The organism is Sphingomonas sp. Y38-1Y (assembly GCF_032391395.1).
Classification (GTDB): Bacteria; Pseudomonadota; Alphaproteobacteria; order Sphingomonadales; family Sphingomonadaceae; genus Sphingomonas.
On record NZ_CP135916.1, the window covers coordinates 3,460,303 to 3,514,694 of the forward strand.

General features: G+C 68.7%; 62 protein-coding genes (1 of these 62 running past the window's edge). 34 read left to right on the forward strand and 28 right to left on the reverse strand.

Features of this window, described 5'->3' with window-relative positions; genetic code table 11:
* Positions 1-145: 145 nt before the first annotated feature.
* Together RS883_RS16450 and RS883_RS16455 are read left to right on the forward strand one after the other, a co-directional pair.
* A complete protein-coding gene (locus tag RS883_RS16450) occupies positions 146-313 on the forward strand; it encodes a Flp family type IVb pilin (protein WP_315761258.1) in 168 nt (55 codons plus the stop codon).
* A gap of 174 nt (positions 314-487) precedes the next feature.
* On the forward strand, positions 488-2,008 hold the full coding sequence (locus tag RS883_RS16455; RefSeq protein ID WP_315761259.1) for a M23 family metallopeptidase: 1,521 nt from the start codon (positions 488-490) through the stop codon (positions 2,006-2,008).
* 33 nt (positions 2,009-2,041) lie between these two features.
* Here the strand turns inward: RS883_RS16455 and RS883_RS16460 are convergent, their stop codons facing one another.
* The 11 genes from RS883_RS16460 to sucC form a co-directional block, all read right to left on the reverse strand.
* A complete protein-coding gene (locus RS883_RS16460) occupies positions 2,042-3,091 on the reverse strand; it encodes a glycosyltransferase family 2 protein (protein WP_315761260.1) in 1,050 nt (349 codons plus the stop codon).
* 138 nt (positions 3,092-3,229) lie between these two features.
* Positions 3,230-3,850: a MarC family protein gene (locus tag RS883_RS16465; protein ID WP_315761261.1), complete on the reverse strand. Its 621-nt coding sequence runs from the start codon at positions 3,848-3,850 to the stop codon at positions 3,230-3,232.
* 9 nt (positions 3,851-3,859) lie between these two features.
* A complete protein-coding gene (gene folD / locus RS883_RS16470) occupies positions 3,860-4,735 on the reverse strand; it encodes a bifunctional methylenetetrahydrofolate dehydrogenase/methenyltetrahydrofolate cyclohydrolase FolD (RefSeq protein WP_315761262.1) in 876 nt (291 codons plus the stop codon).
* 42 nt (positions 4,736-4,777) lie between these two features.
* Positions 4,778-5,086 carry a YggT family protein gene (locus RS883_RS16475; protein WP_315761263.1) on the reverse strand — a complete coding sequence of 103 codons (309 nt, stop codon included), beginning with the start codon at positions 5,084-5,086 and terminating at the stop codon, positions 4,778-4,780.
* A 72-nt stretch (positions 5,087-5,158) separates the two neighbouring features.
* Positions 5,159-5,920, reverse strand: coding sequence for a molybdopterin-dependent oxidoreductase (locus RS883_RS16480; RefSeq protein WP_315761264.1), 762 nt, complete (start codon positions 5,918-5,920; stop codon positions 5,159-5,161).
* Positions 5,917-6,630 carry a cytochrome b/b6 domain-containing protein gene (locus tag RS883_RS16485; protein ID WP_315761265.1) on the reverse strand — a complete coding sequence of 238 codons (714 nt, stop codon included), beginning with the start codon at positions 6,628-6,630 and terminating at the stop codon, positions 5,917-5,919. The genes RS883_RS16480 and RS883_RS16485 overlap by 4 nt, the downstream gene beginning before the upstream one ends.
* A gap of 10 nt (positions 6,631-6,640) precedes the next feature.
* On the reverse strand, positions 6,641-7,342 hold the full coding sequence (locus RS883_RS16490; RefSeq protein ID WP_315761266.1) for a sulfite exporter TauE/SafE family protein: 702 nt from the start codon (positions 7,340-7,342) through the stop codon (positions 6,641-6,643).
* A gap of 120 nt (positions 7,343-7,462) precedes the next feature.
* Positions 7,463-8,929: a DUF389 domain-containing protein gene (locus RS883_RS16495; protein ID WP_315761267.1), complete on the reverse strand. Its 1,467-nt coding sequence runs from the start codon at positions 8,927-8,929 to the stop codon at positions 7,463-7,465.
* Between the two features lie 213 nt (positions 8,930-9,142).
* Positions 9,143-10,072: an electron transfer flavoprotein subunit alpha/FixB family protein gene (locus RS883_RS16500; RefSeq protein ID WP_315761268.1), complete on the reverse strand. Its 930-nt coding sequence runs from the start codon at positions 10,070-10,072 to the stop codon at positions 9,143-9,145.
* Between the two features lie 149 nt (positions 10,073-10,221).
* The gene (locus RS883_RS16505) at positions 10,222-10,971 is read right to left on the reverse strand and encodes an electron transfer flavoprotein subunit beta/FixA family protein (protein WP_315761269.1); all 750 of its coding nucleotides are present in this window, start codon (positions 10,969-10,971) and stop codon (positions 10,222-10,224) included.
* 176 nt (positions 10,972-11,147) lie between these two features.
* Positions 11,148-12,347, reverse strand: a complete 1,200-nt coding sequence (gene sucC, locus RS883_RS16510) for an ADP-forming succinate--CoA ligase subunit beta (protein ID WP_315761270.1) — start codon at positions 12,345-12,347, stop codon at positions 11,148-11,150.
* A 194-nt stretch (positions 12,348-12,541) separates the two neighbouring features.
* On the opposite strand from sucC, the gene RS883_RS16515 reads away from it, so the two are divergent.
* From RS883_RS16515 to RS883_RS16525, 3 genes are all read left to right on the forward strand, one after another.
* Positions 12,542-13,045 carry a sterol desaturase family protein gene (locus RS883_RS16515; RefSeq protein ID WP_315761271.1) on the forward strand — a complete coding sequence of 168 codons (504 nt, stop codon included), beginning with the start codon at positions 12,542-12,544 and terminating at the stop codon, positions 13,043-13,045.
* Complete coding sequence (locus RS883_RS16520) at positions 13,042-13,395, forward strand: hypothetical protein (protein WP_315761272.1); 354 nt, start codon at positions 13,042-13,044, stop codon at positions 13,393-13,395. The genes RS883_RS16515 and RS883_RS16520 overlap by 4 nt, the downstream gene beginning before the upstream one ends.
* Positions 13,396-13,467: 72 nt before the next feature.
* Positions 13,468-13,644 carry a hypothetical protein gene (locus RS883_RS16525; RefSeq protein ID WP_315761273.1) on the forward strand — a complete coding sequence of 59 codons (177 nt, stop codon included), beginning with the start codon at positions 13,468-13,470 and terminating at the stop codon, positions 13,642-13,644.
* A 35-nt stretch (positions 13,645-13,679) separates the two neighbouring features.
* Here the strand turns inward: RS883_RS16525 and RS883_RS16530 are convergent, their stop codons facing one another.
* Positions 13,680-14,615 carry a ribose-phosphate pyrophosphokinase gene (locus tag RS883_RS16530; RefSeq protein ID WP_315761274.1) on the reverse strand — a complete coding sequence of 312 codons (936 nt, stop codon included), beginning with the start codon at positions 14,613-14,615 and terminating at the stop codon, positions 13,680-13,682.
* 108 nt (positions 14,616-14,723) lie between these two features.
* Here RS883_RS16530 and gltX point away from each other — a divergent pair, with 108 nt between their 5' ends.
* A complete protein-coding gene (gltX, locus tag RS883_RS16535; protein ID WP_315761275.1) occupies positions 14,724-16,055 on the forward strand; it encodes a glutamate--tRNA ligase in 1,332 nt (443 codons plus the stop codon).
* On the opposite strand, the gene RS883_RS16540 is transcribed toward gltX, so the two are convergent.
* Both RS883_RS16540 and RS883_RS16545 read right to left on the reverse strand, forming a co-directional pair.
* Positions 16,037-16,744 (reverse strand): COQ9 family protein, encoded by a 708-nt coding sequence (locus RS883_RS16540; protein ID WP_409977363.1) that lies wholly within the window; start codon positions 16,742-16,744, stop codon positions 16,037-16,039. The genes gltX and RS883_RS16540 overlap by 19 nt on opposite strands.
* Complete coding sequence (locus tag RS883_RS16545) at positions 16,716-17,582, reverse strand: DMT family transporter (protein ID WP_315761277.1); 867 nt, start codon at positions 17,580-17,582, stop codon at positions 16,716-16,718. Before RS883_RS16545 ends, RS883_RS16540 begins: the two co-directional genes overlap by 29 nt.
* A gap of 119 nt (positions 17,583-17,701) precedes the next feature.
* Between RS883_RS16545 and RS883_RS16550 the strand changes: the two genes are divergently transcribed.
* Positions 17,702-18,799 (forward strand): alkene reductase, encoded by a 1,098-nt coding sequence (locus RS883_RS16550; RefSeq protein ID WP_315761278.1) that lies wholly within the window; start codon positions 17,702-17,704, stop codon positions 18,797-18,799.
* An 84-nt stretch (positions 18,800-18,883) separates the two neighbouring features.
* On the opposite strand, the gene RS883_RS16555 is transcribed toward RS883_RS16550, so the two are convergent.
* Positions 18,884-19,279, reverse strand: a complete 396-nt coding sequence (locus RS883_RS16555; RefSeq protein ID WP_315761279.1) for a DUF1801 domain-containing protein — start codon at positions 19,277-19,279, stop codon at positions 18,884-18,886.
* Between the two features lie 61 nt (positions 19,280-19,340).
* Here RS883_RS16555 and RS883_RS16560 point away from each other — a divergent pair, with 61 nt between their 5' ends.
* Together RS883_RS16560 and RS883_RS16565 are read left to right on the forward strand one after the other, a co-directional pair.
* Positions 19,341-19,832 (forward strand): DUF2721 domain-containing protein, encoded by a 492-nt coding sequence (locus RS883_RS16560; RefSeq protein WP_315761280.1) that lies wholly within the window; start codon positions 19,341-19,343, stop codon positions 19,830-19,832.
* On the forward strand, positions 19,829-20,239 hold the full coding sequence (locus RS883_RS16565) for a DUF4345 domain-containing protein (RefSeq protein WP_315761281.1): 411 nt from the start codon (positions 19,829-19,831) through the stop codon (positions 20,237-20,239). Before RS883_RS16560 ends, RS883_RS16565 begins: the two co-directional genes overlap by 4 nt.
* A gap of 224 nt (positions 20,240-20,463) precedes the next feature.
* Here the strand turns inward: RS883_RS16565 and RS883_RS16570 are convergent, their stop codons facing one another.
* From RS883_RS16570 to RS883_RS16590, 5 genes are all read right to left on the reverse strand, one after another.
* Positions 20,464-21,999, reverse strand: coding sequence for an amidase (locus RS883_RS16570; RefSeq protein WP_315761282.1), 1,536 nt, complete (start codon positions 21,997-21,999; stop codon positions 20,464-20,466).
* On the reverse strand, positions 21,992-22,183 hold the full coding sequence (locus tag RS883_RS16575) for a KTSC domain-containing protein (protein ID WP_315761283.1): 192 nt from the start codon (positions 22,181-22,183) through the stop codon (positions 21,992-21,994). The genes RS883_RS16570 and RS883_RS16575 overlap by 8 nt, the downstream gene beginning before the upstream one ends.
* A gap of 1 nt (position 22,184) precedes the next feature.
* Complete coding sequence (locus RS883_RS16580; protein ID WP_315761284.1) at positions 22,185-23,237, reverse strand: ribonucleotide-diphosphate reductase subunit beta; 1,053 nt, start codon at positions 23,235-23,237, stop codon at positions 22,185-22,187.
* A gap of 64 nt (positions 23,238-23,301) precedes the next feature.
* On the reverse strand, positions 23,302-23,499 hold the full coding sequence (locus RS883_RS16585; RefSeq protein WP_315761285.1) for a hypothetical protein: 198 nt from the start codon (positions 23,497-23,499) through the stop codon (positions 23,302-23,304).
* On the reverse strand, positions 23,496-23,786 hold the full coding sequence (locus RS883_RS16590; RefSeq protein WP_315761286.1) for a hypothetical protein: 291 nt from the start codon (positions 23,784-23,786) through the stop codon (positions 23,496-23,498). Before RS883_RS16590 ends, RS883_RS16585 begins: the two co-directional genes overlap by 4 nt.
* A 203-nt stretch (positions 23,787-23,989) precedes the next feature.
* Between RS883_RS16590 and RS883_RS16595 the strand changes: the two genes are divergently transcribed.
* A complete protein-coding gene (locus RS883_RS16595; protein ID WP_315761287.1) occupies positions 23,990-24,268 on the forward strand; it encodes a DUF2171 domain-containing protein in 279 nt (92 codons plus the stop codon).
* A 68-nt stretch (positions 24,269-24,336) separates the two neighbouring features.
* Here RS883_RS16595 and RS883_RS16600 read toward each other — a convergent pair whose 3' ends face one another.
* Both RS883_RS16600 and RS883_RS16605 read right to left on the reverse strand, forming a co-directional pair.
* Complete coding sequence (locus RS883_RS16600; RefSeq protein WP_315761288.1) at positions 24,337-24,723, reverse strand: endonuclease domain-containing protein; 387 nt, start codon at positions 24,721-24,723, stop codon at positions 24,337-24,339.
* Between the two features lie 67 nt (positions 24,724-24,790).
* Positions 24,791-26,698, reverse strand: a complete 1,908-nt coding sequence (locus RS883_RS16605) for a ribonucleoside-diphosphate reductase subunit alpha (RefSeq protein WP_315761289.1) — start codon at positions 26,696-26,698, stop codon at positions 24,791-24,793.
* Between the two features lie 284 nt (positions 26,699-26,982).
* Here RS883_RS16605 and RS883_RS16610 point away from each other — a divergent pair, with 284 nt between their 5' ends.
* Both RS883_RS16610 and RS883_RS16615 read left to right on the forward strand, forming a co-directional pair.
* Positions 26,983-27,120 (forward strand): hypothetical protein, encoded by a 138-nt coding sequence (locus tag RS883_RS16610; protein ID WP_315761290.1) that lies wholly within the window; start codon positions 26,983-26,985, stop codon positions 27,118-27,120.
* Positions 27,121-27,146: 26 nt separating this feature from the next.
* Positions 27,147-28,655 (forward strand): M20/M25/M40 family metallo-hydrolase, encoded by a 1,509-nt coding sequence (locus tag RS883_RS16615; RefSeq protein ID WP_315761291.1) that lies wholly within the window; start codon positions 27,147-27,149, stop codon positions 28,653-28,655.
* Positions 28,656-28,836: 181 nt separating this feature from the next.
* Here RS883_RS16615 and RS883_RS16620 read toward each other — a convergent pair whose 3' ends face one another.
* The gene (locus RS883_RS16620; protein ID WP_315761292.1) at positions 28,837-31,851 is read right to left on the reverse strand and encodes a M16 family metallopeptidase; all 3,015 of its coding nucleotides are present in this window, start codon (positions 31,849-31,851) and stop codon (positions 28,837-28,839) included.
* A 179-nt stretch (positions 31,852-32,030) separates the two neighbouring features.
* Between RS883_RS16620 and RS883_RS16625 the strand changes: the two genes are divergently transcribed.
* The 14 genes from RS883_RS16625 (at position 32,031) to RS883_RS16690 (ending at position 41,677) form a co-directional block, all read left to right on the forward strand.
* On the forward strand, positions 32,031-32,828 hold the full coding sequence (locus RS883_RS16625; protein WP_315761293.1) for an aspartyl/asparaginyl beta-hydroxylase domain-containing protein: 798 nt from the start codon (positions 32,031-32,033) through the stop codon (positions 32,826-32,828).
* A 49-nt stretch (positions 32,829-32,877) separates the two neighbouring features.
* On the forward strand, positions 32,878-33,453 hold the full coding sequence (locus RS883_RS16630) for a NifU family protein (protein ID WP_315761294.1): 576 nt from the start codon (positions 32,878-32,880) through the stop codon (positions 33,451-33,453).
* Positions 33,454-33,485: 32 nt separating this feature from the next.
* Positions 33,486-34,076, forward strand: coding sequence for a malonic semialdehyde reductase (locus tag RS883_RS16635; RefSeq protein WP_315761295.1), 591 nt, complete (start codon positions 33,486-33,488; stop codon positions 34,074-34,076).
* Positions 34,077-34,080: 4 nt separating this feature from the next.
* A complete protein-coding gene (gene tsaB, locus RS883_RS16640; RefSeq protein WP_315761296.1) occupies positions 34,081-34,701 on the forward strand; it encodes a tRNA (adenosine(37)-N6)-threonylcarbamoyltransferase complex dimerization subunit type 1 TsaB in 621 nt (206 codons plus the stop codon).
* Entirely contained in the window at positions 34,698-35,180 is a 483-nt protein-coding gene (locus RS883_RS16645; protein ID WP_315761297.1) for a GNAT family N-acetyltransferase, read from the forward strand. The genes tsaB and RS883_RS16645 overlap by 4 nt, the downstream gene beginning before the upstream one ends.
* A gap of 102 nt (positions 35,181-35,282) precedes the next feature.
* On the forward strand, positions 35,283-35,696 hold the full coding sequence (locus RS883_RS16650; RefSeq protein WP_315761298.1) for a MucR family transcriptional regulator: 414 nt from the start codon (positions 35,283-35,285) through the stop codon (positions 35,694-35,696).
* 101 nt (positions 35,697-35,797) lie between these two features.
* Positions 35,798-36,220 carry a Fur family transcriptional regulator gene (locus tag RS883_RS16655; RefSeq protein ID WP_315761300.1) on the forward strand — a complete coding sequence of 141 codons (423 nt, stop codon included), beginning with the start codon at positions 35,798-35,800 and terminating at the stop codon, positions 36,218-36,220.
* Positions 36,192-37,094: a lysophospholipid acyltransferase family protein gene (locus RS883_RS16660; protein WP_315761301.1), complete on the forward strand. Its 903-nt coding sequence runs from the start codon at positions 36,192-36,194 to the stop codon at positions 37,092-37,094. The genes RS883_RS16655 and RS883_RS16660 overlap by 29 nt, the downstream gene beginning before the upstream one ends.
* Positions 37,095-37,107: 13 nt before the next feature.
* Positions 37,108-38,436, forward strand: coding sequence for a tRNA (N6-isopentenyl adenosine(37)-C2)-methylthiotransferase MiaB (miaB, locus tag RS883_RS16665; RefSeq protein WP_315761302.1), 1,329 nt, complete (start codon positions 37,108-37,110; stop codon positions 38,434-38,436).
* A gap of 105 nt (positions 38,437-38,541) precedes the next feature.
* A complete protein-coding gene (locus tag RS883_RS16670; RefSeq protein ID WP_315761303.1) occupies positions 38,542-39,537 on the forward strand; it encodes a PhoH family protein in 996 nt (331 codons plus the stop codon).
* 48 nt (positions 39,538-39,585) lie between these two features.
* Positions 39,586-39,852: a type II toxin-antitoxin system VapB family antitoxin gene (locus RS883_RS16675; RefSeq protein WP_315761304.1), complete on the forward strand. Its 267-nt coding sequence runs from the start codon at positions 39,586-39,588 to the stop codon at positions 39,850-39,852.
* Positions 39,853-39,878: 26 nt separating this feature from the next.
* Positions 39,879-40,241, forward strand: coding sequence for a type II toxin-antitoxin system VapC family toxin (locus RS883_RS16680; protein WP_315765188.1), 363 nt, complete (start codon positions 39,879-39,881; stop codon positions 40,239-40,241).
* On the forward strand, positions 40,238-40,750 hold the full coding sequence (ybeY, locus tag RS883_RS16685; protein WP_315761305.1) for an rRNA maturation RNase YbeY: 513 nt from the start codon (positions 40,238-40,240) through the stop codon (positions 40,748-40,750). Before RS883_RS16680 ends, ybeY begins: the two co-directional genes overlap by 4 nt.
* Before the next feature lie 9 nt (positions 40,751-40,759).
* Positions 40,760-41,677 carry a hemolysin family protein gene (locus tag RS883_RS16690; RefSeq protein ID WP_315761306.1) on the forward strand — a complete coding sequence of 306 codons (918 nt, stop codon included), beginning with the start codon at positions 40,760-40,762 and terminating at the stop codon, positions 41,675-41,677.
* Between the two features lie 10 nt (positions 41,678-41,687).
* Here RS883_RS16690 and RS883_RS16695 read toward each other — a convergent pair whose 3' ends face one another.
* Positions 41,688-42,446, reverse strand: a complete 759-nt coding sequence (locus tag RS883_RS16695) for a hypothetical protein (protein WP_315761307.1) — start codon at positions 42,444-42,446, stop codon at positions 41,688-41,690.
* Positions 42,447-42,541: 95 nt separating this feature from the next.
* On the opposite strand from RS883_RS16695, the gene RS883_RS16700 reads away from it, so the two are divergent.
* The 4 genes from RS883_RS16700 to RS883_RS16715 all read left to right on the forward strand — a co-directional run bounded on the left by RS883_RS16700 (position 42,542) and on the right by RS883_RS16715 (position 47,648).
* A complete protein-coding gene (locus RS883_RS16700) occupies positions 42,542-43,864 on the forward strand; it encodes a sorbosone dehydrogenase family protein (RefSeq protein ID WP_315761308.1) in 1,323 nt (440 codons plus the stop codon).
* Positions 43,865-44,102: 238 nt separating this feature from the next.
* Positions 44,103-46,799: an ATP-dependent DNA helicase gene (locus tag RS883_RS16705; protein ID WP_409977364.1), complete on the forward strand. Its 2,697-nt coding sequence runs from the start codon at positions 44,103-44,105 to the stop codon at positions 46,797-46,799.
* A 13-nt stretch (positions 46,800-46,812) separates the two neighbouring features.
* Positions 46,813-47,343, forward strand: a complete 531-nt coding sequence (locus RS883_RS16710; protein WP_315761309.1) for a histidine phosphatase family protein — start codon at positions 46,813-46,815, stop codon at positions 47,341-47,343.
* Positions 47,344-47,375: 32 nt separating this feature from the next.
* Positions 47,376-47,648 carry a YdeI/OmpD-associated family protein gene (locus RS883_RS16715; protein ID WP_315761310.1) on the forward strand — a complete coding sequence of 91 codons (273 nt, stop codon included), beginning with the start codon at positions 47,376-47,378 and terminating at the stop codon, positions 47,646-47,648.
* A 224-nt stretch (positions 47,649-47,872) separates the two neighbouring features.
* Here the strand turns inward: RS883_RS16715 and RS883_RS16720 are convergent, their stop codons facing one another.
* A complete protein-coding gene (locus RS883_RS16720; RefSeq protein ID WP_315761311.1) occupies positions 47,873-48,574 on the reverse strand; it encodes a cytochrome c family protein in 702 nt (233 codons plus the stop codon).
* A 112-nt stretch (positions 48,575-48,686) separates the two neighbouring features.
* On the opposite strand from RS883_RS16720, the gene RS883_RS16725 reads away from it, so the two are divergent.
* The gene (locus tag RS883_RS16725) at positions 48,687-49,577 is read left to right on the forward strand and encodes a prephenate dehydratase (RefSeq protein ID WP_315761312.1); all 891 of its coding nucleotides are present in this window, start codon (positions 48,687-48,689) and stop codon (positions 49,575-49,577) included.
* Positions 49,578-49,688: 111 nt separating this feature from the next.
* Here the strand turns inward: RS883_RS16725 and nudC are convergent, their stop codons facing one another.
* Genes nudC through mutY form a run of 3 tightly spaced genes read right to left on the reverse strand, consistent with a single transcriptional unit; the run spans position 49,689 to position 52,899 of the window.
* On the reverse strand, positions 49,689-50,549 hold the full coding sequence (nudC, locus tag RS883_RS16730; protein ID WP_315761313.1) for an NAD(+) diphosphatase: 861 nt from the start codon (positions 50,547-50,549) through the stop codon (positions 49,689-49,691).
* Positions 50,546-51,850 carry a serine hydrolase domain-containing protein gene (locus tag RS883_RS16735; protein WP_315761314.1) on the reverse strand — a complete coding sequence of 435 codons (1,305 nt, stop codon included), beginning with the start codon at positions 51,848-51,850 and terminating at the stop codon, positions 50,546-50,548. The genes nudC and RS883_RS16735 overlap by 4 nt, the downstream gene beginning before the upstream one ends.
* Entirely contained in the window at positions 51,838-52,899 is a 1,062-nt protein-coding gene (gene mutY / locus RS883_RS16740) for an A/G-specific adenine glycosylase (protein ID WP_315761315.1), read from the reverse strand. Before mutY ends, RS883_RS16735 begins: the two co-directional genes overlap by 13 nt.
* Positions 52,900-52,926: 27 nt before the next feature.
* On the opposite strand from mutY, the gene RS883_RS16745 reads away from it, so the two are divergent.
* The 3 genes in view from RS883_RS16745 to RS883_RS16755 are tightly spaced (at most 29 nt apart) and all read left to right on the forward strand, a layout consistent with a single transcriptional unit that may run on beyond the window.
* Positions 52,927-53,454: a DUF721 domain-containing protein gene (locus tag RS883_RS16745; RefSeq protein WP_315761316.1), complete on the forward strand. Its 528-nt coding sequence runs from the start codon at positions 52,927-52,929 to the stop codon at positions 53,452-53,454.
* Entirely contained in the window at positions 53,454-54,113 is a 660-nt protein-coding gene (locus RS883_RS16750; RefSeq protein ID WP_315761317.1) for a DsbA family protein, read from the forward strand. Before RS883_RS16745 ends, RS883_RS16750 begins: the two co-directional genes overlap by 1 nt.
* A gap of 29 nt (positions 54,114-54,142) precedes the next feature.
* On the forward strand, positions 54,143-54,392 hold the beginning of the coding sequence (locus tag RS883_RS16755; RefSeq protein WP_315761318.1) for a thioredoxin domain-containing protein. It continues 476 nt past the right edge of the window; the window shows 250 of its 726 coding nt (coding positions 1-250); the start codon lies at positions 54,143-54,145; the stop codon falls past the right edge of the window.

The window sequence follows — 54,392 nt, forward strand, 5'->3', positions numbered from 1 at the left end:
TTTTGTTCCCGTGACCTGCAAATATTTTCCGCAGCCGCCTCGACTTAAACCTTTTCCTAACCCCCCTGCCCCTATTCGGAGGTTGCTGGTTCCGGGGGCTCTCGGACAGCCGGGTGTTTGAAGCTTTGGACCGATGGAGACCGGAATGCAGACGATTCGCAAGATTTTCACCGACAAGAAGGGCGCCACCGCGATCGAGTACGGCCTGATCGCCGCGCTGATCGCCGTTGCGGCGATCGCCGCGATGCAGGGCCTCGGCAACAACCTGACGAAGACGTTCAACAACGTCGCGTCGAACATGAAGTCGACCTGATCGCTTCTGACAGGACTGATTTCCCAGCGGGGGCGGCAGGACCAGGTTCTGCCGCCCTTTCTGTTGATTCGGTTCGTCGCCGCCGCAATGCCGCTGATCGCAAGCGGCCGCCCGGCGCACCCAAGTTAATTTGACTTTAGCACCTCCCCGGCACAGTCGCCGGGCACATGGCCGGTGCGGACGGTCAGCGGCGGGGGCCGGACGAGTTTGTTCCTCAACGACGATCAGCACTGGCTCGACGGCTCGGCGACGGGCACGCGCGGCTTCGGGCGCGCCAACGCGCTCGCGCTGCCGACGCAGACCGGGATCGAGCGCGCGGCCGAGCGGTTGCGCCGCCTCGACCTCGTCGTCGACCTGGGCGCCGATATCGGTTCGGCCGCTTGGCTCCGCGGCGCCGCCACATGCCTCGGCCTTTGCGCGCTCACCATCGCGCTCGCCCCCAGGCTCGATCGTCCGATCCACGTCGTCGGCACCGCGCCCGCCAGCACTACCGATCGCGACGAGCTCGCCTCGCAATCGATCGCCCCGCTCGCGTTCGGCGCCACCAGCGGCCGGCGGATCGGCGCGACCAACGCGGTCCGCCCGCTCGCCGACACGCCCGAGCGCCCGACCCTCGATCTCTCCGCGACATTGCCCGGCGGCGACGCCATCGCTCGCACGCTCCGCCGCAGCGGCGTGGGCGCGGGCGAGGCCGACCGCGCGGCCGCGCTCATCGCCGAGCAGGTGTCGCTCGCCGACATCCGTCCGGGCACGCGCATCGACCTGACGCTCGGCCGTCGCCCGACGCGCGACGTGCCGCGCCCGCTCGAGCACCTCGCCTTCCGCGCGCGTTTCGACCTGGCGCTAGAGGTCGTGCGCGACGGCGGCACCTTTACCGTTCGGCCGATGCCGATCGCGATCGACGCGACGCCGCTCCGCATCCGCGGACGCGTCGGCTCCAGCCTCTATCGCTCGGCACGCGCTGCCGGTGCGCCGGCCAAGGCGGTCGAGGCCTTCATCCGCCAGATCGCGACCCGAATGCCGATGTCGCGCATCGGCGCCGACAGCCAGTATGAACTGATCGTCGAGCAGGAACGCGCCGCGACCGGAGAGACCCGCCAGGGCAAGCTCCTTTATGCCGCTGTCGGCGAAGGGGATCGCCGGACGCAACTGGTGCGCTGGGAAGATGGCGGCCGCACCGACTGGTTCGACCCCAAGGGCGTGGGCGAGAAGAAGGGCATGATGGCGATGCCGGTCGCGGCCCGCATCTCCTCCAGCTTTGGCTGGCGCACGCATCCCGTGCTCGGCTTCCGCCGCCTGCACAAGGGCATGGACTTCGCCGCCCCCTATGGCAGCCCGATCCGCGCCGCGACCGACGGCGTCGTCGCCTTTGCCGGGCGGCACGGCGGCTATGGCAATTTCGTCAAGCTCGTCCATGGCGGCGGGCTGGCGACCGGATACGGCCATATGAGCCGCATCGCGGTCCGCGGCGGCGAGCGCGTCAACCGGGGCGAGGTGATCGGCTATGTCGGCTCAACCGGCCTCTCGACCGGCCCACACCTCCATTACGAGCTGTGGCGCAACGGCAGCCCGATCAACCCGGCCTCGGTCAGCTTCACCACCACCTCGCAGCTCTCGGGCCGCGACCTCGCCAACTTCCGCGCGCTCGTCTCGCGGCTGATGGCGGTGCCGGTGCGCGGCGGTTCGGCTCAGTAATCGCGCTCCCGCGAAGGCGGGAGCCCGGGGCGACTAGCGCCAGCGCTCTTGGGTCGGAGCTTCTTCGGCGGAAGCACGGCTCGCTTCCAATACCGGCTTGCCCATCGCCCCCTGCCCCGCGCGGTACCCCAGCGTCGCGCGCCCCTGCACCGGCCCGGCAACATCCGCGACGAGGTAGAGCGGCCGCCGCTTCGCCTCGACATACAGGCGGCCCAGATACTCGCCGATCATGCCGAGCACGAGCATCTGCACCGCGCCAAGGAACACGGTGATGAGCATCGTCGACGTCCATCCCTGCACCGCCGACCCGGTCAGGAACCCGACCGCGATGTAGATGAACAGGAGGAACGACAGGAAGAACAACGCGATGCCGATATGGCTCGCCCAGCGAAGCGGCGCTGTGGAGAAGCCGGTCACCGCATCGAAGGCGAAGCGCAGCATCTTCGACAACGGATACTTGGTCTCGCCCGCATGCCGCTCGTGCCGGTCATAAAGGAACGGCACCTGGCGAAAGCCCACCCACGCCACCATGCCGCGGATGAACCGCGCCTGCTCCGGCAGGCTCAGGAGCGCGTCGAGCGCGCGGCGGCTCATTAGGCGGAAGTCGCCGGTATCGAGCGGGATCGGCGTGTCGGTGACCCGGTCGAGAAAGCGGTAGAAGGCCGCGGCGGTCAGCTTTTTGAAGAACGTCTCGCCCTCGCGCTTGCGACGCACGGCATAGACGACGTCGGCGCCCTCCGCCGCCATCTGCGCGCGCATGTCGGTCAGGAGCTCGGGCGGGTCCTGCAGGTCGGCGTCGATGATGAGGATCTGCTCGCCCGCACACAGGTCCAGCCCCGCGGTGAGCGCAAGCTGATGCCCATGGTTGCGCGACAGGTTGACCGCCACCAGCCGCGGGTCGGCAGCGGCCAGCCGCTGCATCACCGCCCAGGACTCATCACGCGATCCGTCGTTGACCAACACGATCTCGTGCGACTCGCCCACCGCCGCGCGCGCCGCCGCCGACACGCGCGCGTGCAGCGCCTCCAGACAGGCGGCTTCGTTATAGCAGGGGATGACGACGGAGAGAGCGGGCCGATGCATGACCGCGGCGTGTAGCGCGGCGCGGGGAGTTGGGCAAAGGGGGCGCCCCCCACACCAGCGTTCGTTTCGAGCGAAGTCGAGAAACGCGGGACGGCGCACAACTCGTTTCTCGACTACGCTCGAAACGAACGCTGCATTTTACAGAACCGTCGCGTCCAGCCCGTCCAGGATGAACTGCGTCGCCAGCGCCGCCAGTAGCACGCCGAGCAATCGCGTAATCACCGCCTCGATCCGCGTGCCGAGCAGCCGCATCATCGGCCCCGCCGCGATCAGCGCGACCAATGTGACGAGCAGGATCGTCAGCAGCGCCGCCAACACCACCAGCGACGCCGCCAGCCCCTGGGTCCGGCTCATCATCAGCATTACCGACGCGATCGACCCCGGCCCCGCGATCATCGGCATCGCCATCGGGAACGCGGCGACGTCCTCGACCTCAGGCGTCTCGATGATCTTCTGCGCGCGATCCTCGCGCCGCTGCGTCCGCTTCTCGAACACCATCTCCAGCGCGATCAGGAACAGCATGATCCCGCCGGCGATCTTAAACGCGTCCAGGCTGACATGAAGCGCGCGCAGCAGATCCTCGCCGAACAGCGCGAAGCCGATCAGGATGCCGCCCGCGATCAGCACCGCCCGCACCGCCATCGACCGCCGCTGGATCGGCGACGCGCCCGTCGTCAGCCCGGCATAGATCGGCGCGCAGCCCGGCGGGTCGATGATGACGAAGAAGGTGGCGAGCGCCGAGACATAAAGCTCGATCATGGCGCGATCCTAGATCGCCTGAGGATCGAGCGCGATGCCCGCGCGGCGGTGCGCGGCGACGAGCGTGTTGCGCAGCAGGCACGCGATCGTCATCGGCCCCACCCCGCCCGGCACCGGCGTGATCGCCGAGGCGACCGACGCGGCGCTTTCGAAATCGACGTCGCCGACCAGGCCCGTGGCCGTCCGATTGATGCCGACGTCGATCACCACCGCGCCCGGCTTGATCCACTCGCCGCGCACGAAGTTCGGCCGGCCTACCGCGGCGACGACGATGTCGGTCTGGGCCAGATGGTGCGCGAGGTTGCGGGTGCGCGAATGCGCGATCGTGACGGTGCAGTCGGCCGCGGTCAGCAGCGCCGCCATCGGCTTGCCGACGATGTTCGACCGGCCGACCACGACGGCGTTGAGCCCGCTCAGATCCTCGAGCTGCGCCTTCAGGAGCATCAGGCAGCCATAGGGCGTGCACGGCACGAAGCCGTTGAGCCCCGTCGCCAGCCGCCCGGCATTGACCGGATGGAAGCCGTCGACATCCTTGTCGGGGTCGATCCGCGTCAGCACCGCCTGCGCGTCGAGCCCGTCGGGCAGCGGAAGCTGCACCAGGATGCCGTCGACCGCATCGTCGGCATTCAGCCGATCGACCAGCGCGATCAGCTCGGCCTGCCCGGTGTCGGCGGGCAAGCGGTGCTCGAAGCTCTCCATGCCCGCCGCGACCGTCGCCTTGCCCTTCGACCGGACATAGACCGACGAGGCTGCATCTTCGCCGACCAGCACGACGGCGAGCCCCGGCTTGCGCCCGGCATCCTCGGCGAATGCCGCCGCCAGCTCCGCCACGCGCGCGCGCAGCGTCGCTGCGGCTGCTTTCCCGTCGATCAGTTCGGCTGTCATGGCGCGCTTCCTAGCGCGCGGCCGCCTGAGCCGCCACCCGGCTTAAAGCGGGACCGCGCCGTTCGATGCGATGTTGAGCGCCATGCGGGCGAGGATCGTGTCGAGGATCGCGATCAGCACCAGGACGACGATCGGCGACACGTCCAGCGCGCCGAAATCGGGGAGTACCCGGCGGATCGGGCGGTAGATCGGCTCGGTCAGCACCTGGAGTCCGTTCCACACCGAACGGACGAAATCATTCTGCGTGTTGATGACGTTGAACGCGATCAGCCATGACAGGATCGCCTGCACGATCAGGATCCACCACAGCACGCTGAGCAGGATCCGGGCGATATCGATCAGGGTGAGCAAACGGGCCTCCGCGTAACTGGGTCGGTGCGGCATATCGGAACTGTGCTCGCCCCGACAAGGGCGCGCGACGCATCAGATGCCGGCGTACCATTCATAGTCGGCGATATCCTCCCACAGCCCGCCCTTGCCGCCATGGATGGACTTGAGGTCGGCGACCGCCTCGATCCGGTCGACATATTTGGCGTGCTTGTAGCCAAGCTGCCGCTCGACGCGCAGCCGCACGGGCGCGCCGTGTCCGACGTCCAGCCGCCGGTCGTTAAGCCCCAGCGCCAGGATCGTCTGCGGGTGAAAGGCATCGACCAGATCGATCGATTCGTAATAGGGGCGCCCGCCCGCATATCGGTCGGCACAGTGGAAGACGAGGAAGCGCGCCCGGTCGCTGAGGCCGACGGCATCGAGCAGCGTCGCCAGCCGCGGCCCCTGCCACTTGCCGATCGCGCTCCACCCCTCGACACAGTCGTGACGCGTGATCTGCGCGCGCTGCGGCATCGACATGAGCTGCGCGACGCTGAACGCCTGCGGCCGCGCGACCAGCCCGTCGACGCGTACGCGCCAGTCGGCGAAGCGGCTCGCGACATGCGCGGCATAATCGGGCGTGTTCGGGTCGCGCGTGCCGTTGGTGCGGAACACCGGCGACATCTGGTCGACCCGGAACTCACGCGCGAGGGCGCCGCGGTTGAGGAGGGCGCGCTGCGTCCACTGGTTCCAGTCGGCGCCCTTGAAGATCAGCGACCGCACCGCCTCGTTCTGGCCCGCCGCATCGCAGCCCGCGAGTAGCCCGCCGGCCCCCGCGGCCAAGCCGCCGATCAGCGCGCGGCGCGTCAGGACGCTCATCGGTAATCCCTCCCAGGCACCCGCCACCGCCCCGTTACCATCGACCGCACTTCGTTGAGCGGTCCCGCCAGGATGACGAGCGCCAGGTGAACGACGATGAACGCGGCGATCGCCATCGATGCGATGAAGTGGATCGACCGCGCCGACTGGCGCCCGCCGAACAGGTCGAGCAGCCACGGCGCGACCGCGTTGAACCCCGGCGACATCGTCAGCCCCGTCGCGATGACGAGCGGCAGCGCCAGAAAGATGACGCCGACATAGCTCAACTTCTGGAGCGTGTTGAACGCCCCCGGCCGCTCCGGATCGTGGAAGCGGAGCGCCAGATGCTCGCGCACGTCATGCGCCAGATGCCCGGGCGACAGCTCCGCCGCGCGCAGCCGAAGGTCGCGCTGGAAATGCCGGTTGAGGAGGCTGGCGATCATGAACGCCAGCAGCGCGAACCCTAGGATCAGCGCGAACGTCAGATGCCACCGCCGCGCAAGCGCCAGGTTATAGGTCGACGGGATCGTCAGCCAACCCGGCACCCGCCCCCCCTCGAACACCCAGGCGATACGGAACCAGGGCTGGTCGAAATTGGCGCCGAACTGTCCCCAATAAAGCTGCGGATGTGCGTTGAGGATCATCAATCCCGACCCGAGCAGCACGAAGATCGCCAGCGCGCTGATCCAGTGCCACAGCCGCGTGGCGAGCTTGTGCTTGGCAATCCACATTCCGGCCACCTTACCCGTAAGCGCGCACGAAGAACACGACCGTCGTCACGGTCGTCACGGTCAGCGTCCATCCGCGCACCAGCCCGGGCGACAATCGCCGTCCGAGCAGCGCGCCGACCCAGCCGCCGATCGCCGCACCGACCAGCATCGGCACGCAAGCCGCCCATCCGACCATCGCGAATGTGACGAAGATCACCGTCGCCGACGCGTTCGCCATTCCCAGCATCAGCGTGCGCGGCGCCATCAGCCGGTGCGGCGGCTCGCCCGCCAGCAGCCCCCACATCGCGGTCAGCATCAGCCCCATGCCGCCGCCGAAATAGCCGCCATAGACGCCGAGCAGCACCTGCGCCGCGACCAGGGCGCGCGGCCCCGGCGTCGCATGCCGCTGCAACGCCGCCGCCGCCCGCTTGCCGAACGCGACGGCGATCGTGGCCAGCAGGAGCAGCCACGGCACGACGACGTCGAACACCTGTGTCGGCGTCACCACCAGCAACAGGCTGCCGACCAGCCCCGCCAGGAAGGTGATCGCCGACAGCGTCCGGATCGACACGCCGCCGATCGGCTGGAGCCCCTTGCGATACGTCCAGGCGCTGGCGAGCGCGCCCGGCTGCAGCGCGACGTTCGAGGTCGCGTTGGCGATCGGGCTGGGCAGGCCGATCGCGATCAGCGCCGGCATCGTCGCGAACGTCCCGCCGCCCGCCAGCGCGTTCATCGCTCCGCCGAGCAGACCGGCGCCGGCCGCAAGCGCAAGGGGAGCAGGATCAAGCATCGCCCGCCGCCCTGCGCCGCACACCGCGCGCCTGTCCAGCGCCCCACGCCAGCGTCAGAACGATCAGTCCGCCAATGCCCAGTTCGCTTCCAGCAAGCCGGTCGTCCGCTCACCGCGTCGCGCCATCACGCCCGCCTGCGCCAGCGCCGCGATCACCGCGTCGCCCGGCCCCGTCGCCCCGTCGATCGCCGGCGGCAGGCCGGTCCGCTTCGCCATCCATGCGATCAGTTCGACCGCCTGCGGGTCGGGCACATCCTCGTTCAACTGGATCGCAATCGGCTCGGGCAAGGGCGGCACGATCTCGATCCGCCACCCCGGCGCGCCCGCCGCAACGCGCTGTTCGAGCAGGCGATAGGCCGCGGCGCTCGCGCCGGGCAACGGCACCGCGCGCGCCAGCGCATGCCGCTGGTCGACGTCGATCATGATCGCTTCGCGCGGCGTGCCGGTGACGAGCGCCAGCCGCTCTGCCACCTGCTGCCCCATCCGGTCGCCCAGCCGCCCGGCGGCATTGGCGATCTGTGCCGCTTCCGCCTCCGCGCCGGTACCCACCCGGTATTGGTCGATCGAGACGCTGACCGGCCGCCCCGCGCGCTGGCGAAGCTCGGCGGCGGCGTGCCGCTCGGCCTCGCGGTTGCTGCGCGGGGTCAGCACCGTCGCCTCCACCCGGATGCGATCCGCGCCATAGGTGACATCGACCTGGCTCAACCGCGCCGCGCCGCCGAACTCGGCCGCGATCACCTCCCGCACCTGGCGCGAGAAGATCGACTCCCACGCGATCTGGCGCAGCGAAACGCCCAGCGGCACCGCCAAGGCGGCGAGCAGCGCGACGATCAGGAAGGTCTGGAACAATGTATGCTGCGGCGAGAGATGCGCGCCAAACCCGTGCAACCGCGCGATCACGGCCGCCGACAGCGCGATCGTCACGAAGTTGGTGACGAACAGCAGGATCGCTCCGCCCAGCACCGTCGCGTTCTGCGTCGCGAGGCCGAACCCGACCACGCACAAGGGCGGCATCAGCGCGGTCGCGATCGCGACACCCACCACCGTCCCGTGCCGCCCGTGGATCATCGCATAGGCACCTGCCAGCGCCGAGAACAACGCCACGAACAGGTCGAACAGATTGGGCCGCGTGCGCGACGCGATCTCGTCGGTCGCATTTTGGAGCGGCGAGAACAGGACGATCAGCGCACTGAACGCCACCGCCAGCACGATGCCGAGCGCCAACGCCGCCAGCGCCGCGCGGATCTCGCGCCAATCGAACGTCGCGATCCCGAAGCCCAGTCCGATGATCGGCCCCATCAGCGGCGAGATCAGCATCGCCCCCAGCACGATCACCGGCGAGGGCAGCAGCATGCCCAGCATCGCGATGCCCGCCGCCATCAGCGTCATGAACGCATAGCGCCCATTCCAGCGCGCATCGTCGCGCACCTGGGTCAGCACCGCTTCATGGTCCAGCCCGCGGCGAAGATGCGCGGCCCACCAGCGGCGGACGGCGACGAAGGAAGCGCGATTGCGCGCGAATACCGTCATGGATCAGCCACTAGGGCCTTTGCCCCGCCCCGACCAGTGCATCCGAGCTCGGGAGCAACTGCAGGATATTTCAGCTTGGTGTCGCATGCGAGACGACGTCGACGATGCGTAGCGACGCGCGCATGAATGATCCCGCCATTCAGGCGGACTCGTGCATCCTCCACGCGCAGCTGCACGGACCGGGAAGACTGATTGCCTTCCCGGCCTTGTGCGTCACAGCTTCTCGGTCAGTTCCGGCACCAGCTTGAACAGGTCGCCGACGAGGCCGAGGTCCGCGACCTGGAAGATCGGGGCGTCCTCGTCCTTGTTGATCGCGACGATGACCTTGGAGTCCTTCATGCCGGCAAGGTGCTGGATCGCGCCGGAGATGCCGACCGCGACATAGACTTCGGGAGCGACGATCTTGCCCGTCTGGCCGACCTGATAGTCGTTGGGGGCATAGCCCGCATCAACCGCGGCGCGGCTGGCACCGACCCCGGCGCCGAGCTTGTCGGCGAGCGGATCGATCAGCTTGTGGAACTCGTCGGCCGAGCCCAGCGCGCGGCCACCCGAGACGATGATCTTGGCGCTGGTGAGCTCGGGCCGCGCCGACTGCGCGATCTCGGCACCGACGAAGCTGGAAAGGCCCGCGTCAGAACCGCCGCCGACCGCCTCGACCGTGCCCGATCCGCCCTCGGCCGCCGCTTTCTCGAACGCCGTGCCGCGCACGGTGATGACGAGCTTGGCATCCGCGGTCTTGACCGTCGCGATCGCATTGCCGGCATAGATGGGGCGGGTGAACGTGTCCCGCCCCTCGACCGACAGGATGTCGGACAGCTGCATCACGTCGAGCAACGCGGCGACGCGTGGCGCGATGTTCTTGCCCGTCGTCGTGGCGGGCGCGACGAACGCGTCGTGGCTGTCCATCAGGCCGGCGACCAGCGGCGCGACATTCTCCGCCAGCGCGTGCGCAAACGGCGCGCCGTCGGCGACGTGCACCTTGTCCACGCCGGCGATCTTCGCGGCCGCCTCGGCGACGCCGCCGACATTCTCACCCGCGACGAGCAGGTGGACCTCGCCCAGCTTTGCCGCGGCGGTCACCGCCGACAGCGTGGCATCCTTGACGGCCTGACCGTCATGCTCGACCCAAACCAAGGTCTTCATCTGATCTCTCCAACCGGAGTCAAAACCACCGTTCGTGCTTAGTAGGGTCTGAGCGGAGCCGAAGACCCGTATCGAAGTACGCTTGGCGCTCCTTCGATACGCCGCTTCGACTTCGCTCAGCGGCTACTCAGGACGAACGGACCCATCGATCACTTCGCGATGCCCATCGCCTTGAGCTTCATCACCAGCTCGTCGACATCGGCGACCTTGGCACCCGCCTGGCGCTTCGACGGCTCGGCGACGGAGACGACGGTCAGCCGCGGCGTCGTGTCGACGCCGTAATCGGCCGGCGTCTTGTTCGCGAGCGGCTTGGACTTGGCCTTCATGATGTTGGGCAGCGTCGCATAGCGCGGCTCGTTGAGGCGAAGGTCGGTGGTCACGATCGCCGGCAGCTTGAGGTTCACCGTCTCCAGCCCGCCATCGACCTCGCGCGTGACCTTCACGGCCTCGCCATCGACCTCGACCTTGCTGGCGAAGGTGCCCTGACCCCAGCCGGTCAGCGCGGCGAGCATCTGGCCGGTCTGGTTGGCGTCGTCGTCGATCGCCTGCTTGCCCAGGATCACCATCTGCGGCGCTTCCTCGTCGACGATCGCCTTCAGGATCTTGGCGACCGCGAGCGGCTCGACCGGACCCTCGGCGGTGACGAGGATCGCGCGGTCGGCGCCCATCGCCAGCGCGGTGCGCAGCGTGTCCTGCGACTTGGGCTCGCCGATCGAAACCGCGACGATCTCGGTCACGGCGCCCTTTTCCTTCAGGCGGATCGCCTCCTCGACGGCGATCTCGTCGAAGGGGTTCATGCTCATCTTGACGTTGGCGAGGTCGACGCCGGTGCCGTCGGCCTTCACCCGCGGCTTTACGTTGTAATCAAGCACGCGCTTGACGGGCACGAGGACTTTCACCAGCGGCTCCTTTCCCAGCGGGATCGTGTTTTAGAACATCGGTACGCGGCGTTTCTGGTCATTCGAGCGCCCTTTCGCAAGTCCGGTACGGAAAGCCGCGCTTGTCGTAGCGTCCAAACGAACGGGGCCCGGACGTTGCCGCCCGAGCCCCTCAACGCGAATCGGATGCGAAGGGTTCAGGCGGCCTTCTGAACCTCGGCGACGATCTTCTGCGCGGCGTCGCCCAGATCGTTGGCGGGCACGATCGCCAGCCCCGAATTGGCCAGGATGTCCTTGCCCTGCTGGACGTTGGTGCCTTCCAGACGGACGACCAGCGGCACCGACAGGTTCACTTCCTTCGCCGCAGCGACGATGCCCTCGGCGATGATGTCGCACTTCATGATCCCGCCGAAGATGTTGACGAGAATGCCCTTCACCGCCGGGTCCGACAGGATGATCTTGAACGCCGCCGTCACCTTCTCCTTCGAAGCGCCGCCGCCGACGTCGAGGAAGTTGGCCGGGAACATGCCGTTGAGCTTGATGATGTCCATCGTCGCCATGGCCAGGCCCGCGCCGTTGACCATGCAGCCGATGTCGCCGTCGAGCTTGATGTAGGCCAGGTCGTACTTCGACGCCTCCAGCTCCATCGCGTCCTCTTCGGTGGTGTCGCGCAGCTCCATCAGGTCCTTGTGACGGAACATCGCATTGCCGTCGAAGCCGACCTTGGCGTCGAGCACCATCAGCTTGCCGTCCTCCGTAACGGCGAGCGGATTGATCTCGATCTGCTCGGCATCGGTGCCGAGGAACGCGTCATAGAGCTTGGAGGCAGTCGAAGCCGCCTGCTTGGCGAGATCGCCCGACAGCCCGAGCGCGCTCGCGACCGCGCGGCCGTGATGCGCCTGGAACCCGGTCGCAGGATCGACCGAGAAGCTGTGGATCTTCTCGGGCGTGTCATGCGCGACGGTCTCGATGTCCATGCCGCCTTCGGTCGACACGACGAAGCCGATCCGGCCGGTGGCGCGGTCGACGACCAGCGCGAGGTAGAATTCCTTGGCGATGTCGACGCCGTCGGTCACGTACAGGCGGTTGACCTGCTTGCCCGCGTCGCCGGTCTGGATCGTCACCAGCGTGTTGCCCAGCATGTCGGTCGCCGCCGCGCGAACCTCGTCCTCGGTCTTGGCGAGGCGGACGCCGCCCTTGGCGTCTGGGCCGAGTTCCTTGAACTTGCCCTTGCCGCGGCCGCCGGCATGGATCTGCGCCTTCACGACGAAAAGCGGTCCGGGCAGCTTCTTCGAGGCCTCGACGGCTTCCTCGACGCTCAGCGCGGCAAAGCCTGCGGGGACGGGCACGCCGAACTTCGCCAGCAGCTCCTTGGCCTGATATTCGTGAATGTTCATCGCGCGGGTACCTTTCCTCGCAGGGCGCCGCTCGCGGGCGCGAAACGGGATGCCCTAAGCACAGGCGGGCAGCGGAATCCACCCCTTGCGGATAGCCCGACGAGAAACTGCAATGCATTTGCGTCGCGTTCGCAATAAGCTCGTGTCGCATGTCCGTGTTTCCTCTCGCATCCCGCGCGCCTATATGGACTGGCATGAACGTGGTGACCGGCATCCTGGTGCTTCTTGCGACCGTCGCGGTGATGGAGGGCGTGGCTTACGGCGCGCACCGCTGGATCATGCACGGGCCGGGCTGGTTCCTTCACAAGAGCCATCACCGCCCGCGCACGGGCTTCTGGGAAGCCAACGACCTCTATTTCGTGATCTTCGCCGCGCCGTCGATCACACTGCTCGTCGGGGGCACCTATTGGGGCTGGCATCCGGCGACGATCTGGATCGGCGCGGGCATCGCCGCATACGGCGCGATCTATCTCGGCTTCCACGACATCATCGTCCATCGCCGCGTGCCGTCGCGCTACCTGCCCAAGTCGCGCTACATGAAGCGGATCGTCTCGGCGCACCGGCTCCATCACGCGGTCGAGACCAAGGAGGGCACCGTCAGCTTCGGCTTCCTCGTCGCGCCCAAGCCCGAAGATCTGAAGGCCGAGCTCAAGCGCCGCGGCAATGCGGGCGTCCGCGCGCCGCGCGAGATGGCGTGAGCGCCGGCCAGACGATCGGCCGCATTACGCTCATGGTGCTGAGCGGCACCGCGACGCTCAGCCTGATCGGTGCGATCGCCGAAACCGCCAACACCGGCCCGCCCCCGCCACAAACGGCAACGTTCCAGCCGGGCCCGGTTGCCGAGACACCACCCGGAGAACTCGTTCGCGTGCCCACCGATCGGGCGGGCACGCCAGTCTCGGCCACCCCCGATCGCGATCTGGAGCGCTGGCTGCGCTCGATCAGCTATGCGCTGACCGCGCTCGCCGGCTTTGCCGCCGCGGGCGTCGTCGTCCTTCTGCGCATCGCCTCGGCGCTGTCACGGATCGCCGACCGCCCGGTCGATTGATCGACATCGGTATTTTCCGCCGCACCCGATCGCGACGCCGATCCGTTGATACGCCTCCAAGAGGAGAGCGTCATGGCTACCACCCCGCAGAACGAAGAACCCGGCTTCGAGCACGACGTGAACGAACTGTCGGAGGACGAAACCAACACGTCCGAAGAGAGCACCGAAGAGGATGCCGACGAAGGCGAGCTCGAAGAGGCGCAGGAAGAAGCCGCGCACGAGCGCGAGGACGAAGGCGGGTACCAGTAACCAGAGCGACGCGTGCCGGTACTCGCCGGCACGCGTCAGTCGAACAAGCTCGATACCGACGCCTCGTCGGCGATCCGCTTGATCGCCTCGGCCACCAGCGGCGCGATCGTCAGGTGGCGGATGCGCTTGGCCTCGGCGATCACCTCGTGATTGCCAATCGAGTCGGTGATGACGAGTTCCTCGAGCGCCGACGCCTCGACCCGCGCCACCGCGCCGCCCGACAGCACGCCGTGCGTGCAATAGGCGACCACGCCCTCGGCCCCGGCCGCCTTCAGCGCCGCGGCGGCGTTGCACAGCGTGCCTGCCGAATCGACAATGTCGTCGATCAGGATGCAGAAGCGCCCCTCGACGTCGCCGATGATGTTCATCACTTCCGATTCGCCCGGCCGCTCACGCCGCTTGTCGACGATGGCGAGCGGCGCGTTGTCCAGTCGCTTGGCCAGCGCCCGCGCGCGCACCACGCCGCCGACGTCGGGCGACACGACCATCAGGTTGCGGTCGCCGAACCGCGTCTGGATGTCGGTCGACATCACCGGCGCGGCATAGAGATTGTCGGTCGGGATATCGAAGAAGCCCTGGATCTGCCCTGCGTGCAGGTCGACCGACAGCACGCGATCGGCACCCGCCGTGGTGATGAGATTGGCGACCAGCTTGGCCGAGATCGGCGTGCGCGGCCCCGGCTTCCGGTCCTGGCGCGCATAACCGAAATAGGGGAGCACCGCGGTGATGCGCTTGGCCGACGCGCGCTTCAGCGCGTCGATCATGATGAGCGCCTCCATCAGATTGTCGTTGGCCGGGAACGCGGTCGACTGGATGACGAACACGTCCTCGCCGCGAACATTCTCCAGCACCTCGACGAAGATCTCCTCGTCGGCGAATCGGCGGACGTTCGCCTCGGTCAGCGGCAGCTCGAGATAGTCGCCGATCGCCTTCGACAGCGGATGGTTGGAATTGCCCGCGAGAAGTTTCATCGTCGCCTGCCCGTCATGATGCCCGCGCGCCCCTTAGAGCGGGCGCGCCGATTGTGAAACCCATGTGACGAATGGACGGCGCCGGACCATCGGCCTAGATCGCCCGCCATGACGATCGTCACCCGTTTCGCCCCCAGCCCGACCGGCCGGCTTCATGTCGGCAACCTGCGCACCGCGATCCTCAACTGGCTGTTCGCCAAGGCGCAGGGCGGCCGCTTCCTCCTCCGCCTGGACGACACCGACGCGGCGCGCAGCGAAGAGGCGTTCGTGGCCGCGATCCGCGATGATCTCGCCTGGCTCGGCCTCTCGCCAGATGGCGAGGAACGCCAGTCGGCGCGGCTTGCCGACTACGAACGGCGATTCGAGGCACTGGTCGCCGCCGGCCGGCTCTATCCGGCGTATGAGACGCCCGAGGAACTCGATCTCCGCCGCAAGATCCTGCTCGGACGCGGGCTGCCGCCGATCTACGACCGTGCGGCGCTGAAGCTGAGCGACAACGATCGCGCGGCGCTCGAGGCGGAGGGCCGGCGCCCGCACTGGCGCTTCCGGCTCGACCATGACGCGCCGATCGCGTGGGACGATGCGATCCGCGGCCCGCAGCGCTTCGATCCCGCGGCGATCGGCGATCCCGTTGTGCGACGCGCCGACGGAAGCTGGCTCTACCTGCTCCCCAGCGTCATCGACGATATCGACATGGCCATTACCCATGTCGTCCGCGGCGAGGACCATGTGTCGAACACCGCCGTCCAGACGCAGATGTTCGCCGCCTTCGACGCCGCGCCGCCGGTCTTTGCGCACGCCGCATTGCTGACCGGCTCGGAGGGCAAGCTTTCCAAACGGCTCGGGTCGCTTGGCACCGACCATTTCCGCGACGTCGGCATCGAGCCGCAAGCGTTGATCGCGCTGCTCGCCCGCATCGGCACCAGCGATCCCGTCGAGCCGATCGCCGACCCGGCGCTGCTGGCGCAAGCCTTCGACTTCGCCCGATTTGGCCGCGCGCCCGCGCGCTTCGACGAGGCCGAACTCGCGGCGCTCAACGCCCGGATCGTCCACCAGCTCGACCATGTCGCCGTCGCCGATCGCCTGCCCCCGGCGATGGGTGCCGATGCCTGGGAAGCGGTGCGCCCCAACCTGTCGACCGTGGCGGAGGCCGCCGACTGGTGGCACGTCATCGAGGGGCCGGTCGAGACACCCGAAATCGAGGACGCCGACTATCTCGCGCAGGCGGCGAAGGTCGCGGCCGAGATCGACTGGTCCGCCGACCCATGGCACGCCCTCACCGGCGCGCTCAAGGAGGCGACGGGGCGCAAGGGCAAGGCGCTTTTCCTGCCGCTCCGCCTCGCGCTCACCGGGCACGCGCACGGTCCCGATATGGCCGCGCTGCTCCCGCTAATCGGCCGCGATCGCGCGATCGCGCGGCTTCAGGCGGCGGGCGGGTAGCGCAGCCGACCGACGAAGCGCGACAGGCTCAGTCGGTGCGGCTGGCCCGTCCACTTCGCCTTGGCCTGTTCGAAGCGCATCACATCGTCGATCCGCCGCGCCAGGAACGCGCGCGTATCCGCTTGCCCCTCGCTCTCGTCATCGAGGAACACCGTCACCGTCGCGGCATAGATGCCCGCCAGCAGCGTCCGCTTGCTGTAATGGTTGTAGTCGGTTGCGATGTCGCCCGCCGCCCGCCACATCACGTCGGCCGCGCGCCAGCCTAGCCGCAGCCCGCGCGCGACATTCTGCGGCATCGCCAGGATCGCGAGCGCGCGGCGCAGCGCCTCTCGGTCGGGCGCGACGATGTCCAGCCGCGCCTCGACCAGCGCGGCGATCTTCTGGCGGATCTTCATCGCCCCGAGCGTCTCGGGTGGCAGGCGGCGGAGCATCTCGGCATCGACATGCGCGAACCAGGCATCGATCATGTCGACCGCCCCGCCCGGGAAGGCGAGCCGCGCGACGTCGCGGTCGATGCCCAGCGCGTCGGCGGCCATGTCGACCGCCACCGGCTTCCACCCGTCGAACGCGGCATTGCTCGCGACCAGCGGCGCCAGCGCGGCGCGCATCTCGTCCAGCGTCGGATCGGGCGGCAAGTCGGTCATCGCATGGGCTCCCACGTCACGCGTCCGATCTAGAGCCGTCGGCATCGGACGCAAGCGCCGCGCGCTCCGGCTTTCGCACCAGCACCAGCGCCGCCGCGATCAGCACCGCGCCGATCATGTCGGCGGGTGCCAGCGCTTCCCCGAACCAGACCCACCCGATCGCCGCGGCGACGATCGGCTGGACCAGCAGCGCAAGCCCCACGACCAGCGGCGTCAGATGCCCGAGCGCGTAGATCAGCAACCCCTGCCCCAGCAGCTGGCTGCACAGCGTCAGCAGGATCAGCGGGGTCCAGTTGCCCGGCAGGATCGTCTCGCCCAGCATCAGCGACAGCGCGAGCAGCGGCGCGATGCTGGCCGCCGTCGACAGGCTCAGCGCCGACAGCGGCGCCATCCGCGCCCGAACCCGCGACATGACGATGAAATAGACCGCATAGAGCACGCCCGCGAGCAGGCAGAACAGGTCGCCGACCAGATGCTGCGGCGACAATTGCGCCGACCGCCCGAGCAGCAGCCCGCCGCCCAGCGCCGCCATCGCCAGCGCAAAGCCCTGCGTCCGCGTCGGCCAAGCCCGCGCGACGACGAAGCCATAGATGGGAAAGATCAGCGTCGCCGAATTGCCGAACAGCGTCGAGTTGGCGAGCGTCGTCCCCAGAATGCCGACATGCCAGCTGCCGAGATCCAGCGCGAAGGCGAGCCCCGCCAGCAGGAGTGCGCCCCAAAGCCCCTTCGCCGCCCGGACCGGCCGCTCCCCCATCGCCGTCGCCGCGATCAGCAGCACCGGTGCGGCAAGGAGGATGCGCCAGAACGCCGCCGCCACCGGCCCCGTGTCGGCCAGCCGCACGAACAGCGGCCCCGTCGCCAGGAACACGTTGGCGGCGATCACTGCGATGACGGGAACGGGACTTGGGTTCCGTGAAGCAAAACTTGGGGGGCGGGGGCGATGCATGCCGCCCCTTAGCGCCCTACCTCCTGCGCTGTCTTGTACATCCACGGAGTTTCCGCATGGCCTCTCTCTACGACCCCATCCGCCTTGGAGCGGTCGAGGCGCCCAATCGCATCCTGATGTCGCCGCTGACCCGCGGCCGCGCGACGGAGGGGCACGTGCCCGTCGCGCTGATGGGCGACTATTACGCGCAGCGCGCCGGCGCCGGCCTCATCATCAGCGAGGCGACGGGCATCAGCCGGGAGGGGCTGGGCTGGGCCTATGCGCCGGGTCTGTGGACCGACGAGCAGGTCGAGGGGTGGAAACCGGTGGTCGAGCGCGTCCATCAGGCGGGCGGCCGCATCTTCGCGCAGCTCTGGCACATGGGCCGCCTCGTCCATCCCGACTTCCTCGGGGGCGAAGCGCCGCTCTCCTCGTCCGCGACGACGGCGCCGGGTAGCGTCCGCACCTATCTGTCGAATGGCGAGAAGAAGCCATACGGCGAAGCGCGCGCCGCGACGCTGGATGATATCGCCCGCGTGCTCGACGATTACGAGCATGCGACTCGCAATGCGATCGCCGCCGGGTTCGACGGCGTCCAGCTCCACGCCGCCAATGGCTATCTGATCGACGAATTCCTGCGCGACGGCGCCAACCACCGCGATGACGATTATGGCGGCAGCCCCGAGAATCGCGGCCGGTTGCTCCGCGAAGCGATCGACCGGATCATCGGCGTCGCCGGCGCCGACCGCACCGCCGTCCGCTTCTCGCCCAACGGCGACACGCAGGGCGTGATCGACAGCAACCCCGAAGCGGTGTTCCTGCCGATCGCCGATTTCCTGGAGCAGCGGAAGATCGCGTTCGTCGAGCTGCGCGAGGTCGGCCCGGACGGCACGTTCGGCTCGACGACGCAGCCCGCGATCTCGCCCGCCTTCCGCCAGCGCTGGACCGGCCCGCTGATCCTCAACCAGGATTACGACAAGGCATCGGCCGAGGCGGTGGTTGCCGACGGCCGCGCCGACGGCGTCGCGTTCGGGCGCAAGTTCCTCGCCAATCCCGACCTGCCCGAGCGTCTGCGCCTTGGCGCGCCGCTCAACGCCGACGAGATGGCGACCTGGTACAGCCGCGGACCCGAAGGCTATACCGACTATCCGACCCTGGCGCGCGAAGCCGCCTGACAGACGCCACGACGGTGATCGAGGTGCCGCGCCGGCCCGCCGAGGGACACCCTTCGGCGGCGCCGCGCGCGGCCCCCTCGCCGCTCAACCCCGCGTCGCCGTCAGCGATGCCGCGACCAGCGCCTCCAGCACCGCGCCATCCACCTTGTCGAGCCGCTTGAGGTACACGCACCCGACGCCCGTCCGGTGCGGCCCCAGTTGCCCGAGCAGCCCTTCCCGCTCGGGAAAGTCCAACGCCAGATACAGCACCGTCTCCGCCTTGCGCGGCGAGAAGCCGATCGCGCACATGCGCTGTTCCTTGCCGCCGGTGCGATAGGCGTACTCGCCGCAACCGACGATGCTGGCGCCCCACATGCGCGCGGGCTCACCCGACACGCGCTCGTAAAGCGCGCGGATCGCGTGCGCGTCGGCGCGGCGACCCGGATCGGTCACGCCGCCCAGGAATGCATCGACGTCCGCGTCGCTGACCTGTGTCTTCATCGCCGCCCTTCCGCCTCGAGTCGCAGGCATTTTGCGCTTGCCGCGTCATGGGCGCCATCCCATGAAGACCGGCATGGAATTCGGCTTCGTCCTTTCGACCGTCGCGGAGACGATCCAGATCGCGATCGCGCCCGTCTTCCTGCTTGCCGGGATCGCGGGGCTGCTCAACGTCCTGACCGGGCGGCTGGCGCGCGTCATCGACCGCGCCCGCGCGCTCGAACAGCTCCACCCGCGCACCACCGGGCCGGAGCATGACCGCCATGTGTGGGAGCTTCGCCGCATCGACCGGCGGATCACCGTCATCAACCTGGCGATCTCGCTCGTCACCGCCTCGGCGATCGCGATCTGCGCGGTGGTCGCGCTCCTGTTCGTCGCCGAGCTGTCGCACCTCAAGATCGGCACCGTCGTGGCGATCGCCTTCATCGGCTCGATGCTGATGCTGATCTTCGGTCTCGTCAGCTTCCTCGTCGAGGTGCGCATGTCGCTCAAGGCCTCGCACATCCGCGAGGAGCTGCTCGAGCTCGACCGCGAGCGGCGGCGGCGCGAGGGATGAGCGGCAGCCGCCGCGCGCTCCAGGCGGTGGTCGCGATCGCCGCGCTCGTCCCGCTGTCGGTCGCGACGCTCAGCCTCGTGCGCGGGCCGCGCTGGCTGGGGCAATTGCCGCCGATCGCCACCGACCTCGACAGCCATTTCCGCTACCTCTCGGGCATCTTCCTCGCACTCGGCCTCGCCTTCGTCAGCTGCATCCCCGCGATCGAGCGCAAGGGGCCGCGGCTCCGCCTGCTCGGCGCGCTCGTGATCGCCGGCGGATTGGGGCGCTTGTGGAGCCTGATGCAGGTCGGCGCGCCCTCGGCGGGGCATCTGGTCGGGCTCGGCATCGAGCTTGGCGTGGTTCCGCTGGTGCTGATCTGGCAGGCGATCGACGCCCGCGTCGGCACCGAGGCCGCGCCCGGAGCTTGAGCCCGGGGATGCGTCAAGAAGGAAGAATGGTTCACGCAAAGGCGCAAAGGCGCAAAGGCGCAAAGGGTTGCGCTTGCTGCCGCGGAGCGGCTTTCAGTCGATCAGCGGATGATGAAGGCAGCCGCTTCGCGGCGCAACGCACAGCCTCTTCGCGCCTTCGCGCCTTTGCGTGAACCAACCTCTTCTTCTATCCGGCCCACTGCCTCCCTCAAGCCGACAACGCTCTACTCCGCCCCCTCCAGCCGCGCTCCAGCCGCAACGCTCGGCAGATAGCGCGGCGCCGGCAGCGCGCCCCGCGCCGCCTCGAACCCCGCGCCGGCGTCGAACAATCGCTGCTCGCTCCACTTGCGTCCGATGAACGACAGGCCCACCGGCAGCCCCAGCACCTGCCCCATCGGCACCGTCAGGTGCGGATAGCCCGCCACCGCCGGCAGCCCGCTCGCCGACGGCCCGCCGGCCTGGTCGCCGTGGACCGGATCGGACAGCCACGCCGCGCCATAGCTCGGGCTGACGATCAGCGCGTTGCCCGCCAGCATCGTGTCGAGCGCCCGGGTCGCCAGTGCCAGCGACTTGGCGCGTGCGGTCTTGTAGGCGGGGTCGGCGGTGCCGCCTGTCTTCTCGGCCGCCTCGAAGATGTCCTGGCCGAAGAACGGCATCTCCGCCGCGGCATTCGCGCGATTGAAGGCGATGACGTCGGCCAGGCGGCGCACCTTCACCGCGGGCGGCGTGGTCTTCAGATAGGCGGCGAGATCGGACTTGAGCTCCATCTTGAGCACGTCGAACTCGGCATCGCCCAGCCCCTTGGTGTCGGGTCGCTCGACCGGTACCAGCACCGCGCCCGCCGCGCGCAGCCGGTCGAGCGCGGCGTCGAACACCGCCGCCAGCGCGTCCGACATCCCCTCTGGCCGCAGCACCCCGATCCTCATGCCGCGAAGCGCCGCCGGATTCAGCCGCGCGGCATAGTCGCCCTTCTTCGCATCCGCCTCGCGCGTCGCCGGATCGGCGGGGTCGCTCCCCGCCATCACGCCCAGCAGCGCCGCCGCATCGCGCACATTCGTCGCCATCGGCCCGGCCGTGTCCTGGCTGTGACTGATCGGCACGACATGCGTCCGGCTGACCAGGCCGAGCGTCGGCTTCATGCCCACCAGCCCGTTGATCGCCGAGGGGCAGATCACGGATCCGTCGGTCTCCGTCCCGACGCCCGCCCGCGCGAAGCCCGCGGCGATCGCCGCGCCCGTCCCGCTCGACGACCCACAGGCGGTACGATCGAGCGAGTAAGGATTGCGCACCAGCCCGCCGACCGCGCTCCACCCGCTCATCGAACTGGACGAACGGATGTTCGCCCATTCGGACAGGTTGGTCTTGCCCAGCATGACGATGCCCGCCGCCCGCAGCCGCGCGACCAGCGGCGCGTCACGCCCGGTGCGATTGTCCTTGAGCGCCAGGCTCCCCGCCGTCGTCGGCAGCTCGCGCGTCTCGACATTGTCCTTGACGAGCACCGGCCAGCCATGGACGGCGCTGCGCACCCGCCCCTTCTCCCGCTCCTCGTCGAGCCGCCGCGCTTGACGCTCCGCATCCGGCGCCACCGCGATCACCGAATTGAGCCGCGGCCCCGCCCGATCCATCGCCTCGATCCGCTGGAGGTAGGTGCGGGTGGCGGCTTGCGAAGAACTCCGCTCGTTACGCTCCTGCTGCTGGGCCTCAGCTGGACTGATCGTCAGCAACAGAACAGCCAATGCCGTCAGCGGCGCACTATGCATATTGCTCTCGAATGTAGCTGTTGAAGTACTGACCTTTGGACGTTGCCGCGAGCAGACCTTCGTAAATCGAGAGCTGCACGCCAAAATAGCTGTAGCGGCCGGATTGCGAAAACCAGATGTCGAGCCTCCGCGACGCTGCGTCATATTCGACGCGGTACATCGCGGAGGAAGCGACCAGCGGCATTCTACTCCGCCGCGACGCCGGCGCGGCTGAACATGTCGCCTTCGTCGATCGGGTCTTCGTTGGCCGGCGCGGTCGTCGCCTTCTTGCGCTTGTCGAAGCTCGACCAGACGTCGTTCCAGTTGCCGCGGGTCGCGCCCTTCGAATATTCGGTCGCGCGCGTCTCGAAGAAATTGGCGTGCTCGACGCCGTTCAGCAGCGGCGTCAGCCACGGGATCGGGTGCTCGTCGATCAGGTAGATCGGCTTCAGCCCCAACTGCCCCAGCCGCCAGTCGGCGATGTAGCGGATATACTTCTTGATGTCCTTGGCGGTCATGCCGTTGACCGGCCCCATCTCGAACGCGAGGTCGATGAACGCGTCCTCCAGCCGGATCGTCGTCTGGCACATGTCGGCGATGTCGTCCTTGACTGCGCGCGTCAGGCACTGCCGCTCCGCGACGAAGGCGTGGAACAGGCGGATGATCCCCTCGCAATGCAGGCTCTCGTCGCGGACCGACCAGCTGACGATCTGGCCCATGCCCTTCATCTTGTTGAAGCGCGGGAAGTTCATCAGCATCGCGAACGACGCGAACAGCTGCACGCCCTCGGTAAAGCCGCCGAACATGGCGAGCGTGCGAGCGATGTCCTCGTCGGTGTCGACGCCGAAATTCTGCAGATAGTCGTGCTTGTCCTTGAGCTCACCATACTCGAGGAATGCGCCATATTCGCTCTCGGGCATGCCGATCGTGTCGAGCAGGTGGCTGTACGCGGCGATATGGACCGTCTCCATGTTGCTGAACGCGGTCAGCATCATCTTGACCTCGGTCGGCTTGAACACGCGGCCGTATTTCTCGTGATAGCAGTCCTGCACCTCGACATCGGCCTGGGTGAAGAAGCGGAAGATCTGCGTCAGGAGGTTGCGCTCGTGATCGGACAGCTTCTGCGCCCAGTCGCGGCAATCCTCGCCCAGCGGCACTTCCTCGGGCAGCCAGTGGAGCTGCTGCTGCCGCTTCCAGAACTCGAACGCCCACGGGTATTCGAACGGCTTGTACTGCTTGGAGGCTTGGAGGAGGGGCATGGGACGGGTCCTTACACGTACGAACGAGGATGATGGATCGAAACGAATGGGGCGGGGCCGAGGATCATCCCTCGCTGCCCTGCCAGAGTGCGGCGGCGCTCATCGCCAGCACCGCGCCGCCCGACAGCGCCATGATGCCGATCATGCGAAACGCGTAGACGCGCCCCGGGGACGCGACCCGCGCAAGTGCGGCGAGCAGGCCGATGCCGGTGAGCACTAGGACGCACGCGACGGCGAACATGATGAGGATCGAGAGGCTCATCGCCGCTCGCGCCACTTCACGACGGTGACGGTCCGCGTCTTGCGCGCGCCGACGCCGAACACGACGATGCCGAGGAAATAGCCGAAGTCGTACCAGCCGCCATTGTTGGGCACGGCATAGACTGCGATGTCGGGCACGAAGAGGCTCATCACCCACGACACCGGGAAGATGAACCCGTGCCACAGGCCATGGAGGAACCCCGGCGCGCCGGGCGCGACCGCGCTGCCCACCTGACGCGCGCACGCGGCAAGGGTGAGCAGCAGGGCTGCGAGCGCGAGCTTCTTCATGCGCAATCCTTGCGCTCTTTCGTCACCCCGGACTTGTTCCGGGGTCTACCGCGCCGCGAGCCTAGCGGCAGGCGGCTTAAGCGGCAGCGCCCGCTGCACGGTGGACCCCGGAACAAGTCCGGGGTGACGGATCGGGTTACAACCCTCGCATCCAATCCCCCGCCCGCTCGTTCGAGCGCCGGACCCCAAAGAGGAGACCCCCAATGGCCGATCTCAGCAACATCCGCGAGCATATGGAAGTCATCGGCGCCGACGGCGTGCATGTCGGCACCGTCGACCGCGTCGAGGGCGATCGCATCAAGCTCACCAAGAAGGACTCGGGCGCCGATGTCGAGGGCGCCGGCGAGGGACAGCATAGCAGTCATCACCACTTCATTCCCGCCGGCCTGGTCGCTGACGTCGAGGGCGATCAGGTCCGTCTCTCCGCCAATGCCGACGTCGCCGTGACGTTCGAGGAGGAAGAGGGCGGCGACCCGGTCTGATGCACCCCCCTCTCCCGGCGGGAGAGGAAAGGAGCCGCGAAGCGGCGGAAGGGTGAGGGCAGGTCGCATCAGCACGCCGCTGGCGAGCGCGCGATGCCGATCTGCCCCGCCCTCGCATTCGCGATCGCAGCGATTACGCCGTCGACATTGTCGATCACATCGTGGTTCCAGAACCGCAACACTTCATAGCCCTGCGCCTCGATGAACCTCGTTCGCGCCAAATCCCGATCTTCCGCCTCAGCATGCTGGCCGCCATCGACCTCGATCACCAACTTCGAACCAAAGCTCAGGAAATCCGCGAAATAAGGACCGATCGGGACCTGGCGCCGAAATCTCGCGTCAGGCATCGCGCTACGCAGCGCACGCCACAGCAGCTTTTCCGCCTCGGTTCCGTTCCGGCGAAGTTCGCGTGCGCGCGGGACCGTTCCGATCGGCTGGTTGGCGTAGCTACGCACCTGCCCTCACCCTTCCGCCGCTTCGCGGCTCCCTCCCTCTCCCGCGGGGAGAGGGATTATCGGCAGCTTACTGACAAGCCAGGCACTCGTCATAATCGGTGCTCTCGCCCAGATCGAACTTCGGCTTCTCGATCGTGTTGTCGGCCTCGACCCCGCCGGCGAAGCCCGCGCGCTGCACCGACTTGGAACGCAGATAGTAGAGCGACTTGATGCCGAGCTCCCAGGCGCGGAAGTGGAGCATGAGCAGGTCCCACTTCTCGACGTCGGCCGGGATGAACAGGTTCAGCGACTGCGCCTGGTCGATATAGGGCGCGCGGTCGCCGGCGAGTTCGAGGACCCAGCGCTGGTCGATCTCGAAGCTCGTCTTGTAGCAGTCCTTTTCCTCCTGGCTGAGGAAGTCGAGATGCTGGACCGAACCGCCGCGCTCCAGGATCGTGTTCCAGACCGCGTCCGAGTTCTTCGACTTGGCGATCAGGAGCTTTTCCAGATACGGGTTCTTGACCGCGAAGCTGCCCGACAGCGTCTTGTGCGTATAGATGTTGGCCGGGATCGGCTCGATACAGGCCGAGGTGCCGCCGCAGATGATGCTGATCGACGCGGTCGGCGCGATCGCCATCTTGCAGCTGAAGCGCTCCATCACGCCCATGTCGGCCGCGTCCGGGCACGGACCGCGCTCGACGGCGAGCTGCATCGAGGCTTCGTTCACCTGCGCGGCGATGTGCTTGAAGATGCGCAGGTTCCACGACTTGGCCATCGCGCCCTCGAACGGCAGCCCGCGCGCCTGGAGGAAGCTGTGGAAGCCCATGACGCCCAGGCCCACTGACCGCTCGCGCTCCGCCGAATAGCGCGCACGCGCCATCTCGTCCGGCGCCCGCTCGATATAGTCGGTCAGGACGTTGTCGAGGAAACGCATCACGTCCTCAATGAAGACCTTGTCGTCCTTCCACTCGTCCCAGGTTTCCAGGTTGAGCGACGACAGGCAGCAGACCGCGGTGCGATCGTTGCCCAGGTGATCCTTGCCCGTCGGCAGCGTGATCTCGCTGCACAGGTTCGACGTCGACACCTTGAGGCCCAGGTCGCGGTGATGCTTGGGCATCGTCGAGTTCACGTGATCGCTGAACACGATATAGGGCTCGCCCGTCGCCAGCCGCGTCTCGACCAGCTTCTGGAACAGCGCGCGAGCGTCCACCTTGCCGCGGACGCTGCCGTCCTTGGGGCTCTTGAGCGCCCATTCCGCGCCGTCGCGCACCGCTTCCATGAACGCGTCGGGGATGAGCACGCCGTGGTGGAGGTTCAGCGCCTTGCGGTTGAAGTCGCCCGACGGCTTGCGGATCTCGAGGAACTCCTCGATCTCCGGATGGCTGATGTCGAGATAGCAGGCGGCCGACCCGCGGCGCAGCGAGCCTTGCGAGATCGCCAGCGTCAGCGAATCCATCACGCGCACGAACGGGATGATGCCGCTGGTCTTGCCGTTGAGGCCGACCGGCTCACCGATGCCGCGGACATTGCCCCAATAAGTGCCGATGCCGCCGCCGCGCGAGGCAAGCCAGACATTCTCGTTCCACGTCTCGACAATGCCTTCCAGGCTGTCGGGGACCGAGTTGAGATAGCAGGAGATCGGCAGGCCGCGCCCGGTGCCGCCGTTCGACAGGACGGGCGTCGCGGGCATGAACCACAGCTTCGAGATATAGTCGTAGAGCCGCTGGGCGTGGCCGGCATCGTCGGCATAGGCGGACGCCACCCGCACGAACAGGTCCTGATAGCTTTCGCCGGGCAGCAGGTAGCGGTCCTTGAGCGTGTCCTTGCCGAATTCGGTCAGCAGCGCATCGCGGCCGTGATCGACCTCGACGGCATAGAGCTGCGCGTCGATCGACTTGGAATCACGCTCCACCTTGCGGGCGGCGGGCGCCGCGACGGCGGGGGCTTCGGCGATGTCAGTGCTGTCGTTCACGTGTGCGTCGTCCCTGAAATCCATGACGGCCCCGTTCCTCGTTCGTTCGACTCGGCACCGTCCGGCAATGGTATCATCGCCGCTCGCGTGCGCGAGAACAAAAAGTGACCGCGCGGGAGTGGCGCGGCGGTGACGGCGAGAGCCCGCGATATGGTGTCGCAGGCGCCTTCATACCAGCCCTTGTGTCAGCCCCCTGACGTGGCCCCCACAGATTGTGGCCAATCGCGCTCGGGCACAAGCGGGTAAATGACGATTAAGAGACTCGGTTCGTCGCTAATCTGAATCGGTTCGCCGGTGGGGCAGAACGCATGATCGGACGCGACGCGTGGATGTTCCTCGCCTTCTCGAAAGGCAAGTGGGCGAAAGCCCATCGCCAAAAAGAAAGCCGTGGACGAATCATCGTCGCCATCGACGCTTGTCGAACCGCGTGGCGGGCGCGACACTGATCGCGAAATCCAGGGTGGAGGGACGGATGACGATCGACCGGCGGACGATGCTGAAGACGGGCGCGGCGGGCATGGGGATCGCCGCCGCCGGCCCTGCGCTTGCCGCCGATCCGCACGCCGACATCCGCCGCGCGGTCGAGGCCGGCCACCCCGCCGCGGTCGAGCGGCTGCGCGAATGGATCGCCCTCCCCTCGATCGCCGCGGAGGATCGCGGCTATCCGCAAGGCCCCGACTACATGCGCCGCCTCGCGCTCGATGCGGGCTTCCAGTCCGCGGAGATCGTGCCTTCGAAGGGCAAGCCCGGCGTGTTCGCGACGCTGGATGCGGGCGCCAGGAAGACGCTCGGCATCTACTTCATGTACGACGTCAAACAGTATGATCCCAAGGAATGGTCGAGCCCGCCGCTCGAGGGGCGGATCGTCGACAAGCCGGGCCTGGGCAAGGTCATGGTCGGCCGCGGCGCGGTCAATCAGAAGGGGCCGGAGACGGTGTTCCTCGCCGCGCTCCACGCGTTCAAGGCGGCGGGCCGCAAGCTCCCCGTCAACCTCGTGCTCGTGGCCGAGGGCGAGGAGGAGATCGCCTCCCCCAATTTCCACGAGATCGTCCAGAGCCCGCGCGTCGCCGCGGCGCTTCGCAAGACGATCGGCGTCATCATCCCGACCGGCTGGCAGAACCCGGCGACCGGCGCGGTGACGCTGGCGCTGGGAGCCAAGGGCGCGATGGAGTTCGAGCTCACCGTCTCGGGCGAGAAATGGGGCCGCGGGCCCAAGGGCGACATCCATTCAAGCGAAAAGGCGCGCGTCGACAGTCCGCCCTGGCGGCTGGTCGCCGCCCTGTCGACGCTGGTCAGCCCCGACGGCAACACTGTCATGATCGACGGCATCCAGGAAAAGGTCGCCCCGCTCACCCCGCGCCAACGCGAGCTGATCGCGATGACCGCGCGCGCCACCGACGAGGCGGTGGTGAAGCAGCAGCTCGGCGTCACCCGCTGGATCGACGACATGGATTGGGACGCGTCGCTGATCCGACTGGCACAGGTGCCGACCGTCAACATCCAGGGGCTGGTCTCGGGCTATACCGGCCCCGGCGGCAAGACGGTGCTGCCCGGCCGCGCGACCGCGAAGATCGAGATGCGGCTGGTCCCCGACATGACGATCGAGGACACGCTGAAGAAACTGCGCGCGCACCTCGACAAGCGCGGGTTCCAGGATGTGGAGATCAACGTGTCGGGCGGCTACGGCCCCACCCAGACCGACGAGCAGAGCGCGCTGATCCGCGCCGAGCTTGCCACCTGCGAGCGGCTGGGCGTCCCCGCAACGCTCGCGCCGCGGCTGGCGGGAAGCTGGCCGGGCGTGATCTTCACCGGCCCGCCGCTCAATCTACCCGCCGGCCAGTTCGGCTTCGGCCACGGCAGCGGCGCGCACGCACCCGACGAATACTTCCTCATCGAGAGCAGCAACCCCAAGGTGATGGGAATGAAGGATGCCACGATGGGCTTCGTCGACTTCCTATACCAGGTCGCGGCGACGGCTTGAAAGATCCGCTCGTCCTGAGCCTGTCGAAGGACGTGCCGCGTACACGTGCTTCGACAAGCTCAGCATGATCGGAGTATCTAACGCCGTCATCCCGGCCTTGAGCCGGGATCCCGCTTCTTCTTTCTTCCGCCGCTGAAGAAGGTAGCGGGACCCCGGATCAAGTCCGGGGTGACGAAATGAGTCAGCGGGCTCCGGGAGCGACCAGCGCCGCGGGCGCAGCCGTCGGCAACGCCGCCGGCTTCGCCCCCGCCAGCACCTTGGCCGACGGCACCACGCTCATCGTCCAGTCGCGCTCGGGCCGCAGATACTTCGCCGCCAGTGCCTGGAGCTCGGCGGGTGCCATCCGGCCGATGTCCTGCGGCAGCGTCGCGATCGACGCCAGCCGCGCGGGATCGCGCGTGCCGCCGCCGGTCTGCATCAGCCAGAAGGTGTTGCCGCTCGACATCCGGATCCAGCTTTGCGCGACGGGAAGCTGCGCGCGCCGCAGTTCGTCCTCGCTGACGGGCGTGGTGATGAGGTCGGCGGCGATCTCCCGCGCCAGCTTGAAGAAGAAGTCGACCCGGTCGGGCGGCACCTGCCCGATCGCGACCAGCCGCCCGCCGCCCGGCATGCCCACCGGCCAGTCATTGACGATGTTGGGGGTATAGCTCACCCCCGCCTGGCTGCGCAGGCGATCGAACAGCCGGTCGCGGAACACCGCCGCCAGCACCTCCAGCCGCCTTCCCTCGCTGATCGCGTCGCTGCCGCCGCCGGTCGGCCAGGCGATCACCGCCGCGGCCTGGTTCGGCTGCCCTTCGTGCGTGCGCGTCACCGGCGTCGCATTGTGCGCGGGGAAGCCGGGTGTCGGGCCGCTGAACGGCGCCGGCTGGCGAGCCTTCAGCGCGCCGAGCGTCGCGCCCACCGCCTCGACCACGGCCTCGCCCTTGACGTCGCCGTAAACCTGCACCTCGATCGGCCCGGTCTTTAGGATCGGTTCCCAGAACGCGCGGAACGCCTTGGCGTCCAGCTTCTCGACCGCCTCGCGCGGGGGCACGCCCCAGCGCGCGTCGCCGGCATGGAGCAGCTTTTCGAGGTCGCGGCCGAGCACGCCGTCGGGCGAGCTTTCGAACCCGGCATAGCCCGCCAGCATCACGGCCCGCGCCCGCGCGACGGGATTGGGGTCCCAACCCGGCGTGTTGAGCTTGGCCGCGATCAGCTTGAGCTGGTCGGCAAGGTCGGCGGGCGTCGTCAGCGCGCCGAACACGAAGGCGTCGTCGTCGACCGCGAAGTCGAGCCCGATCTGCCGTCCGCTGGTCAGCCGGTCTATTTCCTCCTGCCCGAACTTTCCGATCCCCGACGGGATCAGCGCCAGGTCGCCAGCCCAGACCGGCGTGATCCGATCCGCCGGCAGCCCGCGCAGCCCGCTGCCGAAGCGCACGCGGACATAGACCTTGTTGGTCTCGGACTCATTCGGGAAGACCAGCAGGTTCACGTTGTTGGCGTACCGGACATGCTCGATCGCGGGCTCGGCGACGCCGACCTTGCGCTCGGCGACCTTACCCGCGCTGCCGATCCTGGGCAGCTGGTCGAAGCCGATGGATCCGCCACGCGCGCGGGCATAAGCGAGCTTGGACACGTCCTCGTCCAGCACCGCGGCAAGCTTCGCCTGGATCGTCGCGTCGGGCGCGCGCGTGTTGACGATCGCGCGGCGGTCGCCCTCGAACACCTTCTTGGTGGCGGCGAGCACGCGGTCGGGCGTGAAGAACTTCTTCGCCACCGCCCCGCGGAAGATGCCGAGCGATCCTTCGGACGAGGCCGCGGTCTCGCGGATGTCGACCGCCTGGACGATCTCGTCGGCCTGGATCGCGCCCGCCTCGACGCGGCTGGTATCGACGGCGTTCTTCATCGCCGCGTCGATCTCGGCGACTTCGCGGTCGATCTCGCCTTGCGTGGGCGCGTTGACCATCGCGTCGGCGATCACGCGGCGCACGTCGCGGACGGCGGTTTCCCAATCCTCGCCCACGGGCACGATGCTGACCGCGGTCAGGTTGGCGGAGCGTGCGACGTCCTGAAGATCGGCATTGGCGGTGATGAAGCTCCCGCCACCCCGCGCTCGCGATTCGAGCCGGCGGTTGAGGATGCGCACCGCGATCTGGTCGATCATCCGCTCCTGGTTGAACAGCACCGTGTCGGCGGTGATGTTCCAGGGGCGCAGGATCGCCATGGTGACGACCGGCGGGATCGAGGGTTCGGTCGACACCGCGCTCGCCGGCGCGCCGTCCTTGGGCTTGCCGAAATCGGGTGCCGGCGTCGCAGGACCCTTCGCGGTCCAGCCGGTGAAGTGCTTCTGGACGAGCTGCGTCAGCTGCGCCGGATCGACGTCGCCCGCGATGACGATCGTCGTGCGGTCGGGCCGGTACCAGCGATCGTGGAACGCCTGCACGCTCGCCGCGGTCGCGCCGTTCAGCGTCTCGACCGTGCCGATCGGCGACCGGCCGGCCAGCGGCTGGCCGGCAAAGAACAGGCTGCGCGTGGCGTCGGAGAAGCGCATCGACGGATTGAGCCGCTCGCGCTGCTCGGCAAGCACCACCGGCCGCTCGGCATCGAGCGCCGCCTGCGTCAGCGCCGGCGCCGCCATCATCCCCGACAGCACCTTCATGCTCTCATCCAGCCCCTGCGGCGTCGCCGAGGGCAGATCGAGCTTGTACACCGTCTGCGTAAAGGTCGTGCTGGCGTTGCTGTCGGATCCGAAGGTGACGCCCAGCCGCTGCCACAGCCGCTTGGATTCGCCATCAGGGACGTATTGTGACCCGCGAAAGCTCAGATGCTCGATCAGGTGCGCAAAGCCGCGCTCGCTGTCCTGCTCCATCAGCGAGCCTGCGTCGATGCGCACGCGAATCGCCACCTGGCCCGGCGGCACGCCGTTGCGGCGCACGGCATAGCGCAGGCCGTTGGGCAGCGTGCCGAACGTCCACGCCGGATCGGGCGTGATGTCGCTGCCCTTGTACAGCCAGGGCTCGTCCGCGGTCTGTACCGGCCCCGGCTGCATCAGCGGGATGACGGTCGGCGCGACCGATCGCGGCGCGGGCGCGGCTTGGGATGGCGCGGCCTGCTGCGGCACCGGTTGCGGCGCGGCGGTCTGCTGGGCGGCGATGGGGAAAGCGGCGGCGAGCAGCAGCACGCCGAGGGCGGTACGCGAACGGATCGGGGAGATCATCGCCCAAGGCTAGCGGCGTTTGCCGCGAGGTGCCAGCCCAAGCGAAACGCGAGCCACCTTCCGGCCAGACGGCACATGCCGGTGCCGCAATCGCCTTCGCGCTGCCATGTTTCCGACGCGATGCGCGCCTAGCCCAGCGTCGTCCGCCGCGTTTCGCGGACCAGAGCAGTCCGGTCTTCTTGCGTATCCAGGCCCTTCCCCTTCCCGCCCGCCCGATCGCGCGTCTTCCCGCGCCGAGCGCCTCGGCCGCACCGCGCCGCCCGCTCATCATCCGCGTCGGCAAGGCATTGCGCGGGCTGTTTGACCGGCTGATCGCCGCTTCGTCGCTCGTGCCCAACGATCCCGTGCTCGACATGCGCGACTTCGCCTGGACCGAGGGCCTGCGCGCCGAGTGGCAGGCGATCCGCGATGAAGCGCGCGCGGTGGCAATGGATCAGGGTGCCGCGCCCAGCCTGTCCGACATCTCGCCCGACCATCGCACGATCGCCGCGCCAGAGATGTGGCAATCCTTCTTCCTTCACGGCTATGGCTACCCCATTCCGGAGAACCTGGCGCGCTGCCCGCGGACCGCGGCGCTCGTCGCGCGCGTTCCCGGGCTCAACAGCGCCTTTTTCTCGATCCTCGCGCCTGGCACGCACATCCCGGCGCATCGCGGCGTCACCAAGGGACTCGTCACCTGTCACCTCGGCCTGATCGTGCCGCAGGACGGCGACGTCCGCATGCGCGTCGGCGACCGCTTCGTGCGCTGGGCAGAGGGCGAGACGCTCGTCTTCGACGACACCTATGACCATGAGGTCTGGAACGACAGCGCCGGCACCCGGGTCGTCCTCCTGATCCAGTTCGAGCGGCCGCTCGCCCAGCCGGGCAGGTGGATCGCCGACCTGTTCCTCGGCTTCGTGCGCCGCTCGCCCTTCGTCCAGGAAGCGCGCGCCAACATCCATGCCTGGAACCGGGCGATGTCCTCGCTCGACCGGTGACCTTGGCTGATCCCTTGATCGCGGGGCCCGGCGCGGCCACATGGCGGCCATGCTGATCGAGACCGAAGCGACACCCAACCCCGCGACCCTCAAGTTCCTGCCCGGCCGGAACGTGATGGCGAGCGGCACCCGCGACTTCGTCAGCCCTGAAGAGGCGGAGGCCTCGCCGCTCGCGCAGGCGCTGTTCGACCTGGGTGACGTGACCGGCGTGTTCTTCGGCCGCGACTTCGTCAGCGTGACCGCCGCGCCCGGCGTCGACTGGGCGATGCTGAAGCCCGACGTGCTCGGCATCCTGCTCGACCACTTCGCCGGCGACATGCCGCTGTTCCGCCCGGGCAGCGCCGGCGAGATCTCCGTCCCGCCGGAAAGCGCCGCCTTCGCCGAGGATCCGGAGGACGCCGACATCGTCGCGCAGATCCGCGAGCTCATCGACACGCGCGTCCGCCCCGCGGTCGCCAACGACGGCGGCGACATCGTCTATCGCGGGTTCGAGAAGGGCAAGGTCTATCTCCAGATGCAGGGCGCCTGTTCGGGCTGCCCGTCTTCGACCGCGACGCTCAAGCAGGGCATTGAGCAGCTCCTCCGCTACTATGTGCCCGAAGTGACCGAGGTCCGCGCGGTCTGACGCGCCTTACATCAATTTAAGGGGAATGACGGATGGGCCAGCCGCTCGGCGCCGACGCGCTCGACACGATCTTTCGCGAGGCGCGCACCTATAACGGGTATGACGACACGCCCGTGACCGAGGCGGACGTTCGGGCGATCTACGATCTTATCAAGATGGGACCGACCTCCGCCAATCAGCAGCCCGCACGGTTCGTCTGGCTGCTCGATCAGGCCGGCCGCGACAAGCTTGCCGACTGCGCGCCCGGCAATGCCGACAAGATCCGCAAGGCGCCCGCCGCCGTCGTGATCGGCATGGATCTCGAATTCCACGAGCAGCTTCCCTGGCTGTTCCCGCACGCCGACGCGCGGAGCTGGTTTAACGGCAACGCGGCGCTGCGCGAGGAAAGCGCGATGCGCAACTCGACGCTTCAGGGCGCCTATTTCATCATCGCCGCCCGCGCGCTCGGCTGGGACACGGGGCCAATGTCGGGCTTCGACGCCGACAAGGTGAACGCCGCCTTCTTCGCCGACGAACCGCGCGTTCGCGTCAACTTCATCTCGACGCTCGGCAAGGGGGACCGCTCGACGATCTTCGACCGCAGCCCGCGGCCCGAGTTCGAGAAATTCAACCGGATCGCCTGACGGTTTGACCACGCTCGTCATCGAAACCGCCACCGCCGCCTGCTCGGTCGCGCTGATCGGCGACGACGGCGCGGTGCTGGCGGCGTGTCACGAGATCGTCGGGCGCGGCCATGCCGAGCGGTTGCTGCCGATGATCGCCGAGTTGCCCGGCGGCGGCCGCGCCGACGCGATCCTGGTCGATTGCGGACCGGGCAGCTTTACCGGCATCCGCGTCGGCATCGCCGCCGCGCGCGGCCTTGGCCTGGGCTGGGGCGTGCCGACGTCGGGGTTCAGTGCGCTGCCGCTCGTCGCTGCCCGCGCCTTTGCCGACCGACCCGACCGGTCCGCGCTTGCGGTCGTGATGGAAGGGGGGCACGGTGAAGTCTTCGTGCAGGCATTCGATCGCTCGTCCGGCCCGCGTGCCCCTTTCGCGTCGCTGACGCCCGCCGCGGCGCTCGCGCTACTCCCTGCCGACCTCGCGATCGTCGGCGACGGCATCCGCCACCTGACCGCCGAAAATCGTGACCTTGAGGCACGCCACCCCGCCGCCGCCGATGCATGGCTGCTCGCGCCCGCCGATCGCGCGCTCGCCGCGACGCCGATCTATGGCCGCGCGCCCGACGCCAAGCTGCCGGGAACGCCTTGAGCACCGACGTCGCCGGCACCGTCCTGCGCCCCGGCGGGCCACCGGAATTGCGCCTCGTCAGCGCGATGATGGCCGAGGGGTTCGACCCTCGTTATGGCGAGGCGTGGACGCCCAATCAGTGCCTGGGCATCCTCTCGCTCCCCGGCGTCTGGCTGACGCTCGCCGAGCTGGACGGGGAGCCGGCGGGTTTTGCCCTCGCGCGCGTGGCGGCGGACGAGGCCGAACTGCTGCTGCTCACCGTCCGCCCGTCGGCACAGCGGCGCGGCGTCGGCGGCGCGCTGCTGCGCAGCGTGATCCGCGACTGCCGCGATCGCGGCGCCGCTTCACTGCATCTGGAAGTCCGCGCGGGCAATGGCGCCATAAATCTTTATCGTCGCGAGGGATTTCGTAAGGTCGGCGTAAGGCGCGATTATTACCGCGGGTCCACGGGCAATGTATTCGACGCGCATAGCTTCAGTCTCGAACTGCACAACGGCTGAAAAGATTACCATTTCGCCTTGAAGTCGCCACCCTGTCGAACGATAGGGGCGGCCGGGCAATGCGCAGCAGACGCAACCCTAATCTGGGTCAAAGGATTCAAAATGGAAAATCAGAACGAGTTGCACGAAACGATGGTCACGCTGACCGCCGACATCGTTGCGGCGCATGTCAGCAACAACAGCGTGGCGGTTTCCGACCTGCCGCTGCTGATCCAGAACGTGCACGGCGCTCTGGCGGGTCTGGGCGGCGCGGTCGCCGAACCCGAAGTGAAGCAGGAGCCTGCGGTTTCGGTGCGCTCGTCGGTGAAGCCGGATTACATCGTCTGCCTCGAGGACGGCAAGAAGCTCAAGATGCTCAAGCGTCACCTGATGACGCACTATCAGATGACGCCCGAGCAGTACCGCGCCAAGTGGAACCTGCCGGCGGACTATCCGATGGTCGCCCCCAATTACGCCGAGCAGCGTCGCAGCCTGGCCAAGAAGATCGGCCTCGGCACCAAGCGCCGCAAGCGCTGATCGAATGCACGGCTCGGCGCACCGCGCCGGGCCGGCACTTGCGAGTCGTTCGCTCGCCCCGAACCCTTCCCACGGCGCTCCGCTAAGTCTACATCGGCGCCATGCCCCGTAAGATCGACCTCGAAGCCCTTTGCCATGAAAAGGGCCTGCGCATCACCGAACAGCGGCGTGTCATCGCCCGCGTCCTTTCCGAGGCAGAGGACCATCCCGATGTCGAGCGCGTCTATGCGCGCGCGTCCGCCATCGATCCGGGCATCTCGATCGCCACCGTCTATCGGACCGTGCGCCTGTTCGAAGAAGCCGGCATTCTCGACCGCCACGACTTCGGCGACGGTCGCGCCCGCTACGAGCCCGCGCCCGAGGCTCACCACGATCACCTGATCGATGTCGAGACCGGCAAGGTGATCGAGTTCGTCGATCCCGAACTCGAGCTTCTGCAAAAGCAGATCGCCGAACGGCTTGGCTTCCGTCTCGTCGACCATCGCATGGAGCTTTATGGAGTCGCACTCGACCGCAAGTCGTGAGGCGACGCGGCGGGCAGAGGCCGCTGCGGGGCTTAGCACCCGGCTGACCACGCCCGAGCAGATCCGGCTCTGGGCGCGCATTGCGCTGATGCTGCTACTCGTCGTCAGCCATGTGCCGATGCACTATCTTTGGCGCCTCTTCCGCCTGCCCTCGCCCTGGCCGCGCTGGTTCTTGGGCCGCGTCGCCTGGGTCGTGGGCGCCCGTGTCGAGAAGATCGGCACGCCGCTTCGCCGCGATGTCTTCTACGTCTCCAATCATTTGAGCTGGATCGACATCCTCGCGCTTGGCGGCGCGAGCGGTACCGCCTTCGTGGCGAAGGCTGAGCTCGCCAGCTCGCCGCTCGTCGGCTGGCTCGCGGGGCTCAACCGCACCGTCTATGTGAAGCGCGAGAACCGGCTGGGCGTCGCCGAACAGATCAACCAGCTTCGCGACGCGCTCGCCGACAATTGGGCGATCACCATCTTTCCGGAAGGGACGACCACCGACGGCAAGTCGCTGCTCCCGTTCAAGACGCCGATGCTGCGCGTCCTGGAACCGCCACCTCCGGGCGTGATGGTTCAGCCGGTGCTGCTCGACTATGGCGCCGTCGCCGAAGAGATCGGCTGGATCGGCGAGGAGGGCGGCGTCAACAACGCCAAGCGCGTCCTCGCGCGGCAGGGGAGCTTTCCCCTGCGCGTCCACTTCCTCGAGCCCTTCTTCCCCGCCGACCATCCGGGCCGCAAGGCGATCGCCGCCGAAAGCCGCCGCCGGATCGAGGCGGCGCTGGTCGCGGCGCTCGGCCATCCACTCCGGCCGTTCGGCCACGACGTCGCGCCGGTCGGCTATGCGAGGGATCGCGCCCCGCCGCTGGCGGAAACGGGCGATCTTCGCTAAGGGCGCGCGGATCATGAACGCGCCTTCCAAGCCCAAGACCTTCCACGTCAAATCGTTCGGCTGCCAGATGAACGTCTATGACGGCGAGCGGATGGGCGAGCTGATGGCGGCCGAGGGCATGACCGCGACGGCCGACGCCGACGCCGCCGATCTCGTCGTCCTCAACACCTGCCACATCCGCGAAAAGGCGACCGAGAAGGTCTATTCGGACATCGGCCGCATCCGCAAGCACGCCAGGGCCGATGGCCGCCGCCCGATGATCGCCGTCGCCGGCTGCGTCGCGCAGGCGGAGGGGGCGGAGATCGTCGCCCGCGCCAAGGTCGACGTGGTGGTGGGGCCGCAAGCCTATCACAACCTGCCCGCGCTGGTCGCGCGCGCCGCCGCGGGCGCGCCAGCGCTCGACACCGACATGCCGCTCGAGTCCAAGTTCGGCGCCCTTCCCCGCCGCCGCCGCATCGGCCCTTCCGCTTTCCTCACGGTGCAGGAAGGCTGCGACAAATTCTGCACCTATTGCGTCGTCCCCTATACCCGCGGCGCCGAAGTCAGCCGGCCGATGGCCGCGATCGTCGACGAGGCCAAGGCGCTGGTCGACGCGGGCGCGCGCGAGATCACGTTGCTCGGCCAGAACGTCAACGGCTGGCGCGACACGGACGAGAACGGGCTCGAGGCGCTGATCCATGCGCTCGACCGGATCGAGGGATTGGCGCGCATCCGCTATACCACCAGCCATCCCAACGACATGACCGACGGTCTGATCCGCGCGCATGCCAAGGTCGAGAAGCTGATGCCGTTCCTCCATCTGCCGGTGCAGGCGGGCAACGACCGCGTGCTCAAGGCGATGAACCGCAGCCACACGCGCGACACCTATCTGCGCCTTCTCGACCGCATCCGCGCGGTTCGCCCCGACATCGCGCTGTCGGGCGACTTCATCGTCGGCTTCCCCGGCGAAACCGATGCCGAGTTCGAGGATACGCTCAGCCTGGTGGGCGAGGTCGGCTATGCCCAGGCGTTCAGCTTCAAGTACAGCCCCCGCCCCGGCACCCCCGCCGCCGACATGGCCGGCGCGGTGCCGGCGTCGGTGATGGACGAGCGGCTCCAGCGCCTTCAGGCCGCGCTCAACCGCGACCAGGCCGGGTTCAACGCCGCGACGCTCGGCCGGACGTGCGAGGTGCTGATCGAGCGCCGCGGCAAGCTTCCCGGCCAGATGCTCGGCAAGTCGCCCTGGCTCCAATCGGTCCACCTGATGACCGATGCCCCCATTGGCACGATCGTCGAGGTCGAGATCGTTCGCGCCGACCCGAATTCGCTGGCAGGCGTCGAGCGGGTGCGCGCCGCCGCGTGACTTTATGGCCACGCCGCGCGCCCGCGCGCGCACGTGCGTCATTTTCGCGTTGTACGGCGTTCCTGCCGTCTGACAGACTGCGCTTTGCAAGCGTGAAAGGATCGCATGAGCCGCAAGCCCGTCCCCGCCCGCGCGGGGGAGAAGTCGCGTATCGAACTGAGCTTCGACCGGCCCGAAATGCTGCCCCAGCTCTTCGGCGAATATGACACCAACCTGGTCGCGCTCGAAAACCGCCTCGGCGTCTATATCACCGCGCGCGGCGACAAGGTGGGGATCGAGGGGACGGCGGAGGCGGTGGCGCTCGCGCGCGACGTGCTCCACGGCCTCCATTCGCGGCTGATCCAGGGGCAGGAGATCGATCCGGGCCTCGTCGATGCGACGATCGCGATGGCATCCGAGCCGACCCTCGACGGCATCATCCGCCGCGATCCCGCCGCGCCGCCACCGATCATGATCCGGACGCGCAAGAAGACGATCGTCCCGCGGTCTGCCGCGCAGGCGCATTACATGCAGGAGCTGGTCGGCAACGACATCATCTTCGCGCTCGGGCCGGCGGGCACGGGCAAGACCTATATCGCCGTCGCCCAGGCGGTCGCCCAGCTCATCACCGGCAGCGTTCAGCGCCTGATCCTCTCGCGCCCCGCGGTCGAGGCGGGCGAGAAGCTCGGCTTCCTGCCCGGCGACATGAAGGAGAAGGTCGACCCCTATCTCCGCCCCCTCTACGACGCGCTCTACGACTGCCTCCCCGCCGAACAGGTCGAGCGTCGCATCGCAAGCGGCGAGATCGAGATCGCGCCGATCGCCTTCATGCGCGGCCGCACGCTCGCCGATGCCTTCGTCATCCTCGACGAGGCGCAGAATACGACGCCGATGCAGATGAAGATGTTCCTCACCCGCTTCGGCCAGAACAGCCGGATGGTGGTGTGCGGCGACCCCAACCAGGTCGATCTGCCCGGCGGCGTCGTCGCCTCCGGCCTCAACGACGCGGTCGCCCGGCTTGGCGACATCCAGGGCCTGTCCATCGTCCGCTTCACCGCCGCCGACGTCGTTCGCCACCCAATCGTCGGGCGCATCGTCCAGGCCTACGAAGGCGGCGATTGAACGAAGGGATATCCTTCACTAATTAGGGGATATCCCGGAGACAGGATCATGGCATCGCTCTACATCAAGGACCCAGAAACTGCGGCGCTGGCAACACGTCTCGCCAAGCGGCTCGGGACGACGAAAACCGAGGCGGTGCGGGATGCCCTGCGGAAGGCGGAGCAGGCTTTGCCGAAAGAGGAAGGCGCTCGTTCGACGCTGGATTGGCTCAACGAGTATCGTCAGCGCAATCCATTGCCCCCGCCGACCGGCCGAAAAGCCGACAAGGCGTTTTTCGATTGGCTTTCGGGCGAGGGGCCGGACCCGGACGCATGACATGGTTCGTCGACGCCTCTGCGATCGTGGGCATCTTGGCGCTGGAGAGCGACCATAAGGTGCTTGCGGAACGGCTCGACACCGACCGCGAGAGGATCGTGTCCGCCGTCGCTTTGTGGGAAGCGTCGGTAGCGCTGCGTCGCATCTTCGCGATCAATCTGGATCGTGCGCGCGAGCAGATCGATGCGTTCGTGATTTCTTGCAATCTTCGCATGGTTCCCATTGCCGAGCGCGAACTGAGCCTCGCACTCGACGCCTATGCGCAGTATGGCCGGGGCACGCCGGCAGGACTCAACATGGGCGATTGCTTCGCCTATGGCTGTGCAAAGGCTCATGGCGCCCGGCTTCTCTACAAGGGCGACGATTTCGCGAGGACCGATCTTTCATGATCGACATGGCCGTCCAGGCCGAAGCCGACTGGCCCGCTGACGTCGATTGGGAGGCGCTCGCCAACCGCGCCGCGCGCGCCGCGATCGAGCGGACGCCGCAGGCCTTCTGGCTCGATGCCCCGGTGACGATCGAGGTTGCCGTCCGGCTGACCGACGACGCCGAGGTTCACACGCTCAATCGCCAGTATCGCGGCAAGGACAAGCCGACCAACGTCCTGTCCTTTCCGATGGTCCAGCCCGACCTGCTCGACACCGTGACGCAGAACAGCGACGATGGCGAGGTGCTGCTCGGTGACATCGTCCTCGCCCACGGCGTCTGCGCGCGAGAGGCGGCGGAGCGCGGCATCGGCGTCGCGGAACATGCCACGCACCTGATTGTTCACGGCTGCCTGCATTTGCTAGGCTATGACCATCAGGGGGATGCCGAAGCCGAGGCGATGGAATCGATCGAGCGCGCCGCGATGGCGCAACTCGGCCTGCACGACCCCTATCTGATCGACGAGGACTGACGAACCCCAATGCCCGAGGGCCAAAGTACGAGCGCCGCGCCCGGCGACAGTAGCAACGCCGGCGACGGCGGCATCTGGCGCGGTCTCCGCGCCTTTTTCCTGGGTGACGACGGTCACGAGACGCTGAGGACGCGGATCGAGGACGTCATCGCCGAGCATGAGGAAGAGGCGGAACAGCCGATCGCGGGCGACCTTGCCCCCGTCGAGCGACAGATGATCCGCAACCTCCTTCACTTCGGCGAGCGCGACGCGGGCGACGTCGGCGTGCCGCGCGCGGACATCACCGCGGTCGAGGCACGCACCGCCTTCGCCGACCTCGTCCAGTGCTTCGCCACCGAAGGGCACAGCCGCCTCCTGGTCTATCGCGAAAATCTCGACGACGTGATCGGCATGGTCCACATCAAGGACGTGTTCGCCATCCTCGCCTCTGGCGAGACACCGCCCGCGACGCTGGAGGGGCTGATCCGTCAGCCGCTCTACGTCCCCCAATCGATGGGTGCGATCGATCTCCTGCTCCAGATGCAGACCAGCCGCACGCACCTGGCGGTCGTGCTGGACGAATATTCGGGGACCGAGGGCCTCATCACGATCGAGGACCTCGTCGAGGAAATCGTCGGCGCGATTGAGGACGAGCATGACGATGCGCCCCACGAGTTGATCGTTCCGATCGACGGCGGCGCATGGGAAGCGGATGCGCGCGCGGAGCTGGAGCAGGTCGCGCGCCTCGTCGATCCGCGACTGGCGGAGGTTGAGGAGGACATCGAGACGCTCGGCGGCCTTGCCTTCGTGCTGGCGGGCCATGTGCCGCAGGCCGGCGCGTGCCTGACGCATCCGAGCGGATGGCAGCTCGAGATACTCGAAGCGGACTCGCGCCGCGTCGCGAAGCTCCGCCTCCATCCGCCGCGGGAGGCGGTGCCGGAGGAGTAAGGTCCTCCGGTTACCCCGCCTTCAGCTTCGCCGAATCGATGTGCCAGCGCTTCTGCTCGGCGCTCGCGCCATCGACGTTGTTGACGCGCCGGATCACATAGCTGCCGGTGAAGCGCTGGCGTTTGCCGTCGGCCAGCACCGCGTCGACGGTCACCGGCACCGTTGCATAGAGCGATCCCGCACCGCCCTCGACGTCCTGCGGCTCGGTCGCGCGCACGGTGACACTGCGCGTGCCGGCAAAGCCCGCGGCGAAGTCGGCATAGGACTTCCCGCTCGCCTCGCCCCGCCCGCCCCATTGCGCATAGGCGACCGGATAGTCGCGCGAGTTGATCGCGTCGTAATAGAGCCGCACGACGTCGGCGGCGAGTTCGCCCTGGCTGGGATTGCCGCATTCGGCGGGCGGATCGTCGGCGAACAGCGCGCACGACCGGGCGACCTCGTCGCGCATCATCGCGCAGCTGTTGGCGACGTTGCAGGGCGGGCGCGTGGCCGGCGACACCATCCGGCACTGGTCGGCGAGCGCCTTGGCTCGAGCCTCGCCGATCTCGGCGGTACAGCTCCTCGCGCCGTCGGGGATCGGCGACGCAGCGGCTGCGGTCGGCGCGGCATCAGGCGCCGCAGCGACGTCGCCGCCGACGCTGGTCGCGACGTTCGAAGGCGCGGTCACGCCGGCGGTGGTCGAGGCGTCGCCGGCGGGCTGCTCGGGCGCACCGCTGCAGGCCGACAGCATCAGCGCGATCAGCGCAGTCGCGGGATAAAGCATCTTCATTCCCGCTCAAGCCGCGGCAGGCAAAGCGGTTCCCATCCGACCACGCACGCACGCCCGGCCTTTGCGCGCGTGCGACGAGCCGCTATCTGGACCGAATGCGCAAACACATCCTGATCGTGCTCGGCCTCTTCATCGCCCTGGGCGCCGGCGTCTTCTGGTGGCTGACCCGTCCGGACGAGGCACGACTGCCGATCGAGCAGGTGATGGGCAAGACCCCGCGCATCACCGCGCCGCGCAAGCAGTTCCTCCCGACCGTCGGCATCGCCGAGCCGGTGGGCTGGGCGGAGGGCGCGAAGCCGGTACCCGGCGCGGGTCTTGCCGTGGATGCGTTCGCGACGGGCCTCGACCATCCGCGCTGGATGTACCTGCTCCCCAATGGTGACGTGCTGGTGGCCGAGACCGCCGGCCCGAAGCGTGAGGGCGGCGGTATCGTCAAGACGGTGCAGGGCTGGCTGATGGGCCGTGCCGGCGCCACGGTTCCCTCCGCCAACCGCATCACGCTGCTGCGCGATGCCGATGGCGACGGGCGCGCGGAAACGCGGACGGTGCTGGTCGGCGGGCTCAACTCGCCGTTCGGCATGGCGCTGGTCGGCGAGTGGCTCTACGTCGCCAACACCGATTCGCTGGTGCGCTTTCCCTTCCGCCCCGGCCAGACGCGGATCGACGCCAAGCCCGAGAAGATCGTCGACCTGCCGCCCGGCAGTCACTGGACGCGCAACATCATTCCCAATCCGAACGGGTCGAGCCTGTTCGTGGCGGTCGGATCGGACTCGAACATCGCCGACAACGGGATCGAGCGCGAGAAGAACCGCGCCAACATCCTCGAGGTCTTCCCCGAGCAGAAGCGCTTCCGCATCTATGCAGCGGGCCTGCGCAATCCCGTCGGCATGGCGATCAACCCCGTCGACAAGACGCTGTGGACCGTCGTCAACGAGCGCGACATGATCGGCTCCGACGTGCCGCCCGATTACCTGACGCGCGTCGAGTTCGGCGGCTTCTATGGCTGGCCGTGGAATTACTGGGGCGGCTACACCGACGAGCGCGTGCAGCCGCAGCGGCTGGACCTGCGCGAATATACTCGCCGCCCCGACTATGCGCTGGGGCCGCACACCGCCTCGCTCGGCCTTGCGTTCAGCGACGGCGTGCGGCTCGGCGGGCGCTATGCCTCGGGCGCGTTCATCGGCCAGCACGGGTCGTGGAACCGCGAGCCGCCCGCCGGCTACAAGGTGCTGTTCGTGCCGTTCGCCGGCAACGGGTTCCCCACCGGCGCGCTCCCCATCGAGGTGCTCGGCGGCTTCCTCGACGGCGAAGGCCGCGCACAGGGCCGGCCGGTCGGCGTGATCGGCGACCGCACGGGCGCGCTGCTGGTGGCGGACGATGTCGGCAACGTGATCTGGCGCGTGCGCCCGGCGAGCTAAGCACGTCATCCCGGACTTGATCCGGGATCCCGCTTCTTCCTTCTGGTGGCCGGAAAGCAGCGGGACCCCGGATCAAGTCCGAGGTGACGTCGCGTTTTCGCTCGTCGACACGTGCTTCGACAAGCTCAGCACGAACGGTTTCCCCAACCCATTCCGTTCGTCCTGAGCCTGTCGAAGGACGTGCCCCGCACGCCCCACGCCCGTTGCCATTCCGTTCTCCATCGCCGATATCGCACCGGTGCGTCCCTACCCCGCCCTCCACGCCAGCCATGCCGGCATCTGGATTGCCGACATGGCCGGCGCGCGGGCGGTTGGGCGCGGCGAGGCGATCAGGTTCGCCGCCGAAACCCCCGCGCTCGTCCTCAACGCCCCGCTGATCGGCCAGCGGCTGGGGCATCCGGAGCTATCCGGCCTCGACCTGCTCGAGCTCTACGCCTTCCTTTTCCCCGCGCGCTTCATCGTACCGACGCCCGCGGGGCTCGCGCGCGCCGTCGACCTCGACCCACCGGCGGACGATGCCGAGGTCGCGCCGCTGCTGATCGCCGCAACCCAGCGCCTTCTCGACATCGCCGGCGGCGATTGGCCGGAACGCGAAGGCGCATGGCACGCGCTCCAGTCGCTCGCCCGCGCGCGCTGGCCCTGGGCGCCGCTCCTCGCCGACCGTATCGCGCGGCCGGCGGTGCCCGAACGCTGGCTGTTCTCGAAACTGCCCGAGTGGGAGGAGGCCGCCCCCCGCCCTGCCCCGCGGACGATCACGCTGGACGAGGATGTCGTGCTCGGCCGGCTCCATTCGCTGACCGGCACCGGCGCCGAGCAGCGCACCGGCCAGCGCCGCTTCGCCGTCGCCGCCGCCCACGCCTTCGGCCCGCGCACGGTGCGGGAAGCGCCCAACCTCGTGCTGGCGGAGGCGGGCACCGGCATCGGCAAGACGCTCGGTTATCTCGCCCCCGCTTCGCTCTGGGCCGAGCGGGCGGGCGGTCCCGTGTGGATCTCGACCTTTACCAAGGCGCTGCAACGGCAATTGTCGGCGGAGGGCGCGCGCCTCATCCCCGATGCGGCCGAGCGCCGCCGCCGTATCGTCACCCGCAAGGGGCGCGAGAACTACGTCTGCCTGCTCAACCTGGAGGATGCGCTGCAGGGCGGGTTCGCCGGCCGCGCGGCGATCCTGGCGCAGCTGGTCGCGCGCTGGGCGGCCTATACCGCCGATGGCGACATGGTCGGCGGCGACCTGCCCGGCTGGTTGCCGACTCTGTTCCGCCGCAACGGATCGACCGCGCTGACCGACCGGCGCGGCGAGTGCGTCTATGCCGGCTGCCCGCATTATCGGAAATGCTTCATCGAACGCGCGGCGCGGGCGAGTGCGGAGGCCGACCTCGTCATCGCCAACCATGCGCTCGTCATGGTCAACGCCGCACGCGGGCGAGAGGCAGCGGCACGGCCGACGCGGCTGGTGTTCGACGAGGGGCATCATCTGTTCGAGGCGGCCGATTCGATGTTCGGCGCGGCGCTGACCGGCGCCGAGACGATCGAGCTCAGGCGCTGGATCACCGGACCCGAAGCGGGCGGCCGCGGACGCCGCCGGGGCCTGGCCGCGCGCCTATCCGACGTCGCCAGCTATGACGAAGCCGGTGGCCGCGCGATCGCCGAGATGATCGAGGGCGCGCGGATGCTGCCGAGCGAAGGCTGGATCGCCCGCGTCGCGCAGGGCGAGCCGTTCGGCGCGATCGAGGCGCTGCTCGGTGCCGTCCGCGGCCTCGTCTACGCCCGCGACGAGGGCGCGGCCGAGGGCGGCTATGGGCTTGAGACCGAACTCGCCGAACCGTCGCCCGCTTTGGTGGAGGCGGCGGGCGCGGCGGCGGCGGCGCTGGATGCGCTGGTGCGGCCGATGGTGGCGCTGGGGCATCGGCTGGAGGCGGTGCTGGACGACGGCCCCGACTGGCTCGACGGTCCCGCCCGCGCGCGGATCGAGGGGGCGATCGCCTCGCTCGGCTGGCGGCGCGACATGGTCGGGGCGTGGAGCGCGCTGGTTCAGCGCGTCGGCGGGCCGGCCGACCCCGACTATGTCGACTGGCTCGCGGTCGACCGCGTCGAGGGGCGCGAATGGGACATGGGCCTCCACCGCCGCTGGCTCGACCCGACCCGTCCGTTCGCCGAAACGGTGCTCAAGCCCGCGCATGGCGTGCTCGTCACCTCCGCGACGCTGCGCGCCGGGGGCGACTGGGACGTCGCGGAGGCGCGGTCGGGGGCGCAGCATCTGGCGCTCGGCCCGCAGCGGTTCGAGGCGGCGAGCCCGTTCGACTATGCGGCGAACGCGCGCGTGCTGCTCGTCACCGACGTCAAGCGCGGCGACGTGCCGGCGCTCGCCAACGCTTATGCGCGGCTGATCGTCGCGTCCGGCGGCGGCGTGCTCGGCCTCTTTACCGCGATCCGGCGGCTGCGCGGCGTCCACGCGCGCATCGCCGACCGCCTCGCGCGAGAAGGCCTTCCACTATTGGCCCAGCATGTCGATCCGATCGATACGGGAACGCTGGTCGACATCTTTCGCGACGATGCGCGCGCGTCGCTGATCGGCACCGATGCGCTGCGCGACGGCGTGGACGTGCCCGGCCGCTCGCTGCGGCTGGTGGTGATGGAGGGTGTGCCCTGGCCCAAGCCTTCGGTCCTTCACGCCGCACGCAAACTCGCGATGGGTGGCAAGGCGTATGACGACCGTATCGTCCGCGCCCGCCTCGCCCAGGCGTTCGGGCGGCTGATCCGACGTGCCGACGATCGCGGCGCGTTCATCCTCCTTTCCTCCGCCTGCCCGACGCGGCTGCTCGATGCGTTTCCGCCGGGAACGCAAGTCGATCGCGTGACGCTCGACGAAGCGTGCGGGATCGCACGGGCGCTGGCCAATCCGCTCTCACTCGGGCAAGAGGGCGCGATCGAGGCCTGAACCGGGGAGCCCCATGCCCAGCCTGACGCTGCTGCGCCACGCCAAGTCGAGCTGGGACGATGCCGTCGCACGCGATTTCGACCGACCGCTCAACACGCGCGGACGCCGTGCCGCGGTGGTGGTCGGCACCTGGATGCGGCGCGAGGGGCTCGCCTTCGACCACATCGCCGCCTCGCCCGCGGTCCGCGTCATCGAGACGCTGGACGGGGTCAGCGAAGGCTATGGCACGCCGATCGAGCCCGAATGGGACAAGCGCATCTATCTCGCCTCCGCGGCGACGCTCCTCGACCTGGTGCGGGAGTTTCCGGCGGACGCCGACGCCGCGCTGATGGTCGGGCACAATCCGGGGCTGGAAGAACTCGTCCTCACGCTCGTCCCCGATGCAGAGGGGCTGCGAAGCGAAGTCGAGGTCAAATACCCGACCGCCGCAGTCGCGGTGTTGAGCTGGCCCGGCGGCTGGGCCGATGCCGGCGCAGGCAGGGCGACGCTCGACCGCTTCGTCCGCCCCCGCGACTTGGCCGAGGGGCTCGGTCCCGACGACTGATGGCCGGCGACTTCCCCGAGGGCACCGTGCACGTGGCGCCCGCCGATCTCCGGTCGGCGATCGAGGGAGATGCGGCGCTCTGGTCGCGCTGGTCGGCCCTGACGCCGCTCGGCCGCAACGAGTTCATCTGCTGGGTCGAGGACGCGAAGCAAGCCACCACCCGCGAACGCCGCATCCGGCGCACGGGCGAGGAACTACTGGAGGGCAAGAAGCGCCCCTGCTGCTGGGCGGGCTGCATCCACCGGACCGACAAGGCGCCAGGACGCTGGCAACAGGCCGTGCTGGTCGAGGGTAAGCGGCGCTAGATCGATTTCTACGTCACCCCGGACTTGATCCGGGGTCCCGCTTACTTGCGCTGCTGAAAAAAGAAGCGAAATTCCGGCTCGAGGCCGGAATGACGACAAGGTGGGCGAAACCACCTGTAACAACCGTTCGTCCTAAGCTTGTCGAAGGACGTGTCACACGCGCTATGTTCGCGGCGGGTGCTTCGACAAGCTCAACACGAACGGTTCGATGGAAGGCGCCCGCCTTACTTCTTAAGCTCCGCGCCCTTCTCGGCCGCGGCCGGATCGACCGACGGCGCGCCCGATGCGGGCGTCGCGCGATCTTCCATGTCGGCGGTCGGCGACCCCTCGGTCACGTTCGCCTCGGCCTGAGTCTCGTTGCCCGCGGCGGCGGCGTCCGCACCGGCCTCGGCACCCGGCGCCGGGGCGGCCGGCAGCGGCAGGTTCGAGCCCTGCGAGTTCAGATACGCGATGACGTTGGCGCGCTCCTGCGGGTTCGACAGGCCGGCGAAGCTCATCTTGGTGCCCGGCGCGTACTTGCGCGGGCTGGTGAGCCACTTGTTCATCGCCTCGAAGTCCCAGTTGCCCGGGACGCCCTTCAGCGCGTCGGAATAGGCGAATCCCGCCTGGTGCCCATGGACCTTGCCCAGCACGCCCCACAGGTTCGGGCCGATACCGGCCGCGCCGCCCTGGTTGATCGTGTGGCAGGAGGCGCACTTCTTGAACACCTCGGCGCCCGCCGCGGCGTCGGCGCTGGCGAGCAGGGTCGCGATCGGCACCTCGGCCTCGCCGCCGCCTGCGCCCTCTTCCACGACGCCCTCGATCGGGTAGCCCATCTTCTCGGGCCGCTCGTCGTGGAACACCATGCCGCTGGCGATGGTAAGCCCCAGCGCTGAGACGCATCCCGCCAGAACCCAGCCCGCGATCGTGTTGGTCCGATTGTCCATTGCGCTGTCGATTGCCCGAAAAGATGGAAATTCGGCCTTCCCTTAGAGACGGTTTCCGGGCGCGGCAAGCCGCGGTTGCGCCGCGGCGAACCGACGGCTAGGCGCGGCGCCGATGCAACAGTTCGCCGCGCCCGCCCGCCCGCTGGTGGAGGCCATGACCGCCGCCGCCGCCGCCGCTCCAGAGCGCGCCGTCGCGTTTCAGGGCGCGCCGGGCGCCAACAGCCATGTCGCGCTGGCTCAGGCGTTCCCGGATGCACTCCCCCTTCCCTGCTTCGATTTTGCCGATGCGATCGACGCGGTGCGAGAGGGGCGGGCCGATTGCGCGATCATCCCGATCGAGAATTCGCTCCACGGCCGCGTCGCCGACATCCACTTTCTGCTCCCCGAATCGGGGCTGGTCATCACCGGCGAGCATTTCCTCCCCATCCGCCACGCGCTGCTCGGCACCGGCACGCGCGACGATGTGGTCGAGGCGGTGAGCCATCCGCAGGCGCTGGGCCAGTGCCGCCACTGGCTGCGCGCGCACGGCATCCAGCCGGTCAACTATCCCGACACCGCCGGCGCCGCGGCGCTGGTGGCGGAGCGCGGCGATCCGAAGGTGGCGGCGCTCGCCCCTGCGGGCGCCGCGCCGCTCTATGGCCTGTCGGTGCTTGCCGACGACATCGCCGACGGTGAGCACAACGTCACCCGCTTCGTCGTCCTCGCACGCGGATCGCGCCCGCTGCTCGGCGACGGGCCGTTCATGACGACGCTGATCTTTGCGGTGAAGAACGTGCCCGCCGCGCTCTACAAGGCGCTGGGCGGGTTCGCGACCAACGGCGTCAACATGACCAAGCTGGAAAGCTATCAGCGCGGCGCTAGCTTCGCGGCGACCGAATTCTACGCCGACATCACCGGCCGCCCCGGTGACGCGAACGTCGACCGCGCGCTGGCCGAGCTCGGCTTCCACACCGCCTGGGTCCGCGTGCTCGGAAGCTACGCCCAGGGGCGGGACAGAGGTTAGCCTTGTGCCCCGGCGAAGGCCGGGGCCCAGTTGGGAAGGCTTGAGTGACGAAGCGCTGCCGATCGCCAGCGTCCCCCAACTGGGCCCCGGCCTCCGCCGGGGCACAAGCTCCTAAACCTGGCTCATCCACCAGTTGAGCAACGTGTACGCGATCGCATGCGGTGGCGGCGCCAGGAAGCGGGCGTTCGGATCACCGGACATCGCCGCGACCACATCGTCGCGGGTCGCCCAGAAACAGTCCTCCAGCTCGCTCGTGTCCACCGTCAGCACGTCGTCCGCCGCGGTGCCGATGCATGCGATCATCAGCTGCGATGGGAACGGCCAGGGCTGGCTCGCGACATAGCGGACGTCGCCGACGCGTATCCCCGCTTCCTCCCAGATCTCGCGCGCGACCGCTTCCTCGATCGATTCGCCGGGCTCGACGAAGCCCGCCAGCGCCGAATAGCGCCCAGGCGGCCAGCCGAGCCCGCGGCCGAGCAGCACCCGGCCCCCATGCTCGGCCAGCATGATAACGACGGGGTCGGTGCGCGGGAAATGTTGCGCGGCGCAACTCACGCAGTGGCGCGCCCAGCCCCCCTTCTCGACGACCGTCTCGCCCCCGCACCGCGGACAGAAACGATGCCGCGAATGCCAGTCGACCAGGCTGCGCGCCGCGGCATAGAGCGCCATCTCCTCGCGCGGGAGCGTGGCGAGCAGCGCGTAGAGCGCCGGCCCCCGCGCCGCGCCTTCGGTCGGCGTCTCGAGCAACGCGGCGAACCGCGGCGCGCCCGCCTCGACCCCCAGCAGCACGAGCTCGCCCGCGTCCGGACCAATCGCGCGCCAGACCAGCCGCCCATCCTCGACAACGGGATCGAGCCCCGCCATCGCCAGCACCCGCGCCGCCGGATCGGCGCGCGCGGCGGCCAGCCGCTCGGGATCGGCGCGAAGATGGTCGGCGCGATCGATCGTCGCGCCGGTAAAGCCGGGGCTCACCGCTTCAGGTCAGAGTAAAGCGCCTTGATGATGTCGCTGCGAAGCGGCCATTTCTCCGCGGGGAAGTAATTGACCATCCCCGCCGCGCGCACGCGCTTCTTGGGGTCGACGAACGCGATCGTCCCGGCAGCGCCGCCCCAGCCATAGGTGCCCGCGCCCGGCCCGCCCGGCACGTCCTGAAGCAGCACCGACCCGCCCGCGCCAAAGCCCGTGTTCGGCCCCGCGCTGCCGCCTGTCGCCGCATCGATCCGGGTATAGCTGACCCCCGTCGGCAACAGGTTCGACATGGCCAGCCGCGCCGTCTCCGGCTTCAGGATGCGGACGCCGCCCGCGGTGCCGTAATGCTGGAGCATGTCGAGGAAGCGGTCATAGTCGCGCACCGACATGACAAGCCCCGCGCCGCCATAGGGAAAGCTCGGCGCGTCGAGGAACACCGACGTCGCACCGGGATCGAGCGGGACCAGATTGTCGCCGACCCACGCATTGTTGTCGGCCAGCCGCGCCGCCGCGCTCGCCGGCACCTGCCAATAGCTCGACTTCATGCCGAGCGGATCGAAGATGCGCGTCTGGACGAAGCGCTCGAACGGCATCTTCGCCGCCGCCTCGACCACCGCGGCCATCACGTCCAGGCCGATCGAATAACTCCACTTGGTCCCCGGATCGGCGATCAGCGGCAGCGTCGCGGTGCGCTCCGCGAATTCCTTGAGCGACTTGGGCCGCACCGCCTTGCCCTGCGCCTCGGTCTGGCGATTGAGCGCGGCGGGGACGATGCCCAGCCGCTCATATTCCTTGAGCAGCGGCCCCTTGGTGATGATGTTGTAGCCGAGCCCCGCGGTATGCGTGAGGAGATGCCGCACCGTGATCTCGCGCGCGGCGGGGCGGCTGGCGAGGCTGTTGTCGGGATCGGTCAGCACCTTCATCGACTTGTAGGCCGGGAAGAAGTCGCTGATCGGCTGGTCGAGCTTGAGCTTGCCTTCCTCGACCAGGATCATCGCGGCGATACCGGTGATCGGCTTGGTCATCGAATAGACGCGCCACAGCGTGTCGGGCGTCGCAGCCGCGGCATTGGCGCCGGTGCCGATGCGTCCCTTGGCGAGCAGCAGCGGGGCTGCGTCGTCATGACCGACGGCGACGGCGATGCCCGGCGTGCGCTTCTCAGCCACATAGGTGTCGACCAGCGCCCGAACCGACGGAAGCTGCGTGGCGGCGGGCTGCGGCGCAGACTGGCGCACCGCCTGCGCCAGCGCGGGGGCGGGCAGCAGCGCCGCCGTCATCATCGCCGTGCCGATCATCCACCGCATGCGTCGCTCTCCCGAAAAGCCCGTGCTGCCTTGGCGAAGACGGTCGGCAGCCCCGCCGACTCGATGTCGTCGATCGGCCACCACTCGCCTTCGCCGGGCGCGGTTTGCCCGTCCCACCGGGCGGCGGCAAGCGCGCAGACGAGGGTGAAATGAGTGAAGCCGTGCTCGGCCTGAGCCGGCAGCATCCGCCAGTCTGCGGCGACGGGCGCATCGGCCAAGCCGGGCGCTTCCGCCAACCACGGCCCGCTCGGCAATCCCCGCATTCCGCCCAGCAACCCCTTGTCCGGACGGCGAACGAGCCAGACGTCGGCGCCAGAGGTCAGCCAGAACATCGTCCCGTATCGCACCGGCCGCGCCTTCTTCGGCAGCTTGACCGGATAGCGCTCCTGCTCGCCCGCCGCGCGCGCGGTGCACGACGCGGCGATCGGGCAGAGCAGGCACTTCGGATTGCGCGGCGTGCAGATGCCCGAGCCCAGGTCCATCATCGCCTGCGCAAAGTCGCCCGCCCGCGCATCCGGCGTGATCGCATCGGTCGCCGCCCGGATCGCGGGCTTGGCGGCGGGCATCGGCGTCGGGATGGCGAACAATCGCGAGACGACGCGCTCGATATTGCCGTCGACCACCACTGCGCGCCGCCCGAAGGCGATCGCGGCGATCGCCGCGGCGGTATAGGCGCCGATGCCGGGGATGGTGAGCAACGCCGCCTCGTCCCCCGGCAACCGCCCGCCATGGTCCGCGACCACCGCCCTCGCACCCTTCAACAGGTTGCGGGCGCGAGCGTAATAGCCGAGCCCCGCCCACATCGACATCACTTCGGCATCGTCGGCGGCGGCCAGGCTCGCGAAATCGGGCCAGCGCGCGGTCCAGCGATCGAAATAGGGCATGACGGTCGCGACCTGTGTCTGCTGGAGCATCACCTCGGACAGCCACACGCGATAGGGATCGGCCGCCGGCGCTCCCGGCGGCGCGCGCCACGGCAGCACCCGCGCATGCGCATCGTACCAGGCCAATAGCGCGGCGGCGATTTGGGACTGCACCTTGTTGGACACGCCCCGCCTATGGCATGGGAGCGGGCGATGACGAAGCCGCGCCAGCCCCGGCCGACCCCTGCCCCGCCGCCGCGATCGAATCGCGCGCGCGCGGTCAGCGAGCTGTTGCCCGACATCGGCGGCGCCGCGTTCAAGAAGTTCGGCTTCGTCCAGTCCTCGATCGTCAGCCGCTGGCCGGAGATCGTCGGCGATCGCTACGCCCGCGTCTCCAGCCCCGAATCGATCCGCTTTCCCCAGGGCCAGCGCGCGGAGGGCGTGCTGACGCTGACCGTCGTCGGCGCGCATGGCCCGATGATGCAGCATATCGCGCCGGAGATCGTCGAGCGCGTCAATCGCTTCTTCGGCTATGCCGCGGTCGCCCGCGTCGTCTTTCGCCAGGGCGAGGTGCGCCGTCCCACGCGCCCGGCCCCTCGACCCGCGCCGCGCCCGGTTCCCGCCGACCTCTCCGACAGCCTGCGCGCGATCGCCGATCCGGAGCTCAAGGCGGTGCTGGAGGCGCTCGCCTCCGGCCTTGGCGACCCGGTCTCCATTCCCGTCCTCGGCAAGGTTCGTTGATGCGTCTCGTCAAATTGCTGCTCGCGCTGCTGCTCGGCCTGACCGCCGGCACGGCGATGGCCCAGGCCAAGCGCGACTGGCGCAACACCGTCACCCCGACCGCCAGCGGCAGCTGGGTGATCGGCAATCCCACGGCCAAGGTGAAGCTCATCGAGTATCTGAGCTATACCTGCCCCCATTGCGGCGATTTCGTCGCCGCGTCGAAGCCGGTGCTGTTCGACCAGTGGGTGCGCTCGGGCAGCGTAAGCGTCGAGGTGCGCCACGCCGTCCGCGACGGGCTGGACCTCTCGGCCGCGCTCTATGCGCGCTGCGCCGGCCCGCGCAGTTTCGCCGCCGTCCACACCACGATCTTCGCCAACCAGAAGGCGCTTCTGGAAAAGGGCGTCAGCGTGACGCCGCCGCCCGGCGCCGACCGCGATGCCGCGCTCAAGGCGATCGCAGACGGATCGGGTCTCACCGCCCTCGTCCGCGCCCGCCTGCCCAAGGCGCCCGAGGCATGCCTGACCGACGCCGCCACGCGCGAACAGCTGATCGCCGGCACTCGCGCCGCGTTCGACAAGATCGCCGGCACGCCGTCGTTCGAACTCAATGGCGAGCTGATCCAGGGTACCGACTGGGCGCGCCTCGAACCCCGCCTGCGCGCCGCCGGCGCCCGCTGAATTCATATTCCGACCGGAGATTGTCCCTGATGCGTTCGATGCTCATCCTCGCCCCCCTGACGCTTCTCGCCGCTTGCGGCGGCGAAGGCAGCGGCGGCAACGCCTCGGCTCCCGCCGCCCCGGTTCAGGGCGCCGCGGCACCCGCCGGCCAGCAGTGGAGTCAGGTGGTCAGCGAGACGCCCGAGGGCGGCTATCGCATGGGCAACCCCGATGCGCCGGTGAAGCTGGTCGAATATGGCTCGCGCACCTGCCCCGCCTGCGGCGCGTTCGCGCGCCAGG

Excerpts from the sequence above, each read along its gene's own strand:
- RS883_RS16495 (WP_315761267.1), bottom strand. The coding sequence starts at position 8,929 with ATGACGGTATTCGCGCGCAATCGCGCTTCCTTCGTCGCCGTCCGCCGC.
- RS883_RS16725 (WP_315761312.1), top strand. The coding sequence starts at position 48,687 with ATGCAACAGTTCGCCGCGCCCGCCCGCCCGCTGGTGGAGGCCATGACC.
- RS883_RS16690 (WP_315761306.1), top strand. The coding sequence starts at position 40,760 with ATGCCCGAGGGCCAAAGTACGAGCGCCGCGCCCGGCGACAGTAGCAAC.
- RS883_RS16590 (WP_315761286.1), bottom strand. The coding sequence starts at position 23,786 with ATGAAGAAGCTCGCGCTCGCAGCCCTGCTGCTCACCCTTGCCGCGTGC.
- RS883_RS16450 (WP_315761258.1), top strand. The coding sequence starts at position 146 with ATGCAGACGATTCGCAAGATTTTCACCGACAAGAAGGGCGCCACCGCG.
- RS883_RS16460 (WP_315761260.1), bottom strand. The coding sequence starts at position 3,091 with ATGCATCGGCCCGCTCTCTCCGTCGTCATCCCCTGCTATAACGAAGCC.
- RS883_RS16540 (WP_409977363.1), bottom strand. The coding sequence starts at position 16,744 with ATGCCGACGGCTCTAGATCGGACGCGTGACGTGGGAGCCCATGCGATG.
- RS883_RS16575 (WP_315761283.1), bottom strand. The coding sequence starts at position 22,183 with ATGCCGCTGGTCGCTTCCTCCGCGATGTACCGCGTCGAATATGACGCA.
- RS883_RS16710 (WP_315761309.1), top strand. The coding sequence starts at position 46,813 with ATGCCCAGCCTGACGCTGCTGCGCCACGCCAAGTCGAGCTGGGACGAT.
- RS883_RS16585 (WP_315761285.1), bottom strand. The coding sequence starts at position 23,499 with ATGAGCCTCTCGATCCTCATCATGTTCGCCGTCGCGTGCGTCCTAGTG.
- RS883_RS16745 (WP_315761316.1), top strand. The coding sequence starts at position 52,927 with ATGACGAAGCCGCGCCAGCCCCGGCCGACCCCTGCCCCGCCGCCGCGA.
- RS883_RS16550 (WP_315761278.1), top strand. The coding sequence starts at position 17,702 with ATGGCCTCTCTCTACGACCCCATCCGCCTTGGAGCGGTCGAGGCGCCC.
- RS883_RS16670 (WP_315761303.1), top strand. The coding sequence starts at position 38,542 with ATGAGCCGCAAGCCCGTCCCCGCCCGCGCGGGGGAGAAGTCGCGTATC.
- RS883_RS16555 (WP_315761279.1), bottom strand. The coding sequence starts at position 19,279 with ATGAAGACACAGGTCAGCGACGCGGACGTCGATGCATTCCTGGGCGGC.
- folD (WP_315761262.1), bottom strand. The coding sequence starts at position 4,735 with ATGACAGCCGAACTGATCGACGGGAAAGCAGCCGCAGCGACGCTGCGC.
- RS883_RS16490 (WP_315761266.1), bottom strand. The coding sequence starts at position 7,342 with ATGAACGCGCTGGCGGGCGGCGGGACGTTCGCGACGATGCCGGCGCTG.
- RS883_RS16480 (WP_315761264.1), bottom strand. The coding sequence starts at position 5,920 with ATGAGCGTCCTGACGCGCCGCGCGCTGATCGGCGGCTTGGCCGCGGGG.
- ybeY (WP_315761305.1), top strand. The coding sequence starts at position 40,238 with ATGATCGACATGGCCGTCCAGGCCGAAGCCGACTGGCCCGCTGACGTC.
- RS883_RS16630 (WP_315761294.1), top strand. The coding sequence starts at position 32,878 with ATGCTGATCGAGACCGAAGCGACACCCAACCCCGCGACCCTCAAGTTC.
- miaB (WP_315761302.1), top strand. The coding sequence starts at position 37,108 with ATGAACGCGCCTTCCAAGCCCAAGACCTTCCACGTCAAATCGTTCGGC.
- RS883_RS16750 (WP_315761317.1), top strand. The coding sequence starts at position 53,454 with ATGCGTCTCGTCAAATTGCTGCTCGCGCTGCTGCTCGGCCTGACCGCC.
- RS883_RS16530 (WP_315761274.1), bottom strand. The coding sequence starts at position 14,615 with ATGAAACTTCTCGCGGGCAATTCCAACCATCCGCTGTCGAAGGCGATC.
- RS883_RS16650 (WP_315761298.1), top strand. The coding sequence starts at position 35,283 with ATGGAAAATCAGAACGAGTTGCACGAAACGATGGTCACGCTGACCGCC.
- RS883_RS16485 (WP_315761265.1), bottom strand. The coding sequence starts at position 6,630 with ATGTGGATTGCCAAGCACAAGCTCGCCACGCGGCTGTGGCACTGGATC.
- RS883_RS16720 (WP_315761311.1), bottom strand. The coding sequence starts at position 48,574 with ATGGACAATCGGACCAACACGATCGCGGGCTGGGTTCTGGCGGGATGC.
- gltX (WP_315761275.1), top strand. The coding sequence starts at position 14,724 with ATGACGATCGTCACCCGTTTCGCCCCCAGCCCGACCGGCCGGCTTCAT.
- RS883_RS16580 (WP_315761284.1), bottom strand. The coding sequence starts at position 23,237 with ATGCCCCTCCTCCAAGCCTCCAAGCAGTACAAGCCGTTCGAATACCCG.
- RS883_RS16635 (WP_315761295.1), top strand. The coding sequence starts at position 33,486 with ATGGGCCAGCCGCTCGGCGCCGACGCGCTCGACACGATCTTTCGCGAG.
- RS883_RS16610 (WP_315761290.1), top strand. The coding sequence starts at position 26,983 with ATGATCGGACGCGACGCGTGGATGTTCCTCGCCTTCTCGAAAGGCAAG.
- RS883_RS16675 (WP_315761304.1), top strand. The coding sequence starts at position 39,586 with ATGGCATCGCTCTACATCAAGGACCCAGAAACTGCGGCGCTGGCAACA.
- sucC (WP_315761270.1), bottom strand. The coding sequence starts at position 12,347 with ATGAACATTCACGAATATCAGGCCAAGGAGCTGCTGGCGAAGTTCGGC.
- RS883_RS16700 (WP_315761308.1), top strand. The coding sequence starts at position 42,542 with ATGCGCAAACACATCCTGATCGTGCTCGGCCTCTTCATCGCCCTGGGC.
- RS883_RS16515 (WP_315761271.1), top strand. The coding sequence starts at position 12,542 with ATGAACGTGGTGACCGGCATCCTGGTGCTTCTTGCGACCGTCGCGGTG.
- RS883_RS16695 (WP_315761307.1), bottom strand. The coding sequence starts at position 42,446 with ATGAAGATGCTTTATCCCGCGACTGCGCTGATCGCGCTGATGCTGTCG.
- RS883_RS16595 (WP_315761287.1), top strand. The coding sequence starts at position 23,990 with ATGGCCGATCTCAGCAACATCCGCGAGCATATGGAAGTCATCGGCGCC.
- RS883_RS16465 (WP_315761261.1), bottom strand. The coding sequence starts at position 3,850 with ATGATCGAGCTTTATGTCTCGGCGCTCGCCACCTTCTTCGTCATCATC.
- RS883_RS16500 (WP_315761268.1), bottom strand. The coding sequence starts at position 10,072 with ATGAAGACCTTGGTTTGGGTCGAGCATGACGGTCAGGCCGTCAAGGAT.
- RS883_RS16620 (WP_315761292.1), bottom strand. The coding sequence starts at position 31,851 with ATGATCTCCCCGATCCGTTCGCGTACCGCCCTCGGCGTGCTGCTGCTC.
- RS883_RS16615 (WP_315761291.1), top strand. The coding sequence starts at position 27,147 with ATGACGATCGACCGGCGGACGATGCTGAAGACGGGCGCGGCGGGCATG.
- RS883_RS16570 (WP_315761282.1), bottom strand. The coding sequence starts at position 21,999 with ATGCATAGTGCGCCGCTGACGGCATTGGCTGTTCTGTTGCTGACGATC.
- RS883_RS16605 (WP_315761289.1), bottom strand. The coding sequence starts at position 26,698 with ATGGATTTCAGGGACGACGCACACGTGAACGACAGCACTGACATCGCC.
- RS883_RS16525 (WP_315761273.1), top strand. The coding sequence starts at position 13,468 with ATGGCTACCACCCCGCAGAACGAAGAACCCGGCTTCGAGCACGACGTG.
- RS883_RS16735 (WP_315761314.1), bottom strand. The coding sequence starts at position 51,850 with ATGCGGTGGATGATCGGCACGGCGATGATGACGGCGGCGCTGCTGCCC.
- RS883_RS16660 (WP_315761301.1), top strand. The coding sequence starts at position 36,192 with ATGGAGTCGCACTCGACCGCAAGTCGTGAGGCGACGCGGCGGGCAGAG.
- RS883_RS16565 (WP_315761281.1), top strand. The coding sequence starts at position 19,829 with ATGAGCGGCAGCCGCCGCGCGCTCCAGGCGGTGGTCGCGATCGCCGCG.
- RS883_RS16655 (WP_315761300.1), top strand. The coding sequence starts at position 35,798 with ATGCCCCGTAAGATCGACCTCGAAGCCCTTTGCCATGAAAAGGGCCTG.
- RS883_RS16560 (WP_315761280.1), top strand. The coding sequence starts at position 19,341 with ATGAAGACCGGCATGGAATTCGGCTTCGTCCTTTCGACCGTCGCGGAG.